This is a genomic window from Hungatella sp. L36 (assembly GCF_014288035.1).
The window spans coordinates 173015-230685 of record NZ_JACOPC010000009.1 but is presented as its reverse complement, the minus strand read 5'-3'; the positions used below and the strand labels follow the sequence as shown (position 1 = coordinate 230685).

Annotated in this window: 59 protein-coding genes and 3 tRNA genes (2 of these 62 running past the window's edge); 49 read left to right on the top strand and 13 right to left on the bottom strand. The window is 50.1% G+C overall.

Annotated elements, in window-relative coordinates; all coding sequences use genetic code 11:
• The 3 genes from H8S80_RS20910 to H8S80_RS20900 all read left to right on the top strand — a co-directional run.
• A protein-coding gene (locus H8S80_RS20910) for a hypothetical protein (RefSeq protein WP_029466559.1) crosses the window boundary here: on the top strand, positions 1 to 431 show its final stretch. Its footprint begins 544 nt before the window's first position; only the last 431 of its 975 coding nucleotides appear in the window; its start codon lies off the left edge, out of view; the stop codon is at positions 429 to 431.
• 688 nt (positions 432 to 1119) lie between these two features.
• Entirely contained in the window at positions 1120 to 1683 is a 564-nt protein-coding gene (locus H8S80_RS20905; protein WP_055660451.1) for a 6-pyruvoyl trahydropterin synthase family protein, read from the top strand.
• A 187-nt stretch (positions 1684 to 1870) separates the two neighbouring features.
• A complete protein-coding gene (locus tag H8S80_RS20900) occupies positions 1871 to 2035 on the top strand; it encodes a hypothetical protein (protein ID WP_181987887.1) in 165 nt (54 codons plus the stop codon).
• Positions 2036 to 2164: 129 nt separating this feature from the next.
• On the opposite strand, the gene H8S80_RS20895 is transcribed toward H8S80_RS20900, so the two are convergent.
• The 3 genes from H8S80_RS20895 to H8S80_RS20885 form a co-directional block, all read right to left on the bottom strand.
• Complete coding sequence (locus H8S80_RS20895) at positions 2165 to 2614, bottom strand: GNAT family N-acetyltransferase (protein WP_117630938.1); 450 nt, start codon at positions 2612 to 2614, stop codon at positions 2165 to 2167.
• Between the two features lie 91 nt (positions 2615 to 2705).
• Positions 2706 to 2779 (bottom strand) — tRNA-Met (locus H8S80_RS20890).
• Between the two features lie 39 nt (positions 2780 to 2818).
• Positions 2819 to 2891: transfer RNA gene (locus H8S80_RS20885), tRNA-Val, on the bottom strand.
• Between the two features lie 167 nt (positions 2892 to 3058).
• On the opposite strand from H8S80_RS20885, the gene H8S80_RS20880 reads away from it, so the two are divergent.
• From H8S80_RS20880 to H8S80_RS20820, 13 genes are all read left to right on the top strand, one after another.
• A complete protein-coding gene (locus H8S80_RS20880) occupies positions 3059 to 3985 on the top strand; it encodes a diacylglycerol/lipid kinase family protein (RefSeq protein ID WP_002603271.1) in 927 nt (308 codons plus the stop codon).
• Between the two features lie 132 nt (positions 3986 to 4117).
• The gene (gene ispF, locus H8S80_RS20875; protein ID WP_002603272.1) at positions 4118 to 4663 is read left to right on the top strand and encodes a 2-C-methyl-D-erythritol 2,4-cyclodiphosphate synthase; all 546 of its coding nucleotides are present in this window, start codon (positions 4118 to 4120) and stop codon (positions 4661 to 4663) included.
• Between the two features lie 17 nt (positions 4664 to 4680).
• Complete coding sequence (gene cysS, locus H8S80_RS20870) at positions 4681 to 6084, top strand: cysteine--tRNA ligase (protein ID WP_117630937.1); 1404 nt, start codon at positions 4681 to 4683, stop codon at positions 6082 to 6084.
• Entirely contained in the window at positions 6069 to 6521 is a 453-nt protein-coding gene (locus H8S80_RS20865) for a Mini-ribonuclease 3 (RefSeq protein WP_002603274.1), read from the top strand. The genes cysS and H8S80_RS20865 overlap by 16 nt, the downstream gene beginning before the upstream one ends.
• Positions 6518 to 7255, top strand: a complete 738-nt coding sequence (rlmB, locus tag H8S80_RS20860; RefSeq protein ID WP_002603275.1) for a 23S rRNA (guanosine(2251)-2'-O)-methyltransferase RlmB — start codon at positions 6518 to 6520, stop codon at positions 7253 to 7255. Before H8S80_RS20865 ends, rlmB begins: the two co-directional genes overlap by 4 nt.
• A gap of 176 nt (positions 7256 to 7431) precedes the next feature.
• A complete protein-coding gene (locus H8S80_RS20855) occupies positions 7432 to 8316 on the top strand; it encodes a transglutaminase-like domain-containing protein (protein ID WP_051079351.1) in 885 nt (294 codons plus the stop codon).
• Positions 8317 to 8345: 29 nt separating this feature from the next.
• Entirely contained in the window at positions 8346 to 9398 is a 1053-nt protein-coding gene (locus H8S80_RS20850; protein WP_117630936.1) for a type II secretion system F family protein, read from the top strand.
• 11 nt (positions 9399 to 9409) lie between these two features.
• Positions 9410 to 9730: a hypothetical protein gene (locus tag H8S80_RS20845; RefSeq protein WP_002603278.1), complete on the top strand. Its 321-nt coding sequence runs from the start codon at positions 9410 to 9412 to the stop codon at positions 9728 to 9730.
• Positions 9731 to 9748: 18 nt separating this feature from the next.
• A complete protein-coding gene (locus H8S80_RS20840; protein ID WP_002603279.1) occupies positions 9749 to 10228 on the top strand; it encodes a DUF4860 domain-containing protein in 480 nt (159 codons plus the stop codon).
• A 4-nt stretch (positions 10229 to 10232) separates the two neighbouring features.
• Positions 10233 to 10736, top strand: coding sequence for a hypothetical protein (locus tag H8S80_RS20835; RefSeq protein WP_002603280.1), 504 nt, complete (start codon positions 10233 to 10235; stop codon positions 10734 to 10736).
• 13 nt (positions 10737 to 10749) lie between these two features.
• Entirely contained in the window at positions 10750 to 11229 is a 480-nt protein-coding gene (locus tag H8S80_RS20830; RefSeq protein WP_002603281.1) for a hypothetical protein, read from the top strand.
• Between the two features lie 48 nt (positions 11230 to 11277).
• Complete coding sequence (locus H8S80_RS20825; protein ID WP_002603282.1) at positions 11278 to 12345, top strand: type IV pilus twitching motility protein PilT; 1068 nt, start codon at positions 11278 to 11280, stop codon at positions 12343 to 12345.
• A 68-nt stretch (positions 12346 to 12413) separates the two neighbouring features.
• Positions 12414 to 13376 carry an L-lactate dehydrogenase gene (locus H8S80_RS20820; RefSeq protein WP_117630935.1) on the top strand — a complete coding sequence of 321 codons (963 nt, stop codon included), beginning with the start codon at positions 12414 to 12416 and terminating at the stop codon, positions 13374 to 13376.
• A 55-nt stretch (positions 13377 to 13431) separates the two neighbouring features.
• On the opposite strand, the gene H8S80_RS20815 is transcribed toward H8S80_RS20820, so the two are convergent.
• A complete protein-coding gene (locus tag H8S80_RS20815) occupies positions 13432 to 13704 on the bottom strand; it encodes a helix-turn-helix domain-containing protein (protein ID WP_002603284.1) in 273 nt (90 codons plus the stop codon).
• 148 nt (positions 13705 to 13852) lie between these two features.
• Between H8S80_RS20815 and H8S80_RS20810 the strand changes: the two genes are divergently transcribed.
• Complete coding sequence (locus H8S80_RS20810) at positions 13853 to 14200, top strand: hypothetical protein (RefSeq protein WP_117630934.1); 348 nt, start codon at positions 13853 to 13855, stop codon at positions 14198 to 14200.
• A gap of 69 nt (positions 14201 to 14269) precedes the next feature.
• On the opposite strand, the gene H8S80_RS20805 is transcribed toward H8S80_RS20810, so the two are convergent.
• Together H8S80_RS20805 and H8S80_RS20800 are read right to left on the bottom strand one after the other, a co-directional pair.
• Positions 14270 to 15172 carry an Rv1352/Rv1906c domain-containing protein gene (locus H8S80_RS20805; RefSeq protein ID WP_117630933.1) on the bottom strand — a complete coding sequence of 301 codons (903 nt, stop codon included), beginning with the start codon at positions 15170 to 15172 and terminating at the stop codon, positions 14270 to 14272.
• Positions 15173 to 15185: 13 nt separating this feature from the next.
• Positions 15186 to 15677, bottom strand: coding sequence for a zinc ribbon domain-containing protein (locus H8S80_RS20800; protein WP_117630932.1), 492 nt, complete (start codon positions 15675 to 15677; stop codon positions 15186 to 15188).
• Between the two features lie 326 nt (positions 15678 to 16003).
• Between H8S80_RS20800 and H8S80_RS20795 the strand changes: the two genes are divergently transcribed.
• The gene (locus tag H8S80_RS20795) at positions 16004 to 16270 is read left to right on the top strand and encodes a hypothetical protein (protein ID WP_187049068.1); all 267 of its coding nucleotides are present in this window, start codon (positions 16004 to 16006) and stop codon (positions 16268 to 16270) included.
• A gap of 599 nt (positions 16271 to 16869) precedes the next feature.
• Here the strand turns inward: H8S80_RS20795 and H8S80_RS20790 are convergent.
• Positions 16870 to 17019: a hypothetical protein gene (locus tag H8S80_RS20790; protein ID WP_181987886.1), complete on the bottom strand. Its 150-nt coding sequence runs from the start codon at positions 17017 to 17019 to the stop codon at positions 16870 to 16872.
• A 205-nt stretch (positions 17020 to 17224) separates the two neighbouring features.
• A tRNA-Thr gene (locus tag H8S80_RS20785) sits at positions 17225 to 17297 on the bottom strand.
• A gap of 160 nt (positions 17298 to 17457) precedes the next feature.
• Here H8S80_RS20785 and H8S80_RS20780 point away from each other — a divergent pair.
• From H8S80_RS20780 to H8S80_RS20730, 11 genes are all read left to right on the top strand, one after another.
• Positions 17458 to 20007: a transglycosylase domain-containing protein gene (locus tag H8S80_RS20780; RefSeq protein WP_117630929.1), complete on the top strand. Its 2550-nt coding sequence runs from the start codon at positions 17458 to 17460 to the stop codon at positions 20005 to 20007.
• 690 nt (positions 20008 to 20697) lie between these two features.
• Positions 20698 to 21627, top strand: coding sequence for a hypothetical protein (locus tag H8S80_RS20775; protein WP_117630991.1), 930 nt, complete (start codon positions 20698 to 20700; stop codon positions 21625 to 21627).
• A gap of 501 nt (positions 21628 to 22128) precedes the next feature.
• Positions 22129 to 23478, top strand: a complete 1350-nt coding sequence (gene mgtE, locus H8S80_RS20770) for a magnesium transporter (protein WP_002603357.1) — start codon at positions 22129 to 22131, stop codon at positions 23476 to 23478.
• Between the two features lie 109 nt (positions 23479 to 23587).
• Complete coding sequence (locus H8S80_RS20765; protein ID WP_002603358.1) at positions 23588 to 24067, top strand: GNAT family N-acetyltransferase; 480 nt, start codon at positions 23588 to 23590, stop codon at positions 24065 to 24067.
• Positions 24068 to 24371: 304 nt separating this feature from the next.
• Positions 24372 to 25304, top strand: coding sequence for an NTP transferase domain-containing protein (locus H8S80_RS20760; RefSeq protein ID WP_117630928.1), 933 nt, complete (start codon positions 24372 to 24374; stop codon positions 25302 to 25304).
• 5 nt (positions 25305 to 25309) lie between these two features.
• Positions 25310 to 26335 (top strand): XdhC family protein, encoded by a 1026-nt coding sequence (locus H8S80_RS20755; RefSeq protein WP_029466555.1) that lies wholly within the window; start codon positions 25310 to 25312, stop codon positions 26333 to 26335.
• Entirely contained in the window at positions 26332 to 26973 is a 642-nt protein-coding gene (locus H8S80_RS20750) for a nucleoside-triphosphatase (protein WP_117630927.1), read from the top strand. The genes H8S80_RS20755 and H8S80_RS20750 overlap by 4 nt, the downstream gene beginning before the upstream one ends.
• Positions 26973 to 27986, top strand: a complete 1014-nt coding sequence (locus H8S80_RS20745; protein WP_117630926.1) for a FecCD family ABC transporter permease — start codon at positions 26973 to 26975, stop codon at positions 27984 to 27986. Before H8S80_RS20750 ends, H8S80_RS20745 begins: the two co-directional genes overlap by 1 nt.
• A 13-nt stretch (positions 27987 to 27999) precedes the next feature.
• A complete protein-coding gene (locus tag H8S80_RS20740) occupies positions 28000 to 28782 on the top strand; it encodes an ABC transporter ATP-binding protein (protein WP_002603363.1) in 783 nt (260 codons plus the stop codon).
• Positions 28783 to 29544 carry a Rossmann-like domain-containing protein gene (locus tag H8S80_RS20735; RefSeq protein ID WP_117630925.1) on the top strand — a complete coding sequence of 254 codons (762 nt, stop codon included), beginning with the start codon at positions 28783 to 28785 and terminating at the stop codon, positions 29542 to 29544.
• Between the two features lie 21 nt (positions 29545 to 29565).
• Positions 29566 to 30759, top strand: a complete 1194-nt coding sequence (locus tag H8S80_RS20730; protein WP_117630924.1) for an ABC transporter substrate-binding protein — start codon at positions 29566 to 29568, stop codon at positions 30757 to 30759.
• A 477-nt stretch (positions 30760 to 31236) separates the two neighbouring features.
• Here the strand turns inward: H8S80_RS20730 and H8S80_RS34655 are convergent, their stop codons facing one another.
• Complete coding sequence (locus tag H8S80_RS34655) at positions 31237 to 31359, bottom strand: hypothetical protein (RefSeq protein ID WP_002603366.1); 123 nt, start codon at positions 31357 to 31359, stop codon at positions 31237 to 31239.
• 606 nt (positions 31360 to 31965) lie between these two features.
• On the bottom strand, positions 31966 to 32136 hold the full coding sequence (locus tag H8S80_RS20725; protein ID WP_002603367.1) for a DUF1540 domain-containing protein: 171 nt from the start codon (positions 32134 to 32136) through the stop codon (positions 31966 to 31968).
• A 178-nt stretch (positions 32137 to 32314) separates the two neighbouring features.
• On the opposite strand from H8S80_RS20725, the gene H8S80_RS20720 reads away from it, so the two are divergent.
• From H8S80_RS20720 to H8S80_RS20640, 17 genes are all read left to right on the top strand, one after another.
• Positions 32315 to 33667: an MATE family efflux transporter gene (locus H8S80_RS20720; protein ID WP_002603368.1), complete on the top strand. Its 1353-nt coding sequence runs from the start codon at positions 32315 to 32317 to the stop codon at positions 33665 to 33667.
• A gap of 5 nt (positions 33668 to 33672) precedes the next feature.
• The gene (locus H8S80_RS20715; RefSeq protein ID WP_117630923.1) at positions 33673 to 35586 is read left to right on the top strand and encodes an NAD(+) synthase; all 1914 of its coding nucleotides are present in this window, start codon (positions 33673 to 33675) and stop codon (positions 35584 to 35586) included.
• Positions 35583 to 36362 carry a TrmH family RNA methyltransferase gene (locus tag H8S80_RS20710; RefSeq protein ID WP_117630922.1) on the top strand — a complete coding sequence of 260 codons (780 nt, stop codon included), beginning with the start codon at positions 35583 to 35585 and terminating at the stop codon, positions 36360 to 36362. The genes H8S80_RS20715 and H8S80_RS20710 overlap by 4 nt, the downstream gene beginning before the upstream one ends.
• Positions 36363 to 36504: 142 nt before the next feature.
• Positions 36505 to 36945, top strand: coding sequence for an NfeD family protein (locus H8S80_RS20705; protein ID WP_029466554.1), 441 nt, complete (start codon positions 36505 to 36507; stop codon positions 36943 to 36945).
• 1 nt (position 36946) lies between these two features.
• Entirely contained in the window at positions 36947 to 37885 is a 939-nt protein-coding gene (locus H8S80_RS20700) for an SPFH domain-containing protein (protein WP_002603372.1), read from the top strand.
• Between the two features lie 133 nt (positions 37886 to 38018).
• Positions 38019 to 39173, top strand: coding sequence for a patatin-like phospholipase family protein (locus tag H8S80_RS20695; protein WP_002603373.1), 1155 nt, complete (start codon positions 38019 to 38021; stop codon positions 39171 to 39173).
• Positions 39174 to 39301: 128 nt separating this feature from the next.
• Positions 39302 to 40237: an ornithine carbamoyltransferase gene (gene argF, locus H8S80_RS20690; RefSeq protein WP_002603374.1), complete on the top strand. Its 936-nt coding sequence runs from the start codon at positions 39302 to 39304 to the stop codon at positions 40235 to 40237.
• Positions 40238 to 40240: 3 nt separating this feature from the next.
• Positions 40241 to 40549, top strand: coding sequence for a DUF6637 family protein (locus H8S80_RS20685; protein WP_002603375.1), 309 nt, complete (start codon positions 40241 to 40243; stop codon positions 40547 to 40549).
• 5 nt (positions 40550 to 40554) lie between these two features.
• Complete coding sequence (locus H8S80_RS20680) at positions 40555 to 41532, top strand: biotin--[acetyl-CoA-carboxylase] ligase (protein ID WP_025531133.1); 978 nt, start codon at positions 40555 to 40557, stop codon at positions 41530 to 41532.
• 2 nt (positions 41533 to 41534) lie between these two features.
• The gene (mutY, locus tag H8S80_RS20675) at positions 41535 to 42632 is read left to right on the top strand and encodes an A/G-specific adenine glycosylase (protein ID WP_117630921.1); all 1098 of its coding nucleotides are present in this window, start codon (positions 41535 to 41537) and stop codon (positions 42630 to 42632) included.
• A gap of 5 nt (positions 42633 to 42637) precedes the next feature.
• Entirely contained in the window at positions 42638 to 43540 is a 903-nt protein-coding gene (locus tag H8S80_RS20670) for a diacylglycerol/lipid kinase family protein (RefSeq protein WP_110324376.1), read from the top strand.
• 106 nt (positions 43541 to 43646) lie between these two features.
• The gene (rpoD, locus tag H8S80_RS20665) at positions 43647 to 44792 is read left to right on the top strand and encodes an RNA polymerase sigma factor RpoD (RefSeq protein ID WP_002603379.1); all 1146 of its coding nucleotides are present in this window, start codon (positions 43647 to 43649) and stop codon (positions 44790 to 44792) included.
• Between the two features lie 160 nt (positions 44793 to 44952).
• The gene (locus tag H8S80_RS20660; RefSeq protein WP_002603380.1) at positions 44953 to 45576 is read left to right on the top strand and encodes an epoxyqueuosine reductase QueH; all 624 of its coding nucleotides are present in this window, start codon (positions 44953 to 44955) and stop codon (positions 45574 to 45576) included.
• 100 nt (positions 45577 to 45676) lie between these two features.
• Complete coding sequence (locus H8S80_RS20655) at positions 45677 to 45943, top strand: HPr family phosphocarrier protein (protein WP_002603381.1); 267 nt, start codon at positions 45677 to 45679, stop codon at positions 45941 to 45943.
• Between the two features lie 105 nt (positions 45944 to 46048).
• Complete coding sequence (locus H8S80_RS20650; protein WP_117630920.1) at positions 46049 to 46546, top strand: kinase; 498 nt, start codon at positions 46049 to 46051, stop codon at positions 46544 to 46546.
• Between the two features lie 445 nt (positions 46547 to 46991).
• Complete coding sequence (gene gltB, locus H8S80_RS20645) at positions 46992 to 51551, top strand: glutamate synthase large subunit (RefSeq protein ID WP_117630919.1); 4560 nt, start codon at positions 46992 to 46994, stop codon at positions 51549 to 51551.
• 18 nt (positions 51552 to 51569) lie between these two features.
• A complete protein-coding gene (locus H8S80_RS20640; RefSeq protein ID WP_117630918.1) occupies positions 51570 to 53057 on the top strand; it encodes a glutamate synthase subunit beta in 1488 nt (495 codons plus the stop codon).
• A gap of 14 nt (positions 53058 to 53071) precedes the next feature.
• Here the strand turns inward: H8S80_RS20640 and H8S80_RS20635 are convergent, their stop codons facing one another.
• The 3 genes from H8S80_RS20635 to ychF form a co-directional block, all read right to left on the bottom strand.
• On the bottom strand, positions 53072 to 53911 hold the full coding sequence (locus H8S80_RS20635; protein ID WP_117630917.1) for a nitroreductase family protein: 840 nt from the start codon (positions 53909 to 53911) through the stop codon (positions 53072 to 53074).
• A 66-nt stretch (positions 53912 to 53977) separates the two neighbouring features.
• Positions 53978 to 54631 carry a CatB-related O-acetyltransferase gene (locus H8S80_RS20630; RefSeq protein ID WP_002603386.1) on the bottom strand — a complete coding sequence of 218 codons (654 nt, stop codon included), beginning with the start codon at positions 54629 to 54631 and terminating at the stop codon, positions 53978 to 53980.
• 279 nt (positions 54632 to 54910) lie between these two features.
• Entirely contained in the window at positions 54911 to 56008 is a 1098-nt protein-coding gene (gene ychF / locus H8S80_RS20625) for a redox-regulated ATPase YchF (RefSeq protein WP_002603387.1), read from the bottom strand.
• 210 nt (positions 56009 to 56218) lie between these two features.
• On the opposite strand from ychF, the gene lgt reads away from it, so the two are divergent.
• The 3 genes from lgt to mraZ all read left to right on the top strand — a co-directional run.
• Positions 56219 to 57097, top strand: a complete 879-nt coding sequence (lgt, locus tag H8S80_RS20620; protein WP_002603388.1) for a prolipoprotein diacylglyceryl transferase — start codon at positions 56219 to 56221, stop codon at positions 57095 to 57097.
• Position 57098: 1 nt separating this feature from the next.
• Entirely contained in the window at positions 57099 to 57251 is a 153-nt protein-coding gene (locus H8S80_RS20615; protein WP_080665519.1) for an aspartyl-phosphate phosphatase Spo0E family protein, read from the top strand.
• Positions 57252 to 57450: 199 nt separating this feature from the next.
• Positions 57451 to 57671 carry the 5' portion of a division/cell wall cluster transcriptional repressor MraZ gene (gene mraZ / locus H8S80_RS20610; RefSeq protein WP_002603390.1) on the top strand. Its footprint extends 205 nt past the window's final position, so only the first 221 of its 426 coding nucleotides appear in the window; the start codon lies at positions 57451 to 57453; its stop codon lies off the right edge, out of view.

Here is a 57671-nt window from a genome sequence, read left to right as displayed (position 1 = left end):
TCAGCGTTGTCAGCGGCGGTTTTTCCGAATACATGAATCTGTCCATGACCAGATGCACCGACGAGGGAGAGCAGTACGACATTGTTTCCAGTGGTGATGAGATCAAGGCAATGCTGGAAGAAAGCGTGGTAGACGCCGAACCGGAGGAACTCACGGAAGAGTATTTAACGGCCTTTGCGGATACCTTTGGGACACTTCCCGGTGTATTTGTAAAGGCAGAAGTCAAGGATGAAGAACACCTGCTGATCCGTCTTGGCTTTAATATGGATACGGCCAGCAGCAAGGACCTGGCTGATATGGGAATTATCAGTGACCGCCTTACGACCGGTGGCGGTCATTTGAGCCTGGATTCCACAATCCGTGGATTTGAAGAGACCGGGATGACTTGTGTGACAGAAGATTATAGTCAGACAAAGAGTGACAGTGAGTAACGATTACGGGTTTAACCAATAGAACAGACTATGAAGATAACAGACTATGAAGATAACAGACTATGAAGAAGGAAGTGCAGAATCGCTTTTGGCTGGCGATACTGCATTTCCTTTATTTTATGATATTGAGATCTGAAACTGAGGATATACCGTAATAAAGGGTAACTTTAATAAAACTGTGACCTACAACGAGTTTCATAAGCAAGAAATGCAATAGGGATTACCTGCTCTTTTCCGAAGAGTAGAGTTGGCTCTTGTCCAGCAGACCATAGAGCAGATGTATAAATTTACGGAAAGTCAACGCGAGTGCTCGCTTAAGCTGATGGTTTCTTGTTTCAGCATATTTCTTTTGATAGAAGCGTTCATACTCAGGACAATGCCTCAATACTTTGCAAGGGCATCGGTATTTTGAAAAGCCTTGACAGAACCGATCTCAGCAAGGCAAGTGAGCGCCGGATCGTTATTTATTACGGAAAAAGGAAAATGAATTAAATAATTATCTCAGGCATTGTGGTTTATAGGATTGGACCCTGTTCCCTATTTCATGAAAAGTAACAAGTAAAATAAATTAAAATCAATTATATACTAATAATGCTTGACTTATTTTGATTTAGTGTTTATAATTAATAATAGTATTAGTTATCATTATTTAAAAGACGCGTAATTACAAATGACAAGGAGGTTTTATATGAGAAGTATCACGAAGTTGGATTTACAGTATGCACACAGATTTTATGGTTTTAAGGGTGAAGCTCAGTATCTGCATGGACACACTGGCATATTGACGCTGGAGGTTGAGGACACCATTAATACTGGTGTCAACATGGTATTCCCCTGTAATGAGATTCAGAAAACAGCATGGGACGTTTTGAAAAACTTTGACCATGCAACGATTTTACGCGAAGATGACCCATTGCTTCCGGCTCTTCTAGGGGTATATGAGGCCCAGGGCATTAAAGACGGAGCTCCTACCAATATCATGAAAGGCCCTGCTTTCAAGACAGAACTTGCAACCGCGTATCCGGAGTGCCGTCTAGTTGTGACAAAAGAGACCATGACAGTTGAGGGCATGATTAAAATTGTTTATGATCTGTTGAAGGACAAATTAAACATTGTGAAAATAACCTTTACAAGCGGAGTGAATGCGGCATCTGAGGAATTTAACCCCCAAATGACCAAGGATCGTTGTCCATTATGTGGTATTGCATTAGATGAAAATGGAGTTTGTCCGAAATGTGGTTACAGGAAATAGAACGGGAACGTGTAACAGAAATAATTTAACAAGTATTCGGAAATAGAAATCGCCGTGGAAACATTAATAACTGACTCAAGATGGATATCGAAAAAAATAGGGAATAGAAGAGTACTAAACTCAGCTATTCCCTATTTTTATTTAATAATAGCCTGTATAATATAATTTAAATCAAGGGGGAGAAGCGATGGAAGAACAACTACTGCAGCAAATAAAATATTATCTCTCAGGGAAAATAACTAAAGAAGAGTATGCTGAACTAAGTGAAGGATATATCACTCATCACGGTGACAAGCTGAATAGTAAAAATGCCGCGTTATATAAGAAATTCATTGAATTGATACCAGAATGAAAAAGTACGATATATATAAGCCAAGAGCGGAAAACTATAGAAAGCCCTTCCGCTCCTAACATTATCTTAGAAGATCTGCTTTTACAGAGATTTCTTCACACGCTTGCCAGTTCAGATCTCAAATAACATTTACAGATTTATTTTATATACTCTAGAGTCTTGGTTCTCATCGTCCTTCATGAGTTTATAGAAAGAATAGCCATACTTTTCATATAATCCTATATGATTTGTAGAAATATATATATGCGTTGCCCCTTCACTAGCTGCAACGTTTTTAGCATACTCCAATAGTTTTCCCAGATATCTATGCCCTCTAAATTCGGGAAAAGTATATACAAATCCAATCCACGGAGTTAATGAAGTATCCCTTACATCATCCTGTTCTGCTAAAGTACAAAATGAAATAAGTGTTTTTCCTTCTACAAGCATAAGAACTTTTGTTGAGTTTCCACACAGATCCAGTAATTGATTGTTGTTCAATAATCTATATAAGTATTGTCCAGCTCCCCAATCACTTTTGCCAATTTCTTCTTTCCAAAATATTTTATCATCTACATCAAAATAGTTTATAATTTCCATAATAATTCCTCCCTCAAACGTAAACAAAATTTTAAAACTAAAAAAGCCCCGAAACACTAGCAAGCATGCAGGTTTCAGAGCTTTGAAAGAGTAGCGGAAGGGAGATTTGAACTCTCGACACCACGGGTATGAACCGTGTGCTCTAGCCAACTGAGCTATTCCGCCATATGAAATTGTTTGATAAATAAGTAGTTTATTTATCAGTGGGACCTACAGGGCTCGAACCTGTGACCCTCTGCTTGTAAGGCAGATGCTCTCCCAGCTGAGCTAAGATCCCATGCTTGTCTCGGAACTTTTTGTTTCTGTGTTCCCGACTGCTTTGCTAGTATAATATGAATTGTGTAAATTGTCAACACTTTTTTGGAAATATTTTTAAGAAAATTTTATTATTCATTTTATATGATTTATGATATACTTAAGATTAGCAAATGGTGGAGGGATTCCATGTACTATTTTATCATAAACCCAAACGCGCGGTGCGGGCGGGGGAAGAACGTATGGAAAAAACTGGAAAGGATTCTGGAGCGTGAGAACGCCCAGTATCAGGCGTATATAACTGAGAAGCCGGGAGATGCGAAGGTTTTTGCCAGAAAGCTGACAGAAGGGTGCAGGGAACCGCACGTGATCGTTGCAGTCGGCGGGGATGGCACTGTCAACGAGATTCTGGATGGTCTTTCTTTCTGCAGCCCCGTTACCTTAGGTTATATTCCTGCCGGTTCAGGCAATGATTTAGCAAGAAGCTTGAAATTGCCGAGAAAACCGGGACGCTGTCTGAAGAAGATTCTGTCTCCAAAGTACCATAAGCAGCTGGATTACGGAGTGCTTACATATGGAGGAGATGAGATTTCCTGCAGAAGATTTATGGTCAGCGCAGGCATTGGCATGGATGCGGCGGTTTGTCATAACATTCTTTATTCCAGGACAAAGGGAATTTTAAATAAGCTTCATATAGGAAAGCTGACCTATCTTCTGATTGGTGTCAAACAACTCCTGCTTGCAAAGCCCGCTAAGGGTTATTTGCTGTTGGATGGAGTTCAGAAGGTGGAGTTTAATCATGCCTATTTTATTTCCGCACATATTCATCCGTATGAAGGCGGCGGTTTTAAATTTGCGCCGGATGCCACCTATGACGATGGAAAACTTTCCATTTGTGTAATGAATAACAGAAAAAAGAGAAAACTAATACCGGTGCTTTTAAACTCCATGTTTGGAAGGCAGTCCCATAATAAGGGAACCCGGTTTTATACATGCGGGGAGGCTATGGTCCACGTGGATAAGCCGATGGCGGTTCATGTGGATGGAGAGAGCTGTTTCTGTCAGAATGACATACAGCTGCGATGTATCAAAAAGGCGGTCCGCATGATTGTTTAATATTTTAAATTATAATCCGGGCAGCCGGATAACATGGCAGCATAGCTGCTATATCATTCTGGGTTTTGTATTATGGACTCAGAATGTGGATAGATATAATATACAGATTTCAGAAAGGATATAAGATATCATATGAGAATCGGACAGGGATACGATGTACACAAATTGACGGACGGAAGGGATTTGATTCTCGGAGGAGTAAAGGTTCCCTATGAAAAAGGACTTTTAGGCCATTCTGACGCGGACGTGTTAGTTCACGCGGTGATGGACGCCCTGCTCGGCGCGGCGGCGCTGGGGGATATCGGGGAACATTTTCCGGATACGGATCCGGCTTATAAGGGAATATCCAGCGTGGAACTCTTAAAGCGCGTCGGAACGCTTCTGGAAGAGAAGGGGTACGTGATCGAGAACATCGATGCGACAATCATCGCTCAGAGGCCCAAACTTAAGGATTACAGACCGCAGATGGCAGAGAATATCGCTGCCGCCCTTGGAATACCGGCAGACCGTGTCAGCGTAAAGGCAACGACCGAGGAAGGTCTGGGCTTTACGGGCAGCGGGGAAGGAATTTCAGCACAGGCAATTACCTTATTGACGACAGTGGGGGATTACTGTTATGATGATAAAATCATGGACAGCGGCTGTCAGGGCTGTAGTGGTGGCTGCTGCGGGAAATAATTAAACAGGAGGGAACTATGAAAATTTTTAATACATTGACGAGGCAGAAGGAAGAATTTGTGCCGCTGGAACCGGGAAAGGTCAAGATGTATGTCTGCGGGCCAACGGTATACAACTTCATTCATATAGGAAATGCGAGGCCGATGATCGTGTTTGATACGGTCAGACGGTATTTTGAATACAAGGGCTACGAGGTGAATTTTGTTTCCAACTTTACCGATGTGGACGATAAGATCATTAAGAAGGCCATTGAAGAGGGCGTGGATGCCGATACCATTTCCAAGCGTTATATAGAAGAATGCAAGAAGGACATGGAAGGGTTGAACGTGAAGCCGGCCACGAAGAATCCGCTCGCTACAGAGGAAATCTGCGGGATGCTGGATATGATCGGCAGTCTGATCGAGAGCGGCCATGCTTACGTGGCGGCCGACGGAACCGTTTATTTCCGTACAAAATCATTTGACGGCTATGGAAAGCTGTCCCATAAGAATATCGAGGATCTGCAGTCCGGCTTCCGTGAGATCAAGGTGACGGGAGAGGAAGGCAAAGAGGATCCGACGGATTTCGTTCTCTGGAAGCCCAAAAAAGAAGGGGAACCTTACTGGGAGTCTCCATGGTGCGAGGGACGTCCTGGCTGGCATATCGAGTGTTCCGTCATGTCCAAGAAGTATTTGGGCGATCAGATCGATATCCATGCAGGCGGAGAGGACCTTGTCTTCCCGCATCATGAGAATGAGATTGCTCAGAGTGAGTCGGCTAACGGCAAAGAGTTTGCAAAATACTGGATGCACAATGCATTTTTAAATATTGATAACAGGAAGATGTCGAAATCCCTGGGCAATTTCTTCACTGTCAGGGAGATCAGCGAGAAGTATGATTTATCGATACTTCGTTTCTTTATGCTGAGCGCTCACTACAGAAGCCCGCTGAATTTCAGCGCGGAGCTGATGGAGTCTTCCAAGAATGGTTTAGAGCGAATTCTGACTGCGGTCCAAAAGCTTAAGGATCTGGAGAGCAGCGCGGCAGGCGATTCGTTTAAAGAAGGCGAGAGCCGGGAAGCTGTTGACGAGCTGGTTGCAAAGTATGAGGCAGCCATGGATGACGATTTTAACACCGCAGATGGTATTTCTGCTGTCTTTGAACTCGTCAAGCTGAGCAATTCCACAGCAGGGCCAGACAGTTCCAGGGCTTACGTAGTATATTTGAAAGAGACCATCGAAAAGCTGTGCGGCGTGCTGGGCATCGTCACCGAGAAAAAGGAAGAGATACTGGATTCTGAGATCGAAGAGATGATCGCGGCGAGACAGCAGGCGAGAAAGGATAAGAATTTCGCGCTGGCCGATGAGATTCGCGGAAAGCTTCTTTTAAAGGGAATCGTTCTGGAAGACACCAGAGAAGGTGTAAAATGGAAGAGGGCGTAAGAGAAGAGGTCGGATTCCAGACCTTTTGCAATGAGGCGCTGAGGCTGAAGGAGATGGATCCGAGGACGTATTCTCCGCTGGCGCTGGCCTATATCGGAGATGCCGTCTATGAACTGATTGTCCGCACCATGGTGATCAATCATGGAAGCATTCAGGTGAACAAGATGCATAAGAAGAGTGCGTCGCTGGTCAATGCAGGCACTCAGGCAGAGATGATACGGCTCATTTTGGAAGAGCTTACAGAAGAAGAGACGGCGGTCTACAAACGCGGACGAAACGCCAAGTCGGTGACGACGGCGAAGCATGCGACCGTGGTGGACTACAGAACGGCGACGGGCTTTGAGGCGCTTTGCGGCTACCTCTACCTGACGGGCCGTCTGGAGCGGCTGGTCACACTGATCAGCCACGGATTTGAGAAAATAGGAGAACTGGAATGACGGAAGAATTTACAATAGAAGGAAGAAACGCCGTGCTGGAGGCATACCGCGCGGGAAAGACCATCGATAAGCTTTATGTGCAGGATGGCGTAAAGGACGGTCCTATCCAGTCCATTATCAGAGAGGCGAAGAAGCAGGATACGATTGTGAATTTCGTTTCCAGGGAACGTTTGAATCAGATGTCGGAGGAAGGCCATCACCAGGGAGTGATCGCACATGCTGCGGCTTATGAATATGCTGAAGTAGAGGATATTTTGAAGGCGGCTGAGGAAAAAGGGGAACCACCGTTTATTTTCCTGCTGGATGGAATTGAGGATCCCCATAATCTGGGCGCGATCATCCGTACGGCTAACTTAGCAGGAGCCCATGGAGTGATTATTCCAAAACGGCGCGCTTCCGGCCTTACAGCGGTAGTGGCAAAGACCTCGGCGGGAGCCCTCAACTATACACCGGTGGCGAAGGTGACAAACCTGGCGGCCACGATTGAAGAATTGAAGGAAAAGGGACTTTGGTTCGTCTGTGCGGATATGAACGGCGAACTGATGTACCGGCTGAATTTAAAAGGGCCTGTCGGTCTGGTGATCGGCGGCGAAGGAGACGGCGTGGGAAGACTCGTCAGGGAAAAATGTGACATGGTTGCATCGATCCCCATGAAGGGCAATATCGACTCACTGAACGCTTCCGTGGCCGCGGGTGTGCTCGCTTACGAGATCGTCAGACAGCGTCTGGGCTAGTGCCGCCCGGCACCAGGGCCTGTTTCGATGTGAGATGGAGATGAGGAAAGATGAAGAAGAATAGAATTGTGGTTCTGACCGCCTGCACGGCGCTTATGGTGTCGGTGAGCGGCTGCCAGAGCCAGAAGGCATCTGTGGCTGAATCGCAGACGATTGCCGCAGAGAGTACAGCTGCGATGGCTGAAGAACCGGAGAGCCTGGCTGTCGTGACTGTCGAAGAGGAAGCGGTTCCGCTGTATTCAAAGCCGGCGGGGAGCAACGTGAGAACGCCGCAGGCTTCCGGTACGACGACTTACAGCAATAACTCTGTGACACTGGATGCGTCCAATCTGTCCCAGGGCTATGTGATGGTGCAGTATACGGGAGGCTCCTCCAAGATCAAGGTTCAGGTGATCAAAAGCGGCGGAGAGACGTATACGTATGATTTAAATGCCAGATCTGCCTATGAGGTGTTCCCGATGTCGGAAGGCAACGGCAGCTATACGGTGAGAGTGCTGGAACAGGTACAGGGCAACCAGTATGCGGTGAAGTTCAGCCAGGATCTGTCCGTATCTCTTGCGGACCAGTTTGCACCGTTCTTATATCCAAATCAGTATGTGAATTTCACTGCGGACAGCAGCGTAGTAAAGAAGGGCGCAGAGGTGGCCGCGTCTTCTGCGGATGCGCTGGATGTTGTCTCGTCCGTTTACAATTATGTGGTCACCAACATTACATATGATACGGCAAAAGCCAACTCCGTTCAGTCCGGATATCTTCCGAACTGCGATTCTATCCTGTCTCAGAAAAAGGGAATCTGTTTTGATTACGCCGCGGTTATGACGGCGATGCTGCGTTCCCAGAATATTCCGACCAAGCTGGTGGTGGGATATACGGGCAGTCTGTATCACGCATGGATTAATGTTTATATCGAGGGCCAGGGCTGGGTGGACAATATCATCTACTTTGACGGCCAAGACTGGAAACTGATGGACCCGACATTCGCCTCCTCCGGCAAGGGAGATCCGGCGATTGAAGAGTATATCAAGAACAGCTCGAATTATAAAGCAAAATACTCTTATTAAAATTTCATATTATAAAGGAGAAGCGATACATGGCGAAGGAATTGAAAAAACATTATTCCGCCCGGGAGCTTTCGGCTTTCTGTCTTCAGATATCTCTTCTGCTTCGCGCGGCAATCCCTCTTGATGAGGGATTGTCTGTTATGGCGGAGGATGCGGCAGATGAAGAGGAGAAAAAGATTCTGTTACATATGTCTGAGGAAGTGGAGCTGGGAAGCCCGTTTTCTGTCGTTCTGGAGCAGGTGGGAAGTTATCCGTCTTACGTGATCCGGATGGCGAAGCTGGGCGAGGAAACAGGAACCCTGGATCAGATGATGGCGTCTCTTTCAGAGTACTATGAAAAAGAATACATTCTGATGAAAAGCATCAAAAACGCGGTGACGTATCCGGTCATCATGATTTTTATGCTTTTGGTTGTCCTGTTCGTCCTGTTTACGAAGGTAATGCCTATTTTTGAAAGTGTTTATGAGCAGCTGGGAGCGCGTCTCAGCCCTGTATCCATAGCGGCGACGAGACTGGGGGGCATATTCAGCGGAGTGGCTCTTATTGCAGGGGTTCTTCTGGCCGCGGCGGCTTTCGTTATCTGGCTCATGGGAAGAGGCGGCAAAAAGATACAGGCGGCTCAGCGCATGATGGACCGGTTTAAGCGAAAGAGCCGGATCGCGCTGGCGGTGGCGAACCGCAGATTTACTTCTGTACTGGCGCTGACGCTTCACAGCGGTCTGGAGCTGGAAAAGGGCATGGAGCTGGCAGCCGAACTGGTGGAAAATCCTGCGGTAGAGGAAAAGATCAAGGCCTGCGGAGAGGAACTGGAGACAGGAACCGATTATTACAGCGCCATGAAGAACACCGGTCTGTTCGGCGGATTCCATATTCAGATGATCAAGGTGGGCGTCAGAAGCGGCCGACTCGATGAGGTGATGGAGGAGATATCCAGAAGCTGCGAAGAGGAAGCGGATACGGCACTGGACAACATGGTGAACCGGCTTGAACCGACGATGGTAGCCGTTCTCGCAGTGGCTGTCGGTCTGATTCTCCTCTCTGTCATGCTGCCGTTAGTCGGTGTGCTTTCAGCCATTGGATAAGAGGTGAGCCGATGAAAAGATGGAAACAGACAGGGAAGGAAATCTATGGCTACGTCCTGTCCGTACTGGTATTTCTGTGCGTGCTGGCGCTTTTTGTAACAGGAATCATGTCCTTTTCAAAAAAGGCCGATGCGAGAGGTGCGGATACGCTGCGGGATGCCATACGGAGAGCTTCCGTGCAGTGCTACGCCATTGAAGGCAGATATCCGCCCAGTGTGGATTATCTGGAGGAAAATTACGGAATTTTGATTGACCGGGATAAGTATGATGTGTTTTACAGCGGATTCGCGTCCAACTTCATGCCGGATATTACGGTCAATCTTCACGAATAATAGCTGGGAGGTGCGCGGATGGGCCGCAGAAATGATCATAAGGGACAGCTGGTGAATACGTTGTTTACCATGCTTCTGTTCCTCGTATTTGTGCTCTGTGCGCTGTTTGCGGTTTTGATCGGAGGAAAGGTCTACGAGAATATCAATGCCAGGACGGAGTCGACCTACCGCGGCGATGTGGCTCTGAGCTATATTGCCAACAAGGTAAGGCAGGGCGACGAGGACGGAATGGTGGGACTGACCGAGATGGATGGAATCACAGTCCTTCAGTTGAAGCAGGAGATAAACGGTTCTGAATACGTGACTTATATCTACTATAGGGATGGAAAGCTTTGGGAGCTGTTCACCGATACGGAGAGCGGTCTGGGCGTAAATGACGGCTATGAGATTCTGGAGTGCGACGAAGTGGCCATGTCCATGGACGGGGAACTGCTTTCCGTCTCAACCAGTGGCGATGGAGGCGGCCGGATCTGGCTGTCTTTAAGAAGCGGAGGATGAAAGGATGAGCAGGAAACAGCATTCGGGTATATTTATGATGGAGATGATCATAGTGGTCTTCTTCTTCATTCTCTGCTCCAGCGTCTGCATCCTGGTCTTCGTGAAAGGGGACCGGATGAGCCGGGACGCCGCAGATTTGAACCAGTCGGTACTGATTGCCCAGAGCGTGGCCGAGGTATGGAAGCTGGAGGGACCGGAGGGGCTGAAACAGCGTTTCGGCGCCAGTGTCTCTACACAGGACGACGCCTCTGGAGCAGACGGCGATGATGCCTTTAAAACAGATGGTGATGAAGCCGCCGGGAACCGGTACGTGATGGAATTTGATAAAAATGGAAACCTTGCGGAAGATACTCCGGAGGGCGGCGGAGACGGAAGCGCGAGTGGAAAGATCTACACAGCAGTGCTTTCGGCGGACGAAGCGGAGAGCTCGGCGGAGATAACCGTCAGCCGTGAGAAAAACAGCGTCTACACGCTCTCTGTAAGCCGCCACGAGAGAGAGCAGGGGTGACAGGAGGAAACAGATGGCTAAGCAGGAGAGCGGATTTAAGGCGAATATTGGAAGTTCTTCTCTGATACTGATTTTTATCGTTATGTGTCTCGTCACGTTCGGTATGCTGTCCCTGACCTCCGCAAAGAGTGATTTAAGCCTTGCAAACAGAAACGCGGACGCAGTTACGGAGTATTACAGGGCTGATACGGAAGGCGAGGCATTCTACCGCATGGTGGCGGGGGAAGTGAAGACGGCCTGTGCCAATGCCTCAGGGCATGAGGAGCGCCTTGCGCTGCTTGAGAAAGCGCTGGGAGAATATTACAGAGACGGCGCGGCGGTGACGGAAGTGGCCATGGAACGCGCGCAGGCACTTCATATTGAGCTGGAACCGGATTTGGAGGGGGAAGGCTCGGTGCGTGTGACGAAATGGAACGTGATTCAGACGGAAGATTACGAAATAGATGACTCCATGCCGGTATGGGGCGGAACGGTTGATACAGAACAGAAATAGTCCGTTTGCGGATTCCGGCGGGAAAGAAAGACAGGGAGATTTGCAGGTATGAAGGTAATTGATTTGTTGAGTTCGGCTGTGGAACAGAATGCGTCGGATATTTTTCTGGTACCCGGCATGCCGTTCTCTTATAAGCTGGGCAGCAGAATTGTCTGCCAGAATGAGGAGAAGCTGTTTCCGGCTCAGATGGAGACGCTGATCACAGAACTTTATGAACTGGCGGGGAACCGCAGTATGGAGAAGGTGAGAGAGCATGGAGACGACGATTTCTCCTTCGCCCTTCCCGGTGTGTCGAGATTCCGCTCCAGTGTGTTCCGGCAGAGGGGATCGTTAGCCGCCGTTATCCGGGTGGTTACGTTCGATCTGCCCGATTATGAGACGCTTCACATACCACAGAATATCATCGATATCGCCCAGCTGACCAAGGGCTTCGTCCTGGTCACGGGACCGGCCGGCAGCGGTAAGAGCACGACGCTGGCGTGTATCATTGACAAGATCAATCATACGAGAAACGCCCACGTCATTACGCTGGAGGACCCGATCGAGTATCTGCACCGTCATAAGAAGAGCGTGGTAACCCAGAGAGAGATCGTGACGGACACGGACAGCTATGTCTCCGGACTCCGGGCAGCCCTTCGTCAGGCGCCGGATGTCATTCTGGTAGGTGAGATGCGTGATTATGAGACGATCCAGATCGCCATGACGGCGGCGGAGACGGGCCATCTCGTCATCTCTACGCTTCATACGGTCGGGGCGGCCAATACCATAGACCGTATCATCGATAATTTCCCGCCGAATCAGCAGCAGCAGATCCGGATGCAGATCTCCATGGTCATGCAGGCGGTTGTATCCCAGCAGCTGATTCCCACGGTGGATGGCGGCGTTTATCCGGCCTTTGAGATTATGTTTTTCAACAATGCAATCCGGAACATGATCCGCGAGTCCAAGACGCACCAGATCGACAGCGTGATCGCCACAGGACAGTCGGAAGGAATGGTATCCATGGACACCAGCCTTTTAAACCTCTATAAGAAGGGGATGATTACAAAAGAAAGCGCCGTGATCTACAGCAGCAATGGTGAGCTGATGGCGAAAAAAATCGAACGTCAGGGTTAAGGATAAAGCATATTTTTCCCATAACCAGTTATACTATCCGTAAGACAAGACAGGAGAGTGAACTGATTATGAGAACGGATAAGAGAAAAGTGGCGCTCATCGGCACCGGTATGGTGGGTATGAGCTATGCATATTCCATGCTGAATCAGAATATCTGTAATGAACTGGTTCTGATTGACATCAACAGAAAAAGGGCAGAAGGCGAGGCGATGGATTTAAACCATGGACTTGCCTTTTCTGCGTCCAATATGAAGATTTACGCCGGGGAATATAAGGATACGTCAGACGCGGATATCGCCGTCATCTGCGCCGGTGTGGCACAGAAGCCGGGGGAGAGCAGGCTAAACCTGTTAAAACGGAACGCAGCGGTATTTAAATCGATTGTAGACCCGATTACGGAGTCGGGATTCAACGGAATATTCTTGGTGGCGACAAATCCGGTGGATATCATGACCCGGATCACGTACTCGCTTTCCGGCTTCAATCCGCGGAGAGTGCTGGGCAGCGGAACCGCCCTGGATACCGCCAGACTGCGTTACCTTTTGGGAGAATCCCTTTCCGTGGATCCGCGTAATGTCCATGCCTATGTGATGGGAGAGCACGGAGACAGCGAATTTGTTCCGTGGAGTCAGGCGATGATCGCCACGAAGCCCATCCTTTCCCTTTGTGGTGAACAGGGGGAAGGCGGGATGGAGGTCATCTGCGGGGAAGAATTAAAACGGATTGAGGAGGACGTGCGCGGGGCTGCATACCAGATTATTGAGGCGAAGAGCGCCACATACTATGGAATCGGTATGGCACTGTCCAGGATCACGAGAGCGATTCTGGGAGATGAAAACAGTGTGCTGACCGTATCCGCCATGCTGCGCGGAGAGTATGGGCAGAACGACGTATATGCCGGCGTTCCCTGTATTATCAACAAGAACGGCATTTTCCGCGTGCTTCCGCTGGATTTGAACGAAGAGGAAAAGAAGCGTCTGGGCGAGTCCTGTGACACGCTCCGGGCCAGCTTCGATGAACTGGAAAAATAATAGACAAAGGTAAAACGGAAAAAGAAATAGAAGGACCAGCCGTCCGTTTGAGCGGCTAGTCCTTTTTCTTTTCTTCCGCGGCCTCGGATGCTTTGGTCTCTTCGGCGTTTAAATCTTCCTCATCGCTCACATACTCCAGAATTGCACTGATATCACAGTCCAGATATTCGCAGACTCTTGCCATCAGGGCCAGGTCGACGCGGGAGACCTTGTTGTTGCAGTAATTGTTCAGCTGAGTCCGCTGGACTTCACAGTGATAACAGACTTTGTTTTTGCTTTTGCCTTTTTCGAAGATTAAATCAGCCAGCTTGATATTAATATGCCCCATAAAATGCCTCCTTCCGTATAGTGATATTATATGTAAATATATCTAAGAAGATAAGATGTATTTAAATAGATATATTTTAGTAGATATATTTATACAGATGTATTAAAATACAGGTATAAGAAGATATACAAAAGAAAGGAAGAACCGAATGAAGAGATGTTCCTGTTTTGCAGTCGCGGTTATTCTGATGGTGACACTATACAGAATGATACCACATTATGAGATATTAGCACAGTACAGTTTCAGCTCTCCCGGCAGCAGGGAGACGACGATTCTGGCAGTCAGCCACACCGTCGGACCAGCACTTTACATATCTGGAGAAAATATCTTAAGACTGCACAGGAAACTGAATTACGATGTTCCTTCCAACCGGGTGATTCTGATGCTTTATGGAAAGAAAAGTGATGTGGAGAAGGGGAAATGCAGGGTAATCATGATTTATGAGGGTGAGGACGGCAGCAGGGAAGAAGATGCCGGTATTGTGTTGATAAAATGATCGCAGATGAAGAAAGGAAGAGTGCCGGAAATGGTCTGTTTCCGGCACTCTGCGTTTGAAATGGAGACGTTATGGAACAATTCTGCATCCGGTGAGCTTTAAGTACTGCCCGTCGCTCACGGTGATATATTTCGAACCTTCAAAATTATCATTTGAGATAATCGAGTCGAGCACGTGGTAACTGTCCTTGGATATCTCGACATAGCCAAATCCCATAACGGAATCCTCATCTACCTCAATTTTATACTCTCCTGCCGGAATATGTACGCCGACCTTAAACATACCGTCACTGCTGGTATCCGGACTGCCTGCCTCTTCGATCGGAACGGCATAGCACCCGGTCATCTTAAAATACTGTCCATCGGAGATGGTGACGATGGAATTGGTGGAAATATTATCGTTGGCAATGATGGAGTCAAGGGTTCCGCTGCTGTCCTTTGCGGTCTCTATGTATCCCATGAAGGAGTCGCAGTACACGACGTATTCCCCTGCGGGAATGTCGCTTCCTACTTTGTAGGTGCTGGCTTTATACCTGGTTTTCGCCGGTTCGGAGGTTTCTCCGTTCTCTGCAGGGCCTGTGTTCTTTTCTTCTGTACCGGCTGGTTCACTCATGGATATTTCCGCGGCCGGCGGTACGGGGGTTGAAGTCTGCGAACCGGCATTAGAGAGTCCGAAAATAAAAACGATTACATAGAAAAGAGTAATAATGACTCTGGCCGGTTTATTGAATTTTTTGTATTTCCACATCAGAAAGAGGCCGATTGGAAAACAGCAGAACAGCAGCATCAGCACAATAAACCAGATCTTGGAATAAAATGGTTCTTTTACCGGCACGGAGACGGGGGAATTGTCCACCGGTACTCCGTTAATACTTGTTTGGTGAGCCGGCGTTTCCGGTATTGTTTCCGTCGGTTCCCCACAGTTTGGACAGAATTTCCCATCAAATTCTGTCCCACATTTTCGACAAAACATTTTCATTTCCTCCCTACATTTTAAATTTTTTGCCGCAGTTTAAGCAGGTGACCTGAACTTTTTTGGCGCCCAGATTACCGGCTACCAAACCCAGCGGACCTACAAGCGCAGCGCCCACAACCGCTTTTCCGATACCGAAGCCCTTCTTATTGCCTGACAGCGAAGTGGAGCCGCATCTGGGGCATTTCGCCATGGAATCGTATTGCTGCTGCTGGATTTTTAACTGTTCCTGCTGCGCCTGCAGGGCCATGGCCTGCATCTTTACCTGAGCCTGCTGCAGCTGTAAGTCATTCTGGGTCTTTACCTGTTCCAGAGCGGTTTCGGACAGCGGTGCGCGGCAGTTGGTACAGAAGTTGGCGCCGCTGGAATTGACGGAGCCGCAGCCCGGACAAACAGCGGAATCCGCAGGCAGCACCTGCTCCTCCGCTGGTTCGAGACGTTTTCCACAGGCAGAACAGAAGGCGCTGTCGTCGGAGATAGCGGCATTACAATGTGGACAAATCATAAAAAATCCCCCCTTTTGTTTTTTTTATTAAAACGCCAGTGGCTGTTTTAATTCTTGTGTACGGAATGTACAGAATATTTATTTATAATAACTATACAACGTTTTTAGTGTGATACGGCTGGAATATACTGGGAAAAGGGGGAGGACAGTGATGCAGGTACATGATGGCCCATGATCAGCTGCGGTGGCTGCGCTGTGCATAAATCCATCGATTCACACTATTCTTACTTGTCCCATATAATATTGTGTAGTGCAATATATAAGGAGATAAATGATTATGAGCTGTGATTCTTTTAAATGCAGATGCAGCTGCAGGTGCAGATGTTATGAAAAATGTGAGCCTAAGCGTGAATGCGGCTGCAGACATGAATGTGAGGCAAAACGGGAATGTGAATGCAGACGGGAATGCGAACCAAAACGCGAGTGCGAATGCAGACGGGAATGCGAACCAAAACGTGAGTGCGAGTGCAAGCCCAGATATGAGTGCAAACCGGAGTGTGAATATGAGCCCAGGCGTGAATATGAATGTGAATGCGAACATGAACACGAGCAGGATCAGGGCAAAAACTGTGAATGGTTCGAAAAAGTATTAAGAGAATTTTACTGGAGCGGCTTCCATGATGGCTGTAAGAAATGTGGACGTAAAGAAAATGAATGTGGCTATGAAGGGTACGAAGAGTATAAAAAATAGGTTTTGAAAAGAGCAGGTTTTGATATTCGGGACTGTTTTAAAAGATTTAGTCATTTTCTTGTGATGGATTTAAGGAATGCTTTAAGGGATATTTTAAGAAATGCGTAAAGAAGAGAATAATAGAAACATATGGATAAAAATGATAGAGGCGGTCTGTACAGGCCGCCTTATAATTATGAAAAAGTATGATCTGTCTGTTTTAAACCTGAAAGATCTGTTTCGGATATTATTTCTCTTACAGCGAATAGATAATTCAGCAGTGGATAGCGCGTATGCAAGAGCCGGTATGCATTTCGCGAATGGTATGCTGCAATGCAGAATGAATCTCTCTCGGAAATTTTAGTGAGTAATGGGGAGAGCGATGAATGGCGAGAGAGATGGAGCGCATGATATTGTATCGGGTTACTGTGGTATTACAGGCGATGGTCTTTACGGATCTCCCTGCTTTTATTATACCTTATCTTGTATTATATTATTTTATCCATCATTACTTAGCTTGTTTTATTTTATTGTGCGGCCGGTCACATTCTCTTTAAGTGAAAGCTTCGTAATAGTATATCCCTCAAGGCTGGCCAGGCGGCACAGCATTTCTATAAGGTTTAATACCTTTTGTTCTCTCTTCACATCATCATCATCGTTAATCTTATGCATATAAAATCCTCCTTAAAGTACGCCCCACCCTAAGCTAACTATATAATAGGGCGGAGCTGTTGGAGAAAAAAAGGCAGTCTCAATTCGCTGCCTGCCAAAAAACGCTTATTTACTTTACTTAAAAAGGGGAGTGCAGTGCCATTTCCGGCAGATGGAAAGAAAAGATAAATAGAAAAAAACCCTTGAATATTCAAGGGTTTTAACCAGCTGATGACGGGACTCGGACCCGTGACCTCCTCACTACCAATGAGGTGCGCTACCACCTGTGCCACATCAGCGTTTTGTGTTTTAGCTCGTCAAGCGAACCTCATATATAGTAGCATGAGAAATTATATTTGTCAACAGGAAAATTATAAAATTTTTTATCCAAATCGAGAATCTTTGACGGAAGCTTTTTTCCGTGGTATACTGTTCCCACGTGGCGACAGGAGGTATTTCATGAAGAAGAAACGCAGAAAAAGAAAAAGTGCATGGGCCGTTTTTTTTAGGCCTATGAAAGTGATATTCTCAATTTTTTTAATTCTGATGATTCTGGGGCTGGGAGCCGGCGGTATCGTATATCTGAAGTTCGGGGATGAGATTTCGGCCTGTAAGGAACGGGCGGATCAGATTGTGGCACAATCGAAGAGAGAAGATTTTTCGCAACCATCGGATACCAGGATCTACGATTCATCGGGACAGGTGATCGGAATTATCAACACAGGACATTATGAGTATGTACCGATTACAGAAATCAGCGAGAATCTGCAGAATGCGTATATTGCCCAGGAGGACAAGCGTTTTTATAAGCATCACGGTGTGGATTTTATCGGCCTTGCGAGGGCGGGTGTGGCTCTGGTTAAGAATAAGGGAGAGATTACCCAGGGCGGCAGCACCATTACGCAGCAGGTCATTAAGAATACGTATTTAACGCAGGAAAAATCATTTATAAGAAAGATTACGGAGATATTTGCGGCACCTCAGATGGAGGAAAAGTATTCTAAAGCCGATATCCTGGAGTTTTACTGCAATACTAATTTCTATGCAAACCGCTGTTACGGAGTGGCCAAGGCCAGCCTCTACTATTTTAACAAAGAGGCAAAGGATTTAACCGTCTGGGAAGCGGCCACCCTTGCAGGAATCAGCAACAATCCGTCACGCTATAATCCAGTGGCCCACCCGGAGGCAGCCCTGGAAAAGAGAAATAAAATCATTGACAACATGCAAAAAAACGGTATGCTCACGGAGGCAGAGTGCGAGGAAGCGAAGGCACAGCCGCTTACGGTAGCCAAGGTAACCGAGGAAGGGACGAAGGAGACTTACCAGTCCAGCTATGCGGTCCACTGTGCGGCTCAGGAGCTGATGAAGAACGACGGCTTCGAGTTCGAATACACCTTTGCCGATGAGACCGCTTACAACGATTATAAGGAGCGCTATCAGGAAGCATACCAGGAGAAGAGCGATTTGATCCGCAACGGCGGGTTTGAGATTCATACAAGCCTTGACAGTACGCTTCAGACGCAGCTTCAGGCAGGTATCGATGAGACGCTGGCGAAGTTCACCGACGTCTCGGACAATGGGAAATACGCGCTTCAGGGAGCCGCTGTCTGCATCGACAACCGGACTGGCTACGTGGTGGCGATTTCCGGCGGACGGGGAACCGATGATGAGTACAACAGAGGATTTTTAAGCAGACGTCAGCCCGGCTCGACGATTAAGCCGCTGATTGACTATGCGCCTGCTTTTGAAACCGGTTATTACTACCCGTCGAGAATCGTAAACGACCACTTATTTGACAAGGGGCCGAAGAACAGCGGTAATAAATATTACGGAGAAGTCTCCGTGAGGGAGGCTCTTAACCGGAGCTTAAACACGGTCGCCTGGCAGGTGCTGGCGGATATCGGTGTGGATTACGGAACAAGCTATCTCGATAAGATGCATTTTGTGGGACTCAGCTATCTGGATAACTGGAATACCAGCATGAGTATCGGCGGCTTTACCGAAGGCGCCCGTGTCGTGGACATGGCAAGGGGGTACTCCGTTCTGGCCAATGGCGGCATGTACAGCAACAATACGTGTATCACCGGCATTGACAGTCAGTACGAAGGCGACCTCTATCAGGAAAACCAGCCGGAGGAACGTATTTTCACTGAGGATACGGCGTATATGGTCACTGATGTCTTAAAAGGTACTTTAAACCAGCCATACGGTACCGGATACGGTCTGGGACTCTCGATACCGGCAGCAGGGAAGACGGGAACGACCAACAGCAGTAAGGACACCTGGTTCTGCGGCTATACCAAGTACTATACCACCGCTGTCTGGGTCGGTTACGATACACCGAAAGCCATGCCGGGAGTATATGGCAAGACGTATGCCGGTAAGATCTGGTATGATTTTATGAAGCAGTGCAATGAGGGCCTTCCGGCTGAGGACTGGGTCATGCCGTCAACGGTGGCCTACTACAATGTGGACTCCAGAGGCGAGAAAACCAGCCTGGAGACCGGGAAACAGGATTTGTTTTCTTCCGTGGCAGAGCAGAATGCGAGGTCCAACTCCAAGAAGTGGGATGAGGAACAGAAGATGAAGGAAGAAAACGCCAGGGCTGCCGCCGAGCAGGCATCCAGAGACGCTGCGGCACAGGGCCAGGAACAGGCAGCCGCAGGGCTTACGGCTCTGATCGGTGAATTAAATGGCCTGACTTACCGGGATGAGGCGACGCAGGAGATGATCAGCCAGGGACAGTCGATGCTGGATCTGCTGGCCGGCACGGAGCAGTATGATGCTTTGAAGCAGCAGTTCGATGAGGCGGCAGACCGGGCAGAAGCGCTTCCGTATGAGGAACAGAGCATACCGCCGTCCCAGGAGATTGGGCCGGGGATCACCCATGAGGCGAGACCCGGCGAGGCGCCCTCCAGCACGGAGGACGTCACCTCCGGCCAGGCCCCTGTAGTGCAGCCGGGTGCGGCACCGGGCGGTTTCGAAGCAGTCGGGCCGGGCGGTCAGTAAGGAAGGAAAACAATCGCTACGTTAAAAAGGAATTGTGAATAACTTTTCTTTTTTAGCGTAGTTTTTGCTTTCTTCAATCACAAACCAGTTTTCTCTGTAAACAGATGGAACAACTGGGGAGCAGAGCGCTGCGGACAGAATATTGTCATGATGACGTACTGGACAGGACAAGGGAACAGTACTATCACATATATAAACCCGGTAACTAGTACTGCATTGCGCAATGCAGTACTAGTGCCGCCGGACCTAAATACATACTGCATAGCGCCCGCTATCTACGCCAGGCGCACGCCCGCGAAGCTAGTCGTAGGGTCCACTACGCCGTCGCTTCGCGGACGCACACCTGACGCAGATATCATGCACTATGCAGTACGCATTTAAGTCCGGTGACACTAGTCTCTCCGCCACAGGAGAAAAAAGCGCTTGCCTGGATAAATGATCCTGTGTTATACTGCTGTCATAAACGGATGACAGCAGTATAAGAAGCTATCGCCACCAGAATCCGGTTTCTTTCCGTATTCCTTTCTGCCATTTTCATCAGGCATTCTCTGTCCGGTCGGACTTAAGAATTCCCATTTTACAAAAAAACACATGTAAGTAATACTGAAAAAATAAGCAGGGCTATTGTCTGTTTTACGAATAAACATTATAATGGAGATAGGTTCTTATATAGCTGGAAACGGAGGCTATATGAGCAATGAGAACGATGCATACCGCAAAACGGAGATACCAGCCAATTTCCCGGCGGAAGACCTGGTATTAAAGAGTGCCATGCAGTTTTTCAAGGATGAATTACTGTCATACCTGGGAATTACGGAGGAACCGGTAACCATGGGGCCGACAGAGTTTGTCCACCTGGAGGCAAAGCAGTTATATGAAGATTTTAACTTCATCAAGCCTGACCGGAGCTGGATTCATCTGGAGTTTGAGAGCGATGGAATCAGGGAGGAGGATCTGCGGCGCTTCCGCAGCTATGAAGCGGTCACTTCATTTATCCGTCGTGCTGATATCACGACGTATGTGATCTGCTCATCGACGGTAAAGGAGATTCGATTCGAGTTAAACACAGGGTATAATACATACCGGATCATACCGGTCCGGTTAAAGGACAGAGACTCAGATGAACTGTTTGCCGGGCTGTTCAAAAAGCAGAAGCAGGGAGTAAAACCGAATCGGGCAGATCTTGTCCCGTTGCTGCTCGCCACTCTGATGTCCGGGAACACAGATCAGAAAGAGCGGATTATACTGGCGAACCGCCTGATCACAGAATCCGGCACGCTATCAGAGTCAGACATGGTAAGGATGCAGGCAGTCCTTTATACCCTTGCCAACAAGTTTCTGTCAAAAGACGATCTAAATCAGGTAAAGGAGGCGCTGTTCATGACACCATTGGGTCAAATGCTGGTAAACGATGGAATTGAAAAGGGAATGGAAATGGGTATGGAAAAAGGAATTAAAAAAGGGATCGAAAAAGGCGCGAGCGCTCTGATTTCCGCATGCCAGGAAGTAGGACTTACCTATGATAGCACCCGTAAAAAACTGATCGAGAAGCTGGAAGTGGATGCTTCAACTGCATCCAGATATATGGAAGAATTCTGGTCCGTGCTCTCCAAGCAGTAGGGTATATTTTGGGGTTGCTTTTTATTCGAATAGCTGTTATGCTAGATGAGGATTTAACAAAACAAGCGAGAATTCCCCCGCCTCTATAAGTGGAGGGATGAAACGCCAAGAACAAGCTTAACGGCAGTGGCGGGTGGAGAGAAATCGGTATCCCCCACTGACATGAAGTCAAGCCGCGCATCTATAAGATGTAGTCGTACTCTGTGAAATTATTGAGCGTGGATTGAAACAAGAAATTAAAATAAATGATGAAGGGAAGTGAACCAGAGTGGAAGGTCGAAGTCAGAAGATGGAAGCAGACAATTATCATAAGCGAGTGGTAGTGTGGGCAGAGTCGATGACTTCGGAACTGCTCTGTCTTCACTGCCGTTAAAGAATAGTCTTTTGCGCTTATGATAGCCATTTCCTGGGGGTCGGTCCCTCAGGGATGGCTATTTTTGCGTGCTGCTTCCACGGTAAACCACACTTGAAAAATAAGGTTCGTATGGAAGGAGAAGAAAAATGCAGGAGAATTTTAACATGGAAGAACTGATGGACCTGCTGTTTACCCGTCAGTTCCGTAAATTAAAAGACATATTGACAGAGATGAACGAGGTGGATATCGCCACCTTTATCGAGGAACTGGATTCAGAGAAGACGGTGGTAGTCTTCCGGATGCTGCCCAAGGAGCTGGCCTCGGACGTATTTGCGTGCCTGGAGGTGGATAAGCAGGAGCATATTATCAACAGTATCACGGACTATGAACTGGGGACCATTGTGGATGATCTGTTCGTGGACGATGCGGTTGATATGCTGGAGGAGCTTCCGGCCAATGTGGTAAAACGTGTGCTTAAAAATGCCAGGCCCGACACGAGAAAACTGATCAACCAGTTTTTAAACTATCCGGAAAACAGCGCCGGCAGTATCATGACGGCAGAGTATGTAGGGCTTAAGCAGTCCATGACCGTGGAGCAGGCGTTTGCCTATATCCGGAAAAACGGGGTGGATAAAGAGACTATTTACACCTGCTATGTCATGGATGCGAAGCGGAGACTGGAAGGGGTTGTCACGGTAAAGGACTTACTGATGAATCCCTACGAGGAAATAATCGGAAATATCATGGATACCCATGTTATTAAGGCTTTTACCACCGAAGATCAGGAGGAAGTGGCGGACAGCTTCCAGAAATACGACCTTTTGAGCCTTCCGGTGGTAGATCATGAAGAACGCCTCGTCGGTATTGTGACGGTGGATGACGTGGTTGATGTCATGGAACAGGAGGCAACCGAGGACTTCGAAAAGATGGCGGCCATGCTTCCCAGTGAAAAGCCGTATTTAAAGACAGGAGTCTTCCAGCTGGCCAAAAACAGGATTGCCTGGCTGTTGATTCTGATGATCAGCAGCATGATAACCGGCGGAATCCTGGCAAAGTACGAGGCCGCTTTCGCGGTGATCCCGCTTCTGGTAACCTTTATTCCCATGCTGACCGACACCGGCGGCAACGCAGGAAGCCAGAGCAGCACCATGATTATCCGTGGTATGGCGGTAGGTGAGATTGAGCCGGGCGACTTATTTAAAGTGCTCTGGAAAGAGCTTCGGGTGGGAATTATCGTCGGAGCCATTCTGGGCTTCGTCAATTACGTTCGCCTCGTAATTCTTTATCCGGGCAAAGAAATGCTGTGTCTGACCGTTGTACTGAGCCTGATGGTAACCGTCGTTATTGCCAAGACCATCGGATGCGTGCTCCCGATTGCGGCAAAAGTGTTCCATATGGATCCGGCCATCATGGCGGCTCCGCTGATTACGACGATTGTGGATGCGGTGAGTTTGATTATTTATTTCCAGCTGGCGTGTTCGCTGCTGGGCTTATAGGACATGGGGCTGGGCCCTGGAGAACAGCAGTCCGGATCGCTTCTGTGAAATTCGGATACCAGTAGAGAAAAAGTAGTGTTTTGCAGGATACGAAAAGGGAGTATTATTTATGATTGAGTATAAGAAAATCAGTGATTTTCCAAAAGGAACATTATACAGCCAACTAAGCAGTGCATATTCTTTCCATGATAGTTTTAAAAAATATTGGGAAGAAATGTGGAAAGAGTATGACTGCTTTTTTTATTCTAATTTAGATATTGCAGACAAATGCGGATTCATAACTGTCTTGAATGGGAAAGCAATCGGTCACATTTCATGGGATCCGAGGAACAATCCGGACTATGTGATCATAGGCCATAACTGCATTTTAAGTGAACATAAAGGCTGCGGTTATGGGAAAGAGCAATTGCGGGAAGCAATTGCAAGAATTAAAAAGAGCGGGACCCAAAAAGCTGTTGTAACAACGAATGGTATACTAATACCCGCTCAAAAAAATTATGAAAGTGTGGGATTTAAGAAAACATTAGTAAGAGAAAATAAAGATACACCATTTGCAGGTGACTATATAGACTATGAACTGATATTCTAATCAGAATAGCCGTTTCTAGAGCGAATCCCGTTCTATTTATCTCATGTTTTTTACTTATGGAGCCAGTACCCGGCCCCAGTGATGGAGGAGGGGCCGTCCTTTTTTCCTGCCTTCCGGCTTTAGTTCCTGCCGCCGAGGAAACAAGAGCCTGCTGCCCCTTCTCCATCTCCCTCCGCCTCTCCTCCATCACTGGGGCGTTCTCCCCTTATTTCCATGTATTCCCTTTACATCCCCCGCATGATATGATACACTTTACCTATCGTACTGTTTTTTTATAAATAACGCTCGAGAGAGGAGGAAATCAATGACTACAGGAGCAGTTATACTTGCTGCGGGGCACAAAAGCTCGACTACCAGCTTCCAGCCCATGCTTCCGGTCGGAGACACGACTGCAGTGAAGCGGATTATCATTACGCTTCAGAGAGCCGGTGTGGAGCCGGTAGTGGTGATTACGGGAGACAGAGGAGAGGAGCTGGAGAAGCATATTTCCAAGATGCGCGTGGTATGCTTAAGAAATGCGGAGTATGCGACGACTCAGCTGTTCGACAGTATCTGCATGGGATTAAACTACATCGAGGATCTGTGTGACCGTGTGCTGGTCATGCCGACAAAGGTTCCGCTGCTGCTGTCGGAGACCATCGAAAAGATTATGGAAAGTGAGGCGCCTCTGTGCTGTCCCGTATATGAGGGCAGAAGAGGCCATCCGGTGATGATAGCGGCGGACTGGATCCCGAAGATCCTGAACTACCAGGGAGAGTACGGGCTGCGCAGTTTTCTGCGGGAGCCGGAAGCGGATGTGGTGCTGGAGGAGATTCCGGTGGATGACAGAGGGATTATTCAGGCCGTGGAGACGGACGAAGACTGTGCCATGGCCATGAGCGGAAATCATGGCAAGCTGCCGCTTCACAGCCGTATGTCACTCTACCTGGAATGCGACGAAGTCTTTTTTGGACCGGGAATCGCCCAGTTTCTGTCACTGATCGACCATACCGGGTCCATGCAGACGGCGTGCAAACAGATGCACATGTCCTACAGTAAGGGATGGAAGATCATGAAGACCGCGGAGCGGGAGCTTGGCTATCCGCTATTAATCACCCAGTCAGGCGGAGCGGAGGGCGGCTTTTCACAGCTGACTCCGAAGACGAAGGACTTTTTAAACCGTTTTTTGCAGATGGAGCAGGAGATGAACAGCCATGCTTCACGATTGTTTGAAAAATATTTTGGAGATGAGAGGTAATGGGGATGAAACAGTTATTCGAAGAGATGAAGCAGATTCTGGAGCAGGGAGACGACCTGGTGCTGGTGACGGTGATCGCCGGTTCCGGTTCCACGCCGAGGGGCGCGGGAGCCAGGATGATCGTCAGAAAAGACGGGACAACCATGGGAACCATTGGCGGCGGCGCGGTAGAATATCAGGCGGGACGCATGGCTCTCGATGTGCTGGAGAGTAAAAGCTCCTTCAGCAAGGGCTTTAAACTGGTAAAAGGCCAGGTGGCGGATCTGGGAATGATCTGCGGCGGAGACGTAGTGGTCTATTTCCAGTATGTAAGCCCGGACAACCAGGCATTTCTTGCCATCTGTGAGGAAGGCATCCAGGCATGTGAGCGGGATGAGGACAGCTGGATCATCACCGATATTACAGACGAGACGGCCTGGGCAGTGGGGATCTATTCGGAAAGCCGCGGATTTGCCGGAATCACCGTGGAGGGCGATATAGAACCGCTGACACAGGCAAAGGCGGTGCAGACCTCCGTAAGCGGCAGAAAGTATTACAGCGAGCCGCTTCAGAGAGCCGGTACGGTATACGTGTTCGGCGGCGGCCATGTGGCGCAGGAGCTGGTTCCGGTGATTGCCCATGTGGGATTCAAATGCGTGGTTTATGATGACCGCCCTGAATTTGCCAACAGCAGACTGTTTCCGGATGCGGTGAATACCATAGTCGGTGATTTTACCAGTGTCTTTGATAAGGTGACAATCCGTGAGCAGGATTACGTTGTGATCATGACGAGAGGCCATCAGTGTGACTACGACGTTCAGAAACAGGTTCTTAAGACGCCGGCCCACTATATCGGAGTGATGGGAAGCCGCCAGAAGCTGATGACGCTTGCCGGAAAACTGAAGGCAGAGGGCTTCACCGACCAGGATATCGAGCGGTTCTACAGCCCGATCGGACTGGCGATTCTGGCGGAGACTCCCGCGGAAATCGCCATCAGCGTGGCGGGCGAACTGATTATGGTCAGAGCCAGGAGAGAGGGCCGGACGAAATGACAGAGCGCCATCTCTTTTTAAAGGGACGGTCCGGGGCCGGGAAGACGACGTGTCTCCTGTCCTGCCTGGAGCCTTACTGGAAGGGCGCGGGGGGATTTTTGACCCAGCGCCTGACAGACGGAGACGGTGAGACTGCGGGATTTCGCCTCCTGCCGGTGGAGAACATGGAAGAAATACCTTCCGTGACGAGGGCCTATGAGCCTGGCCTAGAGGGCATTTTCATTGAGCGAACACCGGAGGGATGGAGAAAATATCCGGAAGTGTTTGAGACGCTGGGAGCGGAGATACTGAACCGCCTGCTGGAACATCCGGAACGGTACCGTTTCTGCTATATCGATGAGATCGGCGGCGTGGAACTGAAGGTAAAGCCATTCATGGAGCGGCTGGAACGGCTGCTCGGGAGTCAGGCCTTATGTGTCGGAGTGCTGAAGCATTCGGGAAATCTGGCCTCTATGGGTACGAGAATTCCGCTTCCTGCCAATGCAGCCCCGGACAGGGAGTGGCTGGAGGCACAGATGGAGCAGCGCTTCGGCTGCCGGATTCTGGCCTTTGACGGAGGCGAAGCGGAGAAAATGGAAATCAGGCGGATCATAGACCTGCGGCTTTCCGGAACAACAGAGAAAGGGAGTGAAAAGTGATGGCATATAAACATCGGGTGCGAGTGCGGCTCACCGCAATGGTGGTTCTGTTTGCAGTCTGCTTTTTCGGTTCCTTCATGCTGGGGAGATATCCGATTGAACCGTGGACGCTGATTCGGGTGCTGGCGTCGAGAGTCATTCCGGTTACACCGGACTGGCCTTCGCAGGTAGAGACGGTTCTTTTCAACGTCCGCCTTCCCCGGGTATTAATGGCGGCGCTGATCGGAGCAGGACTGGCGGCGGCGGGAGCAGCCTATCAGGGAATATTTAAGAATCCCATGGTCTCGCCGGATGTGCTGGGAGCGTCGTCAGGCGCCGGATTTGGAGCCGCCCTGGGGCTGTTCCTCTCATTCTCCTACCAGGGAGTATCGTTTCTGGCGTTTGTTCTGGGACTGTCGGCTGTGGGGGCGGTCTGCCTGATCAGCAGCCGCGTGAAATACAACCAGACGCTGGGCCTGGTGCTGGCCGGAATGATGATCAGCTCCCTGTTTACGGCGGCTGTGTCATTTTTAAAACTTGTGGCGGACCCCAACAATACGCTGCCGGTGATCACATACTGGCTCATGGGAAGCCTGGCCTCGATCCGGCCTAAGGATTTAGCATTTGCGGCGCCGTGGATCATCGGCGGGATCATCCCCATTTACCTGCTGCGCTGGAAGATCAATGTGCTGACACTGGGTGAGGAAGAAGCGCGCTGTATCGGTGTCAACACCAGTGCGGTCCGGCTTGCCGTGGTGCTCTGTGCGACGCTTATCACATCGGCGGCCGTGTCGGTCAGCGGTCTGATCGGCTGGGTGGGGCTGGTAATACCTCACTTTGCCCGGATGCTGGTGGGAAGCGACTACAGGAAGATGCTTCCAGCCTCTTTGCTTTTGGGCGCAAGCTTTTTGCTGGTGGTCGATAACTTCGCCAGGCTTCTGGCGACCAGTGAGATACCCATCGGAATTCTCACCGCATTTGTGGGAGCGCCGTTTTTCCTCTGGTTGATTCTGAGGGAAGGAAATAAACTTTGAGAGGTGGTAGAATATGGGGCTGATCGTAGAAAATCTGACCTTCGGCTACCGGTGCTTTCCCGTCCTGAAGGGCGTGGATTTTTCCGTGGAAACGGGAAATCTCGTCTGTATGCTGGGAAAAAACGGTGCCGGTAAGAGCACGCTGTTCCGGTGTATTCTGGGCCTCTTAAAGGGGTACCACGGGAAAATCATGGCCGATGGGGTGGACCTCCGAACGCTTAAAGAGAAAGAGCTGGCCAGAAAGATTGCCTATATCCCCCAGAATCACGATCAGGCGTTTGCCTTTTCGGTTCTGGACATGGTGATGATGGGAACCACATCGTCGCTTCAGGGATTAAAGAGCCCTGGCAGGGAACAGAGGGAGGCGGCATTTGATGCGCTTAAGACCATGAGGATCGAGGCGATGGCGGAGCGCTCTTACGCGCATTTAAGCGGAGGGGAACAGCAGCTGGTGCTGATAGCCAGGGCGATCGCACAGCAGGCGGGAATCCTCATTATGGATGAGCCGTGTGCAAATCTGGACTACGGCAATCAGGCCAGAGTCATGGAGGAGTTAAAGCGGCTTGCCGGGGAGGGATATTTAATCGTACAGTCTACCCACAGCCCGGATCAGGCGTTTCTCTATGCCGATCAGGCTGCGGTGCTTTCAGACGGGGTGATAAAGGCATTTGGAAAGCCGGAGGAGGTGCTGACAGAATCGCTTCTGGAGACCATGTACGGCATACCGGTTCGTTTGTTTGACGCGGGAGACACGGGGAGAAAGCTGTGCATGCCCGATCGGGTGAAGGGGGAATAAATGATGTGGGAACTGTATGAAAGGCTGATAGAGCCGATACCGGACGATGTTCCGGTGGATGAAATAATTGTGGGAACGAGCTGTACCATGGTGAGAGCCGGAGGAGCGGCGGGGGCGGCCGCCAACCAGAGGCTGGAGAGCCGGCCGCGCATCCTGGAGGAAGAGGAGTGGGAACGGGGCATGACCTGGAGACAGGCGGCGTCTCTGATTTCCTCCTGGAACTTTCTGGAGGCCGGAATCGGTGCGGCGGCCATTAACGCCTATTATAACCGGGAGGCCGTGCTGATGGATGGAATCGCTGCGTATGAGGGCGTAAAAATCCTGGAAAGCTGCGATACGTTTGCGGCGCCGGGAGACGCGTTTGCGGGAAAAAAAGTGGCGACTATCGGCCATTTCCATTATGCGGAGCGCTATCTGGAAAAGGCAGGAGAACTCTTTGTTCTGGAGAGGGAACCGCGGGAGGGCGACTATTCGGATACGGCCTGCGAATACATTTTGCCGGAAATGGAATACATCTACATAACAGGGTTCACTCTGGTGAATAAGACGCTTCCAAGACTTTTGGAACTGTCCGGCAATGCCAGGGTGATTCTGGTGGGACCCAGCGTCCCGATGGCGCCGGTGCTGTTTGAATTTGGCGTGAAGGAACTGGCCGGAACGCTGATTACGGACATGGCGAAGACCGAACGCTACATCCGCCACGGCAGCCACCGGGCAGTAGTGCGCTCCGGTATACCCGTGAGAGCAGGATATCAGAATTAAAAACATAAGGGAGGCAATATCATGAAGAAAAGAAAAAACATATGGCTGGGCCTGTCACTCGCTGCAGTCATGATGATGGGACTCGGCGGATGTGCCAAAGGATCCGGAAATGCCGGAGAGGCACAGCAGACTGCGGTGGAGACCACTGCCGCGGCGACAGCTGACACGACAGCGGCGGCTTCACAGGAGACGGATAAGGCAGATTCTGCGGCCGGAGACAAGGCTGCGCAGGCGGAAGGAACGAGAATCATCACGGACTCAGCCGGGAGAGAGGTGGAGATCCCTTCGGAAATCACGAAGATCGCGCCCTCCGGTCCCCTGGCCCAGATCGTGCTCTACACGGTGAGCCCGGATAAGCTGGCCGGTCTGGCGGCTGATTTCTCCGATGAGGCGAAGCAGTATATCGATGAAAAGTACTGGGGACTGCCAAAATTCGGACAGTTCTACGGAAAGAACGCAAGTCTTAACATGGAAGCTCTGATTGCGGAAGCGCCGGATGTCATCATTGACATAGGAGAGGCGAAGAAGACGGTGAAAGAGGACATGGATGCTCTTCAGGAGCAGTTGAATATTCCGGTTATCTTTGTGGAAGCGACGCTACCCACCATGGCAGACGCCTACGAGATGCTGGGAGATATCACCGGTGAGAAGGAGCAGGCCGGAAAACTGGCGGATTACTGCCGGGCAGAGATCGGGAAGGCGGATCAGAATGCGGCGGCCATCGCTGACGCAGACAGAAAGAGTGTGTATTTCGGGCTTGGTGACGACGGCCTTCACACCAATGCCAAAGGCTCCATCCACGCCGACGTGATCGATCGGATTGGAGCGGTCAACGCGGCCGATGTGGAAGCGGTATCCAGCGGAGGCGGAAGCGAAGTCTCCTTCGAACAGGTACTGCTCTGGAACCCGGATTTGATCATCGTAGATTCCCAGAAGCTCTATGATACGCTTACTGCGGATCCCATGTGGCAGGAGCTGGATGCCGTGAAAAACGGGAAAATCTTCAAAATTCCCACTGCACCATACAGCTTTATGAGCAGCCCGCCCTCTGTAAACCGTATGATCGGCATCGAGTGGCTTGGCAGTCTCGTATATCCGGAGATCTATACGTCGGATATTCGGGAAGAAGTGAAGAATTTCTACCAGCTTTTCTATCATATCGATGTGACGGACGAAAAATTGGAGGCAATACTGAAGAATGCGGTTAGGGGATGAGGGTACGCGGACTTTTGCATAGGGATTGAGGAAAAGGGAGAGCAGGCGGCAGGGAGGGAAAGGTTCAGGGATTCCGAGGGGGTGGGACTAAGGGCGAACAGCCCCCTCCGCAGGGGTCCCGGGCAATTCGACCGAACGCCTGATGCGTTCGCTCTCAGTGCCCGCAAAATCGCGTCCTGAAAACGCGATTTTGCCCCTGCTCCGGCGGCTGTTCACCCTAAGTCCCACCGACCTCTCCATCATTCACCTTTCCCTCCCTGCCGCCCGCTCTCCCTTTTCCGGCCAGGCTGTGAAAAAAGTCCGCTGTGTCTTGGCTCCATAAGGGGTGGAAAGACATCATTGAACCGGCCATAAAAACAGGTGGAAAGAATCTGGGATTATATCTTGGTCAATAAACGACAGTTTTATCTTAAGGCGGCGTTTCGTAATATTTTTTGCAGGTTTTGTCGGCCGCCTGTTTAAATTTTTCTTTTATCGTTATACGTTATCCTCATCTTTTGCGAGAAACCACAGGTTCTTACTGATGGACAGGAGTGTCATTGTAAACAGGATTGATTCCCCAGTCCCTGCCAGAGCCAAGGCATATACATGATCTCGCATATCATAATGTTTCCTTCTGTATGTATAAACTGTGTTGGCCTCTGATGTTTTGTGAAATTTCAGGGATCAAACGCATTGCAGTCTTATTTGCAGTCAGTGTTTAATCCGGTCTGTTGCCAGACAGAGCCGGGGGCGCTGACGGCCTCTTACCGCCTGCTTTTATAGCCAGTTCCATAAAACAGAGCCAGCTCTCTCTCTTCCCTTGTGTAGCCAGTACCCAGCGGACTTTTTCACAGCCTGGCCGGAAACGGAAGCGGGGGTGACAGGGAGGGAATAGCGAATGATGCAGAGGTCGGTGGGACTTAGGGAAAACAGTCCCCGGAGCAGGGGCGAAATCGCGTTTTCAGGACGCGATTTTGCGGGCACTGAGAGCGAACGCATCAGGCGTTCGGTCGAATTGCCCGGGACCCCTGCGGAGGGGGCTGTTTTCCCTTAGTCCCACCCCCTCGGAATCCCTGAGCGGTTCCCTCCCTGTCACCTCCGCTTCCGTTTCCTTGATACCCCACGCAAAATTCCGCGTACCTCCCACACAAAACCACTATAGCCAAAAAAATACGCGAAGCCGGGGAATGGCTTCGCGTATTTTCTTCATTTATGCGCAGATATTTAAGCCTTGTTTACAAAAGACTCGCAGTCTGTACATTCCTTCATGGTCGGGTTCGCCTCATGAGTTCCTACCTTGATGGTCTCAAGAGTACAGTAGTTCTCACTCTTTGCATGGTGGGTGCAGTTGTTGATGGTACACTGGATACATTCGTTTTTTCCGTTTACTAACATAGATGGATACCTCCTTAATCATTTTATCGGTAATATTATCTGCAGAAATGAAGAAAATATACGGATGAATGTCAGCGCAGTTTTCAAACACGCTCTGGGACTTGTTAGATTGTATGTTTGGGTGTATACTATTTTCATTGAAAAAAATTGACAGAAAGGTTTTGGGGAGGTCGTAGGGGTGGGACAGAAACAGAAGACAAAACAGGTGATCATGACGGAAGGCGTAATCTGGAAGCAGCTTTTGGCGTTTTCCATGCCGCTTTTGGTAGGCAATCTTTTTCAGCAGCTGTATAATACCGTGGATTCCATCGTGGTTGGAAACTTCATCGGCAGCGAGGCACTGGCTGCGGTTGGTTCCAGCAACTCCCTGATCAATCTGATCATCGGCATGTTTATGGGAATCGCCACCGGCGCGGGAGTGATTATCTCCCAATATTACGGGGCGAAGGACGATCAGAAGCTACACTGGGCGGTGCATACCTGCATGGCGCTGAGTCTGATCGGCGGCACGCTGCTGATCGTGCTGGGCGTGCTTCTGTCCCCGCTGATCCTGAAATGGATGGGCACGCCCGAAGAGGTTATGCCCAATTCTGTCGCCTACCTGCGCATCTTCTTCTGCGGTTCCCTGTTCAATCTGGTATACAACATGGGCGCCGGAGTTCTGAGGGCGGTGGGAGACTCCAGGCGGCCTCTCTATTATCTCTGTGTATCCTCTGTGGTAAACATCATTCTGGACATGGTTTTTGTGGTAGTATTCCATATGGGGACGGCCGGAGTCGGTTATGCCACCGTGATCGCGCAGGCGGTTTCTTCTGTGCTTACGGTGCGGACGCTGATGAAAACGGAGGACAGCTACCGTCTGGTTCCTTCCGAGATCAGGATCGACCGGCGCATGATGAAGCGGATTTTAAAGCTGGGCATACCGAGCGGAATTCAGCAGAGCATCATATCCCTGTCCAATGTTATCGTCCAGGCGAACATCAATGGCTTCGGAGCGGCCGCCATGGCGGGCTACGGCGCCTACAGCAAGGTGGATGGCTTCGCCATGCTGCCGCTACAGAGCTTCTGCATGGCTTCGACCACCTTCACAGGCCAGAATATCGGCGCGAAAAAGGCAAAACGTGTCAAGGATGGGATGTTTCAGGGAATTGCCATCAGCCTGATTTATACGGCCTTTATCTCGGTCATCCTTTATTTAAATGCGGACAAGATTCTCCGCATCTTCTCACCGGATGAGGCGGTTATCTCCTTCGGGCATACTACCATGGCCATCCTGCTTCCGTTTTACTGGTCCATTGCGATCCACAATATCCTGATGGGAAGTATCCGGGGAAGCGGAAGAACCATGATTACCATGTTGATCGGCGTTGGAAACATGTGTATCCTGCGCATGATATATATTAATTTACTGGTTCCATTTTTTCCGAGTTTTGAGGCTGTCATGTGGTGCTATCCAATCACCTGGATGACGACGATGCTGATGGACTGCGTCTACAGCGCAAAGGCTAAATGGATTCCGAAAGGAGAATAGACGATATGAAACACGGATTTATCCGGGTGGCAGCAGCGACTCCGGATGTAAAAGTGGCTGATCCTCAGTTTAACAGGACAGAAATCTGCGCTCTTATCAGGGCGGGTATAGAGAGAAAGGCGAAGCTCATGGTATTCCCGGAGCTGTCGCTTACCGCATATACATGCGGAGACTTATTCGGTCAGGACGCGTTGCTGTCTGGTGCGAGAAGAGAACTGAAAGAGATTTTAAAGGAGACGGAAGGCTCCGACTTACTGGCGTTCATCGGAATGCCGTGGGAGAGGGGCGGAAAGCTCTATAATGCAGCCGTGGCGGTTCAGAACGGCAGAATCCTGGGCGTGGTGCCGAAGACGAATCTTCCTAATTATGCGGAATTCTACGAGCGCCGTTATTTCGAGCCGGGCAATGAGATTCCGGTGATGGTAAGCTGGGAGGGACAGCGTTTCCCCATGGGGACGAATATCCTGTTTGCCTGTGAGGAGATGCCGGGATTGATCGTAGCCGCGGAAATCTGCGAGGATGCCTGGGTACCGTGTCCGCCTTCGATTCGCCATACGGCGGCAGGAGCGACCGTGATCGTCAACTGTTCAGCCAGCGACGAGACCACAGGAAAGGATATCTACCGCAGAAGCCTGATCACCGGCCATTCCGCCAGCCTCGTCTGCGGCTATGTCTATGCCAATGCGGGAGACGGCGAGTCCACCCAGGACCTGGTGTTCGGAGGACAGAATTTAATTACTGAAAACGGAACATGCCTGGCGGAGTCGAAACGGTTTGCAAACGATACGATATTCGCGGATCTGGATCTGGAACGTCTGAACAATGAGAGAAGACGCCTTTCCACGTATCCGGTTCGTGATGACAGCGCATATTTTACCGTTGGATTTCATATAAAGGAAGAGGAGTATGACCTGGAACGCCCCATCGATCCGATGCCGTTTGTTCCGACGGATGAAGGGCAGAGAAACAGACGCTGCGAGGAGATTTTGTCCATTCAGGCCATGGGCTTAAAGAAGCGCCTCTCCCATACCGGATGCAGCCATGCGGTTCTCGGCATTTCCGGCGGCCTCGATTCCACGCTGGCTCTGCTGGTGACGGTGCGCGCCTTTGACATGCTGAAAATCCCGAGAAATCAGATTCATGCTGTGACCATGCCGTGCTTCGGAACCACGGACAGAACGTATCAGAACGCCTGCCTGATGACGAAGAAGCTGGGAGCCGAGCTGACAGAAATCGACATAAAGGAAGCGGTTACGATTCATTTTCGTGACATCGGTCATGACATCGACAACCATAATGTAACCTATGAAAATGCCCAGGCCCGGGAGCGGACCCAGATTCTCATGGATCTGGCGAACCGGTTAAACGGCATGGTGGTCGGCACCGGCGATATGTCGGAGCTGGCGCTCGGATGGGCCACCTACAACGGCGACCACATGTCCATGTACGGGGTCAATGCGTCGGTACCGAAGACGCTGGTGCGCCATCTGGTGCGCTATTATGCCGACACGTGTGGGGAAGAAGAATTGAAAACGGTCCTTTTAGACGTGCTGGATACACCGGTGAGCCCGGAGCTTCTGCCGCCGAAGGAGGGCGAGATCGCCCAGAAGACGGAAGATCTGGTAGGACCCTATGAGCTTCACGATTTCTTCCTGTATCAGATTCTGCGGTACGGTTACCGTCCGGCCAAGGTGTACCGTCTGGCGAAGGCGGCCTTTGGCGGAGAGTATAACGGCGAAACGATCTTAAAGTGGCTGAAAGTATTTTACCGGAGATTCTTCAGCCAGCAGTTTAAACGTTCCTGCCTGCCGGATGGCCCGAAGGTGGGCTCCGTCGCGGTTTCGCCGCGGGGAGACTTACGTATGCCCAGCGATGCCAGCAGCCGACTGTGGCTGGAAGAACTGGAGGGACTGTCATGATTACCAGCAGCGCCAACGGAAAAGTAAAACAGATCATGAATCTGACGAAGAAGGCGAAGGCGAGGAAAGAGTCCGGACTGTTTGTGGCGGAAGGCCTCCGCATGTTCAAAGAGATTCCCAGGGATCGGATCGACAGCCTGTTCGTGTCGGAAAGCTTCTTAAAGAATCCGGAGGGCCGGAAGGTGATCGGTTCTATGAATTATGAGGAGGTGGCGGACGATGTGTTTAAGACCATGTCCGATACGGCCACGCCTCAGGGTGTCCTGGCCCTGGTAAAGCAGTATGCATACACGATCGATGATATTTTAGACCGGCCGGGTCCGGCGCTCCTTATGATTCTCGACACCATTCAGGATCCGGGGAATTTAGGAACCATCCTGCGCGCCGGAGAGGGAGCGGGCATTACCGGGGTGGTCATGAACGACACCACAGCCGACATCTATAATCCCAAAGTAATCCGTTCCACCATGGGGTCCGTGTGCCGTGTGCCCTTTGTCTATACCGCCGGTTTACCGGAGACGCTGGTCAAAATAAAAAAACGCGGTGTCCGCCTTTACGCCGCCCATTTATCAGGCAGGAATAATTATGAGAAAGAAGATTATACTGTTGATACAGGGTTTTTAATTGGCAATGAAGCCAACGGTTTAAGCGACGAGACAGCGGCTATGGCAGACACGTATGTCAAGATTCCCATGATGGGAAAAGTGGAATCCCTTAACGCGGCAGTAGCGGCCTCCGTGCTCATGTTTGAGGCGGCAAGGCAGCGAAGAAATTAGAAAATGCGGCCCGTCAGAAAATTGTAAGGCATTTTTAGACGGTAAATGTTGAGAAATGTCTGAAAATATAGTATGATTAGTGCAAATGAAAGATATGCTTGGCAGCTTTGCCTATTACTGGCTCAGGAAGGGGATTGATAAGATGGCAGCTATCTACTGGCTCATAGCCTTTGTAGTATTACTTGGGATTGAAGCCGCAACTATGGCCCTGACGACCATTTGGTTCGCAGGGGGCGCACTCGTTGCATTTGTACTGGCACTTTTGGGTGTCAGCGTACAGGTTCAGCTTGCTGCATTTGTAATCGTATCATTTATACTGTTGTTCTTTACGAGGCCGTTTGCCTTAAAGTACGTGAATCATAACACCGTGAAAACCAACTCGGAAAGTCTGATTGGAAAGCACGCGAAGGTTACCTCCGAGGTGAATAACACCGAGGGAACCGGTGCGGCGGTACTGAACGGACAGGAATGGACGGCGAGAGCCGAAGACGACGGAAAGATTTATCCGGCCGGCACACTCGTGGAAGTAAAAGACATCAGAGGCGTAAAACTAATTGTAAGCGAGACTCAGGAGGAAGCGTAGTATGAATGGAGCAATAGGTTTTTTTGCAGTCATTATAGTATTAATAATCATTCTGGCAATACTGGCATCATGTATTAAGATTGTACCGCAGGCGCAGGCGCTGGTTGTAGAACGTCTGGGAGCCTATCTGGGAACCTGGTCAGTCGGTGTTCATATCAAGATGCCGATTCTTGACCGTGTGGCCAAACGTGTGAACTTAAAAGAGCAGGTGGCAGATTTCCCGCCGCAGCCGGTTATCACAAAGGATAACGTTACCATGAGAATCGATACGGTTGTCTTCTTCCAGATTACAGACCCGAAGCTTTACGCATACGGGGTTGAGAATCCGCTGATGGCGATTGAGAACTTAACGGCAACCACTCTCCGTAACATCATCGGTGATCTGGAACTCGACCAGACACTGACCTCCAGAGAGACGATCAACGCGAAGATGAGAGAATCTCTCGACATTGCCACCGACCCATGGGGCATCAAGGTCAACCGTGTAGAGCTTAAGAACATTATGCCTCCGGCAGCGATTCAGGATGCCATGGAGAAGCAGATGAAGGCAGAGCGTGAGCGCCGTGAGTCAATCCTTCGTGCGGAAGGTGAGAAGAAATCCACCATTCTGGTTGCAGAAGGTAAGAAGGAATCCGCGATTCTCGATGCGGAGGCTGAGAAACAGGCGGCGATCCTTCATGCAGAGGCCGAGAAGGAAAAGAGAATCCGCGAGGCAGAAGGTCAGGCTGAGGCTATCTTAAAGGTTCAGCAGGCGAATGCAGACGGTATCCGCATGATCCGGGAAGCGGGAGCCGATCAGGCGGTTCTGACGATCAAGAGCTTAGAGGCTCTTAAGGCAGTAGCCGACGGCAAAGCAACAAAGATTATTATTCCATCCGAGATTCAGGGGCTGGCGGGCCTTGTATCCTCCATCACTGAGATCCCGAAGGATCCTAAATAGGAATGTGAAAGGTAATTAGAGAATTCGCAGCAGGGGGCATAAGCTCTCATGCTGCGTTTTTCTCATTCAAATAAGTGAAGCAGCCGCGATCCGGCGCGGCATTTGATCTGGCGATTGCAGGCAGGAGGCGTGTATGGAACTCAAACTGGATTTGACAAAGGAATACGGTATCGTTTTAGAGGGCGGAGGTGCCAAGGGAGCCTACCAGATCGGGGCGTGGAAGGCGCTTCGGGAGGCGGGCGTCCGAATTAAGGGCATCGCAGGCGCTTCGGTCGGTTCACTGAACGGCGCGCTGATCTGCATGGACGATTTGGAGAAAGCAGAAGATATCTGGAAGAACATCGAATATTCCCGGGTGATGGATGTCAGTGACGAGACCATAAAGGCGCTGAAAAAGAAGGATTTCAAGGCGCTTAACATGCAGGAGATTCTAAACAGCGGGTTCCAGTTCATCAAGGATGGCGGCTTCGATGTGACGCCCTTAAAGAATCTGATTGCCGAGGTGGTGGGAGATGAATCCCGCATCAGGGAGTCAGATCGGGAACTCTTTGCTGTGACGTATTCCGTGTCGGAGCACAAGGAGCTGGCAGTGGATGTCAAGAGCGGTGAAGAGGGATCGGTGAAGGATATGCTGCTGGCCAGCGCCTATTTTCTGGCGTTTAAGAACGAAAAGCTGGGAGGTAAGCGGTACCGGGACGGCGGCGGCTTCAATAACGTTCCCCTGGGCGTTTTGCTGGATAAGGGCTATGAGGATATCATCGTGATCCGCATCTATGGCTGGGGCTTTGACAGCGAAAAGGTGACAAAGATCCCGGATGGAGCCAACGTGTATCACATCGCTCCCCGCCAGGATCTGGGCGGAATTCTGGAATTCGACAAGAAACAGAGCAGAAAAAACATGACTTTGGGGTATTATGACGCGAAAAGGTTCTTATATGGACTTGCCGGGCGTATATATTATATTGATGCACCAGGTTCCGAGCCGTACTACTTTGATAAGATGATGTCGGAACTGGAACTTTTAAAGATTTATGTCGAAGAAGATCTGGATCAGGAGACCCGGGAGAGCCTGAATGGTTACCGGATGTTTACGGAGACCCTGTTTCCAAGGATGGCTGTGGAGTTTAAACTGAAAGACGACTGGAACTACAGGGATTTATATATCGCGATTCTGGAGGATTTGGCGAAGCGGCTGAAGATCAACCGTTTTCAGATTTATACGGTGGACCGCCTGATCGGAAAAATAATGATGAAGCTGCACTCTCTTGACAGCCGGATTCCATTATAGTAATGTAATAGGAAGAAAAGGGCGCTTCGTACACCAAATGTCGAATGACAGAAAAAAAGATTGCATGTTTATGCATAATATACTATAATGGTGTATAAAAATACAAAAAGAGAAGTGGAGGAAGCATTATGAATTTAAAAGGAAGAAGTTTTATTACATTAAAGGACTATACACCGGAGGAAATCGGATATCTGCTGGATCTTGCCGCGGATTTAAAGGCTAAGAAGAAAAAAGGCGAGACCGGAAGTTCTCTGAAAGGGAAGAATATCGCCCTTATATTTGAAAAACCATCCACGCGTACCAGGTGTTCTTTCGTCGTGGCCGCGGTGGATGAAGGGGCTCATCCCGAGTACTTAGGCAAGGATGACATTCAGCTGGGACACAAGGAGAGTGTCGAGGACACGGCCCGCGTGCTGGGCAGAATCTTTGACGGAATCGAATTCCGTGGATTTAAACATAAAACAGTGGAAGATCTGGCAAAATACGCTGGTGTGCCGGTGTGGAACGGTCTGACGGACGATTACCACCCGACCCAGATTCTGGCGGACTTACTTACCATGAAGGAACATTTTGGCTGCTTAAAAGGGCTGAGCTTTGTCTATGCAGGCGATGGACGCAATAATATGGCCAACAGCCTGATGATCGGTATGAGCAAGATGGGCGTCAACTTTACGATTCTGGCACCGAAGTGCTTATGGCCGAAGGACGAGCTGGTCACGCTGTGCCAGGGCTATGCGAAGGAAAGCGGAAGTACCGTCACTCTGACCGAGAACGTGGATGATGTAAAGGGCGCGGATACGATCTATACCGACGTATGGTGCTCCATGGGCGAGGAAGATAAGGCGGCCGAGCGTGTGGCGCTTTTAAAGCCTTACCAGGTGAACGCTGCGCTGATGGAGAAGACGGAAAAGGATACCACCATCTTCATGCACTGCCTCCCGGCCGTAAAGGGCAACGAGGTGACGGAAGATGTGTTCGACTCAGAGGCCTCCGTGGTCTTTGACGAAGCAGAGAACAGAATGCACACCATCAAGGCTGTGATGGTGGCGACGTTAGGAGAATAGAACATGTATATACAGGAACGAAGCAGAAACCCGAGAAACTTGTCCATGATGCTGGATGCGGCCCATATTATCATAGGAATCCTGATCGTCGCGCTGGCGGTCATCTCATTTTTGAACCCGGAGGACCATATGCTGCTGTTTCCGGTCATTTTTCTCCTGGCGGCATCGCTCAATATCATGAATGCGGTCTTTAAGATCCGCATGAGCGGCCGCGAAAAGAAGAAAAAGGCCTCGGGGATTCTGGTTCTCCTGTTTGGAATTGTGCTGCTTGCCCTCGCTGTGATCAGTGCGGTCAGCATCTGGTGGGGGTGAGAGCGGTGAAGACAGAGATTTTGAAAGCTATAAAAGAAGAGGCCGGATTCGTATCCGGACAGGAGCTGTGCGACCGGTTCGGCGTGTCACGGACGGCCGTGTGGAAGGCCATCGGCCAGCTGAAGGAAGAAGGATTTCAGATCGAGGCGGTACGCAATAAGGGGTACCGTCTCTTAAGCAGCGATGATGTGATCACGGAAGCCGAGCTTATGAGCAGCATGGAAGGCGGATTTATCAAGAAGATCGTATACTATGAGGAGACTGATTCCACCAATATTCGCGCCAGAAAGCTGGCGGAGGAAGGCGCCCCGGACGGGACCCTGGTGGTCACGGACTTTCAGAACGCAGGGCGGGGCCGGCGGGGCCGGATGTGGGTATCTCCTTCCGGGACGGGCATTTTCATGAGCCTGATCTTAAGGCCGGACATCCTTCCGTCATCGGCCTCCATGCTGACGCTGGTGGCGGCTCTCGCCGTCTATGACGGCATTAAGGAGACGACCGGGCTTGAAACGGTCATCAAATGGCCCAATGATATCGTGGCGGAAGGAAAGAAGCTCTGCGGTATTTTGACAGAGATGAGTGCCGAGCTGGAAGGAATCCACTACGTGGTTACCGGAATCGGCATCAATGCCAATATGACCGAGTTCCCGGAGGAAGTGGGGGAGGCAGCCACCTCCCTGCGTATCCTGACCGGAGGCCCGGTGCGGCGCAGCAGGCTGATTGCCGCTGTGATGAAGGCATACGAGGGATACTATGAAAAGTTTAAGTCATGCGGCAGTTTAGCCGGCCTCATGGATGTATATAATGAACATATGGCAAATCTCGGCAGGGAAGTGAAGGTCCTGGATCCCGCGGGCGCCTATACGGGCAAAGCGCTGGGCATTGATGAGAAAGGCGAGCTGATCGTTGAGAAGGCCGATGGAAAGGTGGTCCGTGTGGTCTCCGGAGAGGTATCTGTCCGGGGAATTTATGGATATGTATAAGTATGAATAATTATTCTTTTTACGATCAACTGCAGACGCTGGAGCCGAAGAAGGACGAGTTTTCGAAGGAAGAGCGGCTGAAGGCCATGGAGAAGCCGTTGCTTTCCTGGTACAAGAACCATGCGAGAGTTCTTCCGTGGCGGGAAAATCCTGAGCCATACCGCGTATGGATTTCTGAGATTATGCTGCAGCAGACGAGAGTAGAGGCTGTGAAGCCGTATTTTGAGCGGTTTATGGCGGCGCTTCCCGATACGGCGGCGCTGGCGGCAGTGCCAGAGGACAGGCTCTTTAAGCTGTGGGAAGGGCTGGGCTATTACAATCGGGCCAGAAATTTAAAAAAAGCGGCGGGTGTCGTTATGGAGCAGTACGGAGGAGTCATTCCGGCTTCCTGGGAAGATCTTAAGACACTTCCGGGGATTGGATCCTATACGGCAGGCGCTATCGCCTCCATTGCTTATGGAATTCCCGTTCCCGCCGTGGATGGCAACGTTTTACGGGTGATATCCCGTGTGACGGGGAGCAGAGAAGACATTTTGAAGCAGTCGGTCAAAAAACAGATGGAGGAGCTGCTTCTCGGCGTCATGCCCCAGGAGGGGGCCGGAAGCTATAATCAGGCGCTCATTGAGATTGGGGCCATCGTCTGTGTCCCCAACGGGGAGCCGCTTTGCGGGGAATGTCCCATGGCTTCTGTGTGCGTGGCAAGGCGTGACGGTCTTACAAAGGAGATTCCTGTAAAAACACCGAAAAAATCCAGAAGGATCGAGGAGAAGACGGTCCTTATTCTGGAGTGGGAGGGGCGCACGGCGATCCGCAAACGGGATAGCAGCGGCCTTCTGGCCTCCCTCTATGAGCTTCCGGGCGTGGAAGGATGGCTGGAAGATGAGGTGCTTGCGCAGATGTACCGTGTTCCGCTGGCAGCGGTCCGCCGGCTTCCGGAGGCGAAGCATATCTTCAGCCATGTGGAGTGGCGTATGAGGGGATTTGCCGTGGAACTGCAGGAAAAACCGGCCGGAGACTACCTCTGGGTGACTCCGGAAGAGATCAGGGAGACATATTCACTGCCAAGTGCATTTAAGGCGTATACTATGATGATAAGGTGAGAATAATGAGAAAAATGCTGTTTATCTTTAATCCACGTTCCGGAAAGGCTCAGATCAGAAACCGGTTGATGGATATTCTGGATATCTTCACGAAAGCCGGGTATGAAGTTTCGGTTCATGTGACCCAGCGGCCTAAGGATGCCATGGAGGTTGCCGCGGCAAGAGGCAATGACGCTGACTTAATCGTCTGCAGCGGCGGCGACGGGACCTTGAACGAGACCATAAGCGGTATGATGCTGCTGGACCGGATTCCGGATCTGGGATATATTCCCGCCGGTTCCACCAACGATTTTGCCTCCAGCTTAAAAATCCCGAAGAACATGATCGCCGCGGCGCATTTGGCGGTGGAGGGGGAAGCGTATCCTGTCGATATCGGAAGCTTCTGCGGGGACAGGAATTTCGTTTATATCGCGGCCTTTGGCGCATTTACGGAAGTGTCCTACTTAACGCCCCAGGATAAGAAGAATATGCTGGGCCATCAGGCTTATATGCTGGAGAGTGTGAAGAGCCTGACTTCCATCAAGTCCTACCGCCTGCGTGTGGAGAGCGAGGAGATTACGCTGGAAGGGGAATTTATCTTTGGAATGGTGACGAATACCATCAGCGTGGGAGGCTTCAAGGGCCTGGTCACGCAGAATGTGGCTTTAAATGACGGAGAATTTGAGGTGCTCTTAATCAGGACGCCGAGAACGCCTCTGGATCTAAGCAACATTGTCAACTATATGTTCTTGAAGGAAGAGCCTAACGAGTACGTTCATAAGTTCAGGACGAAGGCGCTCACGGTGATTCCGGAAGAACCGGTGGACTGGGTTCTGGATGGGGAATTCGGAGGTACACGCATGGAGACTCAGATCATAAATCTGCAAAAACAGATCCGGATTATGAGAAATCCTTCCAAAAAACAATAAATCTGCAATTTAACGCAGAAAAATGTTGAAATATGTAATCCGGTAGTATATAATGAAAAGTTGTGTGGACTTTTATGTATACTTCTTAGCGAAAGGACGTTATTAAGTGGAAAAAGATAATTTTTTAGAGAAGCTGGGGAAGCTCGTGGAACTGGGAAAATCAAAGCATAATGCTTTGGACGTAACGGAGATTAACAACTTCTTTATGGGGGAATCACTGACCCCGGAGCAGATGGATCAGATCTATTCGTACCTGGAGAATCGCGGCGTTGACGTGATCCCGGTAATTGACGACTCGATACTGGCTGATGATGTGCTCCTGTCAGATGATGCTCTGCTGCTCGACGATGATCTGGATGACAGCTTTATTAAAGGGGCGGACGAGGAGGATATCGACCTCGATGCCATTGACTTGCTGGAGGGAATAGGTACAGAGGATCCTGTCCGCATGTATTTAAAAGAGATCGGTACCGTTCCGCTTTTAAGCGCGGACGAGGAACTGCGTCTTGCAAAGAGAAAAGCCGATGGTGATGAAGATGCGAAGGAACGCTTGATTGAAGCGAACTTAAGACTGGTTGTCAGCATCGCAAAACGGTATACCGGCCGCGGTATGAGCTTTTTAGACCTTGTTCAGGAAGGAAATTTAGGTCTTATTAAGGGCGTTGAGAAGTTCGATTATACAAAAGGTTATAAGTTAAGTACATATGCTACGTGGTGGATTCGCCAGTCCGTAACAAGGGCGCTTGCCGATCAGGCAAGGACAATCCGTGTTCCGGTGCATATGGTCGAAACCATCAATAAAATGTCAAAAATGCAGAGAAAGCTGACGCTGGAACTGGGCTATGAGCCCTCCGTCACTGAGCTCGCAGACGCGCTCGACATGTCTGAGGACAAGGTAATGGAGATCATGCAGATTGCCAGGGAACCAGCTTCTTTGGAGACCCCGATCGGTGAAGAGGATGACTCTAACTTAGGCGATTTTGTCGCTGACAACAATGTGGTGACTCCGGAAGGAAACGTGGAGTCCGTAATGCTCCGTGAGCATATCGACGCATTGCTCGGTGATTTAAAGGAGAGGGAGCGTCAGGTTATCGTACTGCGCTTCGGCCTTGAGGATGGACATCCGCGCACACTGGAAGAAGTGGGTAAAGAATTTAATGTAACACGTGAACGCATCCGGCAGATCGAGGCGAAAGCACTCAGAAAGCTCAGAAACCCGGTGCGGAGCAAACGAATCAGAGACTTCTTGTAAGAAGCAGAAAGGAGGCGTGGCATGAGAGTGCTCACGCCTTTTTGTGCTTTGCAAATGTAGATGCAGGACGGCAATACATACGGAGATTTTAGACGGCGGCGGGTTCCGCTTCAGCGGAGCATCGGTCTTTGCCTGTGAATCAGAGAAGGAGAAAAAGAGGATGAACCACAGAAATTATCAGAAAGAGCTGGACACCATACTGGAAGACTTTGAGAAACAGGGGAAGGTGCCGAGACTGCTGCTTCACAGCTGCTGTGCTCCCTGCAGCAGCTACGTTCTGGAATACTTATCAAAATACTTTGAGATTACGCTGTACTATTATAACCCGAATATCTATCCGCTTCAGGAGTATATGAAGCGGGTGAAGGAGCAGGAGAAGCTGATCTCTGAGATGAAGCTTGCACATCCCGTGCTCTTTCGTACCGGCCCCTACGAACCGGACGAATTCTTCCGGATTGCCAAAGGACTCGAGAAGGTTCCCGAGGGCGGAGAACGCTGCTTCAAATGTTTTGATTTACGGCTCCGGGAAGCCGCCAAGGTCGCATCTGCCGGCCGCTATGATTATTTCACGACGACGCTTACCATCAGCCCCTTAAAAAATGCAGAGAAACTGAATGAGATCGGAGAGAAGCTGGCCAGGGAGTACCGCGTGGCGTATCTTCCATCCGATTTTAAGAAAAAAGACGGCTATAAGCGGTCTGTGCAGCTGTCGGAGGAGTACGGCCTATACCGGCAGGATTACTGCGGATGCGTCTATTCTAAGGAGGCAGGCCAGGCTCAGTAAAGATGGCAAACGTGGACTGAAACAACTTGACACCTAATGGGAATTGTAATAAAATTAACGATAAGGAGTATATAGATTAGAGGATAAAGGAGAAAATATTATGTTAACAAAAACACTTACTGTTGTAAACCCATCCGGACTTCATTTAAGACCAGCGGGAGTTCTTTCCCAGACAGCCATGAAGTTTAAATGCGACATCATCATCGAGTGCGGTGAGAAGAGAATTGTTGCAAAGAGCGTATTAAATGTTATGGCAGCAGGCATCAAGTGCGGTACAGAGATCAACTTAATCTGTGACGGTGAAGATGAAGAAGAGGCTATGAAGAGCATGAGCGAAGCGATCGAAAGCGGACTCGGCGAGATGTAATGGACAAGTTTCAATAAGTGAATGATATGCAGAAGCTGGCGGAAAGGAAGCGATTCTTTTCCGCCAATTTATGTTATAGTTCTGACGAGGGATAGGGGAAGATACATGGCAAAATTAATCATAATCAGAGGCAATTCGGGAAGCGGAAAAACGACTGTGGCCAGAGCGCTGCAGCGCAGGTTTGGAGATCACAGCATGCTTATTTCCCAGGATATGGTCCGCCGGGAAATTCTTCATGTAAAGGGCGAAAAGAATATGCTGGCTCTGCCGCTTATGCAGGAGCTCGTGGAATATGGCCGGGATCACTGTGAGATAACGATTCTGGAGGGAATCTTAAATTCCCAGTGGTATGAGCCGTTGTTCGATTCTGCAAAGACGCTGTTTGGAGACGCGGTTTTTGCCTACTACTATGACCTGCCTTTTGAGGTTACCCTGTTACGCCATCAGACGAAGAGCAACAGGGAAGAATTTGGGGAAAACGACATGCGTGACTGGTGGAGAGAGAAAGATTACCTGAAAAATATTTCTGAAAACGCATTGACGGCGGAAATGAGCCTGGAGGAAACGATCGAGCGGATTTATCACGATGTGACCCTGGCTTAAGGCGACGTGATTTCAGAAAATTGAGAAATACTGGATGAAGATCAATTTCATGCAAAAATACCGCTGAATTGTTAGGTGAATACAAGATTAAGAACAAAAATTAGAAAAATAAAAGGCCCATACACATAAATTGTCAAATAAACTGACAATTCCTGTGAAAAAAGGGGTTTACAAATGGAAACAGATGTAGTATTATCTAAAAAAAGTTGAAGCACAGGCAGAGGCTGGCAGAAGCCGGAGATGCCATGGTAATAAGACAGTATCATAAAATATGGAACACAGGCCCGACGACGAGCATAGAAAGCCGCGGGTCTGTGTTTTTTTATTTTATAGGAAAAGGAAGGAGTCCTGGTCTTTTACCGCTTCCGCTGCTCTGTGCTTCAACGGAAACCTGCTGTCGCTTTGCACCCCTGATAAAAGAGTACAGCCAGAAAGGAATGAAATTATGGTTAAAAATTCAAAATCCCCCACAGCAAGGAAAACGCCGGAATTATATGATTCCAGGTTTGAGCATGACAATTGCGGAATCGGAGCAGTTGCCAACATGAAAGGCGTAAAGAGCCATAAGACGGTGGAGCAGGCCCTTCATATCGTCGAGAATCTGGAGCACCGCGCCGGTAAGGACGCGGAGGGAAAGACGGGCGACGGAGTCGGCATCATGCTCCAGATATCACATAAATTCTTTAAGAAGGTGACGAAATCTCTCGGTATCGAGATTGGAGGCGAGAGAGAATATGGAGTCGGCATGTTCTTCTTTCCCCAGGATGAGCTTGCCAGAAACCAGGCGAAGAAGATGTTTGAAATCATCGTAAAGAAGGAGGGTCTGGAATTTTTAGGCTGGAGAGATGTGGAGACGCACCCGGAGCTGATCGGCGAGAGGGCGGTGGACTGTATGCCCTGTATCGCCCAGGGCTTCGTGAAGAAGCCGGCCGACACGGAAAAGGGACTGGATTTTGACCGGAAGCTTTACGTGTCACGCCGCGTATTTGAGCAGAGCAACGACAATACATACGTGGTATCGCTGAGCAGCCGTACGATTGTATACAAGGGAATGTTTCTGGTGAAGGAGCTGCGCAGATTTTTCCCTGACTTACAGGATAAGGACTACGAGTCGGCCATCGCCGTGGTACACTCCCGGTTCAGCACCAACACGAATCCAAGCTGGATGAGGGCGCATCCCAACCGTCTTATCGTCCACAACGGAGAGATCAACACCATCCGCGGCAATGTGGATAAGATGATGGCACGGGAAGAAACCATGGAATCGAAGTATTTTAAGTACGATATGCACAAGGTGCTCCCGATCATCAATCAGGAAGGCTCCGATTCGGCCATGCTGGACAATGCCCTGGAATTTATGGTGATGAGCGGTATGGAACTCCCTCTGGCCGTCATGGTGACGATCCCGGCTCCATGGGCCCATGATAAATCCATGCCTCAGGAGATCAAGGATTTTTACAGCTACTACGCGACTATGATGGAACCGTGGGACGGTCCGGCCTCCATCGTATTTTCCGACGGCGACCTCGTCGGCGCGGTTTTAGACAGAAATGGGCTGCGGCCTTCCAGATACTACATCACGGATGACGATCAGATGATCCTGGCTTCCGAGGTGGGAGCCATCGACACAGAGCAGAATCATGTGGTGAGAAAGGAGCGCCTCCGTCCCGGGAAAATGCTCCTGATCGACACGGTAAAGGGCTGCCTTGTGTCAGACAGTGAGCTAAAGGAAATGTATGCGTCGAGACAGCCCTACGGCGAATGGCTGGATTCCAACTTAATCGAACTGAAAGATTTACCGATTCCCAATAAGGGGGTCGCGGACATGAGCGCGGAGCAGCGTTCCAGGCTCCAGAAAGCCTACGGCTACACCTATGAGGAATACAAGACGATGATTCTTCCCATGGCCTTAAACGGGGCTGAGACGGTATCCGCTATGGGAGCCGACAGTCCGCTGGCGGTCTTAAGCAGAAAGCATCAGCCATTGTTTAATTACTTTAAGCAGATGTTTGCACAGGTGACAAATCCGCCGATCGACGCCATCAGAGAGGAGATCGTGACTTCTACCGCCGTGTATGTCGGTGAAGAGGGAAATATTCTGGAGGAAACAGCGGAGAACTGCAAGATTTTAAAGGTCAACAATCCGATTTTAACGTGTACGGACTTGATGAAGATCAAATACATGAAGAGGCCCGGGTTCCAGGTGGAGGTCATTCCGATCACATATTATAAGAATACTTCTCTGGAAAAGGCAATCGACAGGCTGTTTCTGGAGGTGGACCGGGCGCACCGGGACGGGGCGAATATCATCATTCTTTCCGACCGTGATATCGACGAGAACCATGTGCCGATTCCTTCGCTTCTGGCGGTATCTGCCCTGCAGCAGCATCTGGTGAAGACGAAGAAGCGCACCTCAGTGGCTCTGATCCTGGAGAGCGGAGAACCCAGAGAGGTACACCATTTCGCTGCGCTGCTGGGATATGGAGCCTGCGCGGTCAACCCATATCTGGCGCAGGAATCCATCCGGGCGCTGATCGAAAGCGGGATGCTTGATAAGGACTATTACGCAGCGGTGGAAGACTATAACAGCGCGGTGCTCCATGGAATCGTTAAGATTGCCTCCAAGATGGGCATTTCCACGATCCAGTCGTACCAGGGAGCACAGATCTTTGAGGCCATCGGCATTTCAAAGAGCGTGGTGGAAAAGTATTTTACCGATACGGTGAGCCGGATCGGAGGCATTACGCTGGACGATATTGCAAATGATGTGGATACGCTTCACTCCATGGCCTTCGATCCCCTCGGTCTCGATGTGGATTTAACGCTGGAGAGCGTCGGAAGCCACAAGGCCAGGGCTGGACAGGAAGAACATCTCTATAATCCGCTGACCATCCACCTGCTTCAGGAGGCGGCCAGAACGGGAAGCTATGAGACGTTTAAGCAGTATACACATGCGCTGAATGAAGAAGGCCAGATGGTGAATTTAAGGAGCCTGATTGACTTCGATTATACGAAGCGGAAGGCGGTTTCCATCGACGAGGTGGAAAGCGTGGAATCCATTGTGAAACGGTTTAAGACCGGGGCCATGTCCTACGGCTCCATCTCCGGGGAAGCTCATGAGACGCTGGCTGTCGCCATGAACCGGATTCACGGCAAATCCAACAGCGGTGAGGGCGGAGAGAGTCTGGAGCGTCTGACTCCAGGAGCCGACGGGCTGAACCGGTGCTCCGCAATCAAGCAGGTGGCCTCCGGGCGGTTCGGCGTTACCTCGCGCTATCTGGTGAGCGCCAAAGAGATACAGATCAAGATGGCCCAGGGAGCGAAGCCCGGAGAGGGCGGCCAGCTTCCCGGAGGCAAGGTATATCCGTGGGTGGCAAAGACGCGGCATTCCACAACGGGTGTTGGCCTGATATCACCGCCGCCTCACCATGATATCTACTCCATCGAGGACCTGGCACAGCTGATCTACGACTTGAAAAATTCCAACACGGAGGCCAGAATCTCGGTGAAGCTGGTATCTGAGGCTGGAGTCGGCACCGTCGCGGCAGGCGTCGCCAAGGCGGGAGCACAGGTGATCCTGATCTCCTCCTTTGACGGCGGAACGGGGGCGGCACCGAGAAATTCCATTTACAATGCAGGGCTTCCATGGGAACTGGGGGTGGCGGAAGCACACCAGACCCTGATTATGAACGGCCTCCGCGACAAGGTGATCCTGGAGACTGACGGCAAGCTGATGACAGGCCGTGATGTGGCGATTGCCTGTATGCTGGGGGCGGAGGAGTTCGGATTTGCGACGGCTCCCCTTGTAACCATGGGATGCGTGATGATGCGGGTCTGCAATCTGGATACGTGCCCGGTGGGAATTGCGACGCAGAATCCGGAGCTTCGGAAGCGTTTTAAGGGGAAACCGGAATACGTGGTCAATTTCATGTATTTCATTGCGCAGGAGCTGCGGGAGTATATGGCGAAGCTTGGAGTCCGCACGGTGGATGAACTGGTGGGACGTACCGATCTGCTGAAAAAGAAGGAGCATATTTCTTCGAAAAGGGCGGATAAGGTGGATCTCTCAGCCATTCTTGGCAATCCGTATGCCGATAAAAAGCTGGCCGGCTATAACCACAAATCGGTCTACGACTTCGAACTGGGAAAGACTATCGATGAAAAGATCCTGCTGAAGAAATTGAGACCGGCACTGGTGAATGGGCAGAAGAAGAGCATTCAGATCGATGTTTCCAACACGGACCGTGCGCTGGGAACCATATTCGGATCCGAGATCACGAGGCTGTACCCGGAGGGACTTCCGGAGGATACGTATACCGTAAATTGTACGGGAAGCGGCGGCCAGAGCTTTGGCGCATTTATCCCGAAAGGGCTTACGCTGGAGCTGGTGGGAGACAGCAATGATTACTTCGGCAAGGGCTTGTCCGGAGGAAAGCTGGTGGTCTATCCGCCGAAGGGCGTGACCTTTAAAGCCGAAGAAAACATCATTATCGGCAATGTGGCCCTTTACGGGGCGACCAGTGGAAAGGCGTTTATCTGCGGCGTGGCCGGTGAACGGTTCTGTGTGAGAAATTCCGGCGCTACCGCAGTGGTGGAAGGCGTGGGAGACCACGGATGTGAGTATATGACCGGAGGCCGTGTCGTCCTGCTGGGACCGACTGGAAAGAATTTTGCAGCGGGCATGAGCGGCGGAATCGCCTATGTTCTGGATGAGAAACGGGATTTGTATAAGAGACTGAATAAAGAGATGGTTTCTTTTGAGGAAGTGACGAATAAATACGATGTTCTGGAGCTGAAGGAAATGATAAAGGAACATGTGGCTTACACCAATTCGGAAAGAGGAAAAGAGATTCTCGACAACTTTGGTGAGTATCTGCCGAAATTCAAGAAGATTATGCCTCACGATTACCGCCGTATGATGAACACCATCGTCCAGATGGAGGAGAAAGGCTTGAGCAGCGAACAGGCACAGATTGAAGCGTTTTATGCGAATACGAAGAAGTGAGCCGAGAGGAGGAAAAGAATGGGAAAGCCAACAGGATTTTTAGAGTATGACAGAGAGACAGGAAGGGCGGCAGATCCCAAAAGCCGGATTAAGCATTATGACGAATTCCACCTTCCGCTCTCGGAAAAGGAACAGAAATGCCAGGGGGCCCGCTGTATGGACTGCGGCGTGCCGTTCTGCCAGTCGGGAATGATGATCAAGGGAATGGTTTCCGGATGCCCCTTAAACAATCTGATCCCGGAGTGGAACGATCTGGTCTATACGGGAACATGGGATCAGGCCTATAACCGCTTAAAAAAGACCAACAGTTTTCCGGAGTTCACCTCCCGGGTATGCCCCGCGCCATGTGAGGCGGCCTGTACCTGCGGATTAAACGGAACTCCGGTCGCCATCAAGGAAAATGAGGGAGCCATAATACGGCGGGCGTATGAGACGGGGATTGCCGGCCCGAACCCGCCGAAGATCAGAACCGGGAAACGGGTGGCAGTCATCGGCTCCGGCCCGGCCGGTTTAGCGGCCGCAGACCAGTTAAATAAGCGGGGCCACAGCGTGACGGTATTCGAGCGGGAAGACCGCGTCGGAGGCCTGCTGATGTACGGTATCCCCAATATGAAGCTGGAAAAATGGGTGATCGACCGCAAGGTGGATGTAATGAAAGAGGAAGGAATCTCTTTTGTCACGGGAGCCGATGTGGGGAAGAACCACAAGGCAAAGGACATCTTAAAGGATTTTGACCGCGTGATACTGGCCTGCGGCGCATCCAATCCCCGCGACATTCAGGTGCCGGGAAGAGATTCGGAGGGAATTTATTTTGCAGTGGATTTCCTTAAATCCACCACGAAGAGCCTGCTGAATTCCAACTTAAAGGATCAGTCGTACCTGTCGGCCAAAGGAAAGCACGTGATCGTCATCGGAGGCGGCGATACGGGAAATGACTGTGTGGGAACCGCCATCCGCCATGGCTGTGCATCGGTTCTTCAGCTGGAAATGATGCCGAAGCTTCCGGAAAAGAGGACGCCCGACAACAGCTGGCCGGAATGGCCCCGTGTTGCGAAGACGGATTACGGCCAGGAGGAGGCCATCGCCGTGTTTGGCACCGATCCGAGAGTGTACCAGGCGACAGTGAAGGAGTTCGTTAAGGATAAGAATGGCAGAGTGGCGAAAGCCGTGCTCCTGTCACTGGAGCCGAAAAAGGATGAAAAGACGGGCCGGATCACGATGGAACCAGTGGCCGGAAGCGAGAAGGAGGTCACAGCCGATCTGGTACTGATTGCCGCCGGATTTTTAGGGAGTCAGAGCTATGTGGCGGATGCCTTCGGCGTGAAGCTGAACGCAGGGACCAATGTGGAGACTGAGGCCGGAACGTATAAGACGAACGCCCGGCACGTGTTTACCGCGGGAGATATGCGGAGAGGCCAGTCGCTGGTGGTCTGGGCGATCCGGGAAGGGAGAGAAGCAGCGAAGGAGGTTGATGAGAGCTTAATGGGGTATACGCTGCTGGAGTAAATGGCGAGGGGGGATTACCAGGTGGCGCGGTGGAGTTTGGCTGGATCCCAGGGAGCGGCTTTTTCGGGTGAGGTGGCTGAGGGCGCAGGGTGACCAAGGGCTATGACGATGATGGGGGATACCTTGGGTGGGAGGTTTAGGGTCTGTGTCAGCAGCTTTTGCCATGGGGAGTGGGGGAGAACTCCGCACCAGACTGCGCCAAGGGCCAGGCTGTGGGCGCAGAGAAGAATGTTCTGGGTGGCGGCGGCACAGGCTTCACAGAGGAAATCGTTAGTTCCTTCTATATTATGGTCGCCGCAGACGACGATTCCACAGGCAGCTCCGGCCAGCATGCGGGCGTTGGGATTGGCAGCGGAGAGTTCGGTGAGGAGGTTCCGGTCTTCCAGGAGAAGGAAGTGCCAGGGCCTTTTGTTTTTTGCGCTGGGCGCGCACATTCCGGCGTACAGGAGTGTGTTAAGGGCATCAGGGGTTATGGGAGCATCCGTATAATGACGTACGCTTGTACGGGTTTTAACTGCAGTGATGGTGTCCATGGCGCATGGAGAAAGTGAAGGGCTGGGAGCGGCCGGGCTGCCGGAGGGCTGGGCCGGGGCGTCGAGGGACATTGTGACAGAGACAGGCAGGGGAGGGCCGCAAAAACCGAGGGATTTTTGCAGGACTTTGTCGATAAGCATAATGTAACAGCCGCTGCCGCGGGAGAGGAGCCTGCTCCGGTAAGGGATTCCGTTTATGGTTCCCTGTACGTAAATGGTGCCTTTGGGCTGATGGAAAATCTCTCTGGCAGAGAACGGCAGGGGCAGATAAGTGAGTCTGCCGGCGGTGTCTTTGAGGATTTCTGCAGGGAAGGTTTGCATAATGTTCTCCTTATTAAAAGTATCCGGCTTTTGCCTGGCAAAAACCGGATAGGTGAAATGGTTATTTTATTGGTTCAGGGCGTGGCAGGCGCGGAGCAGGGCTTCAGGACTGCCGCCGCGGATTGCCGGGATGAGCTGTTTAAGCTGGTCGTGAGGTAAATCCCACCAGCGGACCGCCTCCAGCTGGGTGATGATGTCCTGGCTGTAACGCTTCCTGATTGGCTTTGCCGGGATTCCGCCTGCGATGGTATAGGGTTCCACGTCTTTTGTTACGACGGCTCTCGCTCCGATGATCGCTCCGTCGCCGATTTTGACGCCGGACATGATGACAGCCTCGTAACCAATCCAGACATCATTTCCAATGACGATATCGCCCTTGTTGTCCCATGATTCTGCGACTTCCGAGATGGGAGTGCCCCATTCCTCGAAGAATAAGGGGAACGGATACGTGGACAGGGACGTCATCGTGTGGTTCGCACTTGTAAATATAAATCTGGCTCCGCAGGCAATGGAACAGAATTTTCCGATGACCAGGCGGTCTCTGTTGATCGGGTAATGGTAGAGTACGCTGTTCTTTTCGAAATCGACCGGGTCGTTCACGAAATCGTTGTACATTGTATAGGCACCGACGGAAATATTGGGATCTTTGACGACCGCGTTTAAATAGACGGTCTGCCGGTCTCCTGTTCTTGGATATATGGTTTGTGCCGGAATAGACATTGTGATTCCTCCTTTATGGATCTGGTGTTTTGGTGTCCCTCTGCTATTCCGGCCGCTGCAATGCATCGTTTCATCTGTGTGGACAGCCTCCTTTTCTTTTGCAGCCTGCTCTGGTGTCAGGCAATGCTTTCCTTTATTTTAAGCGATGGGGGGTGATCTGTCAAATCCATGTTGGGGAAAAATAATAGCGGGAAATCTTCAGCTTTCTAAAGATTTCCCGCTATTATTTTCCGGCCTTTATACCGGGAACCGCGGTCTGCGGTATGAAACGAGTGGAGCTTATACGTTGAAACGGAACAGGACAACGTCCCCGTCTTTTACGACGTATTCTTTTCCTTCCATTCTGACAAGGCCTTTTTCTTTGGCGGCCGTATAGGTACCGCAGTCGAGAAGATCCTGGTAGTTTACAACCTCGGCCTTGATGAAGCCGCGCTCGAAGTCGGAGTGGATCTTGCCGGCGGCCTGAGGCGCCTTGGTTCCTACCTTGATGGTCCAGGCTCTCGTCTCTGTGGGGCCTGCTGTTAAATAGCTGATGAGGCCTAAGAGGTGGTAGCTGGCGGCGATCAGTTTTTCGAGACCGGATTCCGTGAGGCCTAAGTCCTCTAAGAACATCTTGCGCTCGTCTTCCTCCAGTTCGGCGATCTCCTGCTCGATCTGGGCACAGATGACGAAGACTTCGCTGCCGTTTTCTGCGGCGAAGCTGCGGACTTCCTTTACGTATTCATTAGAAGCGCCGTCGTCGGCCAAGTCGTCTTCGCTTACGTTGGCGGCGAAGATCACCGGCTTGTAGGTGAGAAGATTTAAGGAGGAAACGAATTCCTGAGCATCGTCATCTTCAAACTCCATGCTGCGGGCCAGCTTGCCATCCTCTAAGTGAGCCTTCACTGCTTTTAAGATCTCCAGCTCTTTTGCGAGAGATTTGTCGTTAAAGGCACTCTTTGCCGTCTTGGAGATTCGTCTCTCCAGAATCTCTAAATCGGAGAAGATAAGCTCTAAATCGATGGTTTCAATATCTCTTAAAGGATTCACGCTGCCATCCACATGGATGACATTGCCGTCCTCGAAGCAGCGGACAACGTGTACGATGGCGTCCACTTCTCTGATGTTGGAAAGGAACTGGTTACCAAGACCTTCACCCTTGGAAGCGCCTTTCACGAGCCCTGCGATGTCCACGAATTCAATGACTGCGGGCGTGATCTTTGCTGAGTCATAGAGCGCAGCCAGCTTTCCGAGACGTACATCCGGCACGGGAACCACGCCTACATTTGGATCAATCGTACAGAACGGATAGTTGGCCGATTCTGCGCCGGCCTTTGTAAGAGAGTTGAATAATGTGCTTTTACCCACATTCGGCAGTCCGACAATACCTAATTTCATAATTCATTACCTTCCTCTATTTTATTAAACATTTTTAAGGTTGATTTTTTCCTGCAACTAATATAGAATAGCATATTATCCATAAAAATAAAAGAGTCAAACTGAACTCGCGCCTGTTTTTGTCGAATTATGGTCGAATATGTCGGGCGAATATGTTTGATTTTTGGCATATCACGGGGTAAAATAAAGAAAACATGAAAGGAGAAAACAATGGCAAATACGGCAGATATTAGTTTTGTGCATTTGGGTATTACGATTGACCATTTGCAGAACAGTATCTCGATATTTGGATTCCGCATAGCGTTTTACGGGATTATCATAGGAATTGGAATACTGGCTGGTCTCTGGGTTGCGACGAGCGACGCGAAAAGGAGGGGACAGGACCCGGATATTTATCTGGATTTTGCTCTGTATGGAATTATCTTTTCTATTATAGGAGCTCGTATCTATTATGTCATTTTTGACTGGGAGAATTACAGGGACAACCTGATTTCAATTTTAAACTTAAGGGCAGGCGGACTGGCCATATACGGCGGCGTGATTGCTGCGGTCATAACGCTGACTGTTTATACAAGGAAGAAAAAGCTTTCTTTCTTTTCAATGGCTGACAGCGGCTGCCTTGGACTGATAACCGGACAGATTATAGGAAGATGGGGAAACTTCTTTAACTGTGAGGCGTTTGGCGGATACACGGACAGCCTTTTTGCCATGAGAATCAGAAGAGCGCTGGTCAACGAGAGCATGATATCTCAGGACCTATTAAACCACCTGATTGTGAAGGACGGTGTCGAGTATATACAGGTGCATCCGACCTTTCTCTATGAATCAGTCTGGAATTTAGGCGTGTTAGTATTCATGCTATGGTATCGCAAACGTAAGAAGTTTAATGGGGAAATGCTTCTTATTTACCTGCTGGGATATGGTCTGGGGAGAGTCTGGATCGAAGGGCTCAGGACGGACCAGCTTATATTCTTTAACACAGGAATTGCAGTATCTCAGGCATTGTCATTGGTATTAGTAGTGATATCAGCTTTGGTGCTCATCTGGAAACACAGACAGATACGATTAAAGAGCAAAGGAGAAGACTGATATGATTTCAAAAGAAGAGTTGATCTACAAGATTGAAGAGGCAAGAGATAAATTAAACAGAAGTATAGACACCGAGCAGGACAGCAGCACTGTTTATAAGAGAAGTGTAGAGCTGGATCAACTGATAGAACAATATATAGTAGCCGGGTATTAGGGACACGGCATATCTGGAGGCGGTAACGAAATCATTCGTTGCCGCCTTATTTTTTTATTCTTTTTTAGAAAATTTCCTTGCTATTTCCTTACAAATGTACTAAAATTAATCTACAAGTGGTGGAAAGTGGTACAAAGTGGTAGAGAATGGAGGAAGAGTGGTGTAAACTCTCTCTCTGACGTACAAGCAGGTGATTAGTATGTTCATGGGCGAATACAATCATACAGTCGATGCAAAAGGGCGCTTGATCGTCCCATCGAAGTTCAGAGAACAGCTTGGTGAAGAGTTCGTCGTGACGAAGGGCTTGGATGGCTGTTTATTTGTGTATGATAACGAAGAATGGAAAGCCCTCGAAGAAAAATTGAAAAGCCTGCCGCTGACCAACACAAACGCCAGAAAGTTTAACAGATTCTTTCTGGC

Coding starts and splice junctions, on each gene's coding strand:
- H8S80_RS20775 (WP_117630991.1), top strand. CDS start 20,698: ATGAGCAATGAGAACGATGCATACCGCAAAACGGAGATACCAGCCAAT.
- H8S80_RS20795 (WP_187049068.1), top strand. CDS start 16,004: ATGAAAAATGTGAGCCTAAGCGTGAATGCGGCTGCAGACATGAATGTG.
- H8S80_RS20835 (WP_002603280.1), top strand. CDS start 10,233: ATGAGCAGGAAACAGCATTCGGGTATATTTATGATGGAGATGATCATA.
- H8S80_RS20905 (WP_055660451.1), top strand. CDS start 1,120: ATGAGAAGTATCACGAAGTTGGATTTACAGTATGCACACAGATTTTAT.
- H8S80_RS20760 (WP_117630928.1), top strand. CDS start 24,372: ATGACTACAGGAGCAGTTATACTTGCTGCGGGGCACAAAAGCTCGACT.
- argF (WP_002603374.1), top strand. CDS start 39,302: ATGAATTTAAAAGGAAGAAGTTTTATTACATTAAAGGACTATACACCG.
- H8S80_RS20850 (WP_117630936.1), top strand. CDS start 8,346: ATGGCGAAGGAATTGAAAAAACATTATTCCGCCCGGGAGCTTTCGGCT.
- cysS (WP_117630937.1), top strand. CDS start 4,681: ATGAAAATTTTTAATACATTGACGAGGCAGAAGGAAGAATTTGTGCCG.
- H8S80_RS20755 (WP_029466555.1), top strand. CDS start 25,310: ATGAAACAGTTATTCGAAGAGATGAAGCAGATTCTGGAGCAGGGAGAC.
- H8S80_RS20655 (WP_002603381.1), top strand. CDS start 45,677: ATGTTAACAAAAACACTTACTGTTGTAAACCCATCCGGACTTCATTTA.
- H8S80_RS20790 (WP_181987886.1), bottom strand. CDS start 17,019: ATGCATAAGATTAACGATGATGATGATGTGAAGAGAGAACAAAAGGTA.
- H8S80_RS20825 (WP_002603282.1), top strand. CDS start 11,278: ATGAAGGTAATTGATTTGTTGAGTTCGGCTGTGGAACAGAATGCGTCG.
- H8S80_RS20880 (WP_002603271.1), top strand. CDS start 3,059: ATGTACTATTTTATCATAAACCCAAACGCGCGGTGCGGGCGGGGGAAG.
- H8S80_RS20865 (WP_002603274.1), top strand. CDS start 6,069: ATGGAAGAGGGCGTAAGAGAAGAGGTCGGATTCCAGACCTTTTGCAAT.
- H8S80_RS20745 (WP_117630926.1), top strand. CDS start 26,973: ATGGCATATAAACATCGGGTGCGAGTGCGGCTCACCGCAATGGTGGTT.
- H8S80_RS20715 (WP_117630923.1), top strand. CDS start 33,673: ATGAAACACGGATTTATCCGGGTGGCAGCAGCGACTCCGGATGTAAAA.
- H8S80_RS20705 (WP_029466554.1), top strand. CDS start 36,505: ATGGCAGCTATCTACTGGCTCATAGCCTTTGTAGTATTACTTGGGATT.
- H8S80_RS20735 (WP_117630925.1), top strand. CDS start 28,783: ATGATGTGGGAACTGTATGAAAGGCTGATAGAGCCGATACCGGACGAT.
- H8S80_RS20810 (WP_117630934.1), top strand. CDS start 13,853: ATGAAGAGATGTTCCTGTTTTGCAGTCGCGGTTATTCTGATGGTGACA.
- H8S80_RS20820 (WP_117630935.1), top strand. CDS start 12,414: ATGAGAACGGATAAGAGAAAAGTGGCGCTCATCGGCACCGGTATGGTG.
- H8S80_RS20685 (WP_002603375.1), top strand. CDS start 40,241: ATGTATATACAGGAACGAAGCAGAAACCCGAGAAACTTGTCCATGATG.
- H8S80_RS20815 (WP_002603284.1), bottom strand. CDS start 13,704: ATGGGGCATATTAATATCAAGCTGGCTGATTTAATCTTCGAAAAAGGC.
- H8S80_RS20695 (WP_002603373.1), top strand. CDS start 38,019: ATGGAACTCAAACTGGATTTGACAAAGGAATACGGTATCGTTTTAGAG.
- H8S80_RS34655 (WP_002603366.1), bottom strand. CDS start 31,359: ATGCGAGATCATGTATATGCCTTGGCTCTGGCAGGGACTGGGGAATCA.
- H8S80_RS20660 (WP_002603380.1), top strand. CDS start 44,953: ATGAACCACAGAAATTATCAGAAAGAGCTGGACACCATACTGGAAGAC.
- gltB (WP_117630919.1), top strand. CDS start 46,992: ATGGTTAAAAATTCAAAATCCCCCACAGCAAGGAAAACGCCGGAATTA.
- H8S80_RS20725 (WP_002603367.1), bottom strand. CDS start 32,136: ATGTTAGTAAACGGAAAAAACGAATGTATCCAGTGTACCATCAACAAC.
- rlmB (WP_002603275.1), top strand. CDS start 6,518: ATGACGGAAGAATTTACAATAGAAGGAAGAAACGCCGTGCTGGAGGCA.
- H8S80_RS20730 (WP_117630924.1), top strand. CDS start 29,566: ATGAAGAAAAGAAAAAACATATGGCTGGGCCTGTCACTCGCTGCAGTC.
- H8S80_RS20855 (WP_051079351.1), top strand. CDS start 7,432: ATGGCTGAAGAACCGGAGAGCCTGGCTGTCGTGACTGTCGAAGAGGAA.
- ispF (WP_002603272.1), top strand. CDS start 4,118: ATGAGAATCGGACAGGGATACGATGTACACAAATTGACGGACGGAAGG.
- H8S80_RS20845 (WP_002603278.1), top strand. CDS start 9,410: ATGAAAAGATGGAAACAGACAGGGAAGGAAATCTATGGCTACGTCCTG.
- H8S80_RS20780 (WP_117630929.1), top strand. CDS start 17,458: ATGAAGAAGAAACGCAGAAAAAGAAAAAGTGCATGGGCCGTTTTTTTT.
- H8S80_RS20740 (WP_002603363.1), top strand. CDS start 28,000: ATGGGGCTGATCGTAGAAAATCTGACCTTCGGCTACCGGTGCTTTCCC.
- H8S80_RS20805 (WP_117630933.1), bottom strand. CDS start 15,172: ATGTTTTGTCGAAAATGTGGGACAGAATTTGATGGGAAATTCTGTCCA.
- H8S80_RS20710 (WP_117630922.1), top strand. CDS start 35,583: ATGATTACCAGCAGCGCCAACGGAAAAGTAAAACAGATCATGAATCTG.
- H8S80_RS20670 (WP_110324376.1), top strand. CDS start 42,638: ATGAGAAAAATGCTGTTTATCTTTAATCCACGTTCCGGAAAGGCTCAG.
- H8S80_RS20700 (WP_002603372.1), top strand. CDS start 36,947: ATGAATGGAGCAATAGGTTTTTTTGCAGTCATTATAGTATTAATAATC.
- H8S80_RS20840 (WP_002603279.1), top strand. CDS start 9,749: ATGGGCCGCAGAAATGATCATAAGGGACAGCTGGTGAATACGTTGTTT.
- H8S80_RS20895 (WP_117630938.1), bottom strand. CDS start 2,614: ATGGAAATTATAAACTATTTTGATGTAGATGATAAAATATTTTGGAAA.
- H8S80_RS20800 (WP_117630932.1), bottom strand. CDS start 15,677: ATGATTTGTCCACATTGTAATGCCGCTATCTCCGACGACAGCGCCTTC.
- H8S80_RS20765 (WP_002603358.1), top strand. CDS start 23,588: ATGATTGAGTATAAGAAAATCAGTGATTTTCCAAAAGGAACATTATAC.
- H8S80_RS20640 (WP_117630918.1), top strand. CDS start 51,570: ATGGGAAAGCCAACAGGATTTTTAGAGTATGACAGAGAGACAGGAAGG.
- H8S80_RS20830 (WP_002603281.1), top strand. CDS start 10,750: ATGGCTAAGCAGGAGAGCGGATTTAAGGCGAATATTGGAAGTTCTTCT.
- H8S80_RS20615 (WP_080665519.1), top strand. CDS start 57,099: ATGATTTCAAAAGAAGAGTTGATCTACAAGATTGAAGAGGCAAGAGAT.
- lgt (WP_002603388.1), top strand. CDS start 56,219: ATGGCAAATACGGCAGATATTAGTTTTGTGCATTTGGGTATTACGATT.
- ychF (WP_002603387.1), bottom strand. CDS start 56,008: ATGAAATTAGGTATTGTCGGACTGCCGAATGTGGGTAAAAGCACATTA.
- mgtE (WP_002603357.1), top strand. CDS start 22,129: ATGCAGGAGAATTTTAACATGGAAGAACTGATGGACCTGCTGTTTACC.
- H8S80_RS20630 (WP_002603386.1), bottom strand. CDS start 54,631: ATGTCTATTCCGGCACAAACCATATATCCAAGAACAGGAGACCGGCAG.
- H8S80_RS20650 (WP_117630920.1), top strand. CDS start 46,049: ATGGCAAAATTAATCATAATCAGAGGCAATTCGGGAAGCGGAAAAACG.
- mutY (WP_117630921.1), top strand. CDS start 41,535: ATGAATAATTATTCTTTTTACGATCAACTGCAGACGCTGGAGCCGAAG.
- H8S80_RS20900 (WP_181987887.1), top strand. CDS start 1,871: ATGGAAGAACAACTACTGCAGCAAATAAAATATTATCTCTCAGGGAAA.
- H8S80_RS20750 (WP_117630927.1), top strand. CDS start 26,332: ATGACAGAGCGCCATCTCTTTTTAAAGGGACGGTCCGGGGCCGGGAAG.
- H8S80_RS20635 (WP_117630917.1), bottom strand. CDS start 53,911: ATGCAAACCTTCCCTGCAGAAATCCTCAAAGACACCGCCGGCAGACTC.